The following is a 57,671-nucleotide window of genomic DNA, read 5'->3' on the forward strand; positions in this document are numbered from 1 at the left end:
ACATGCAAGGGTACGCCGTTATCGCGGGCGACAATCTCGAAACGCTGCATATCGACGCTTCGCTGGAACTTGAAGTTCCTGATGCGATGACCTTCAGCGGATACATTGATATCACTCGCTATGAAGTGGAGAACTCCGGCAAGACTTGTTTCGACAATCTCGACGCAGAAGCCGCGCTTGATATTAGAATCGGCGCCAATGATATTGATCTCTCATGGACGGGCGCCGATCTGAGCGCTGACATTGAATTCGCCATGATGCTCGCTGACGCCAAACTGGTGAACGTGGGCGGCAGCATCGTCACCGAAGGCACGATTGATTTTGAAACCGTCAGTTTCAGCGACCTGGGTTTCGGCTTGGCGGTTGGTCAAGTCGAAAACTATCTCTGGGCGAAAGGCTCAGGGCGGTTTAATACATACGAAATCGAAGGCGGAATTTTTCTGGGAACCTCTTGTTCGCTGGAACCGCTTGAAATCTTAGACCCCGAAGTCGCATCGCTACTCACCATCGACGAAATGCGCGGCGTGTTCGCCAAGTTCGGCGCGTCGTTCCCCATTTATAACTACGGCTGCGTGTTGCGCATCGCCGCCGAGGCGGAAATCGCGGCGTGGTACTTCGCCGAAGGCCCCACTTACGGCGGAAAACTGGTTGCGGGCGCCTACGGCGAAGGGCTGTGCGTGGTGTCGGTCAAAGGCGAAGTGACGCTGATCGGCGGGCGCGAAGGCTCAAACTACTACTTCAACGGTCATGCTTGGGTGGCGGGCGGAATCGGCGACTGCGAACCGGAAGACTGGGACACGCTCAACGACGCCTACAGCGACAAGTGGTGCTACGCCTGCGGCGCTAGCGTAGACCTGACCTACAAGCAAGAACAATGGGATGTTGAATATGACGCTGGCTGCAATTAAACGCACCCTACTCTTCGCGCTGGCGGCGCTGCTGATCGCGCCGCACTGTGCGTCCGCGCAATCTGCGGTTGACCGCGGCGGGCCCGTCTTTTTTGCGGGGCTGGTCGGTCAAGGCTCGTCTCCACGCGCGAAGGTGTTGCTGCGCTGGTATTCGGTGGATGACGTGATTCTGTTCCAGACCTTTTCGGTTTACCGGAAACCAGGCGGGACGGCGTCCACTAATCCGTTCGTCAAAATTACGGAGACGCAGAAGTTGCGCAACGTCTCGTTGATCCGCAGCATCTTCGAGCGCCCCGGCGAAGATGAAATCTATGCGGATATTCTCGACCAGCTGCAAGCGACCAGCGACGGCGTGGTGGATCCAAGCAACTATGTATACCGCTTGTTGGAAATTCTCGACGGAGGCGGTGACTGCGATTCGTGCGGGCCGCGCGCAAAATTGCTGACGCATTCCAACTACGGCGTCGCCATTGTTGAGGGGCTGGGCTATCTCGACCGGGTCGCGTCCGGGACGTATACCTACGAGTTGCGTACTGGCGCCGCGCCCGGCGCTGACGATATCATCATCGGGCGCATCACCATTGACGCCAGCGCTGCGACAAAACTTCCAGCGCCGTTGAAGCCCGAAGAGGTGGAAATCGGCGGTATTCGCGGCGACCGCAAAGTCTTCTTACAGTGGGACCGTTCTGCGGATTTGATGAAATCTGTCCCGCTGAACTTTGGCTTCAACGTCTATCGTCTTAATCGCCATCTCAATTCAGGCGATACGTTTGATCTGCTCTACAACGCAGGTTCGCTAGAAAAGATTAACCGATTACCGTTGGTCTTGAATAACGCGACCAGCGGCGACCGCAGCGCTGACGAACAATATGATTTTGTCGATGACAACCTCTCGTTCGACAAAGCCGGGCGGTTGGGAACGCCGTTCACCGTGGGCGATGAGTTGACCTATTGGGTCGCGGTGCGCGATTTGCTCGGTCAAAACGGCGACGCCAGCGATCCCATCGAAATCACCGTCGAAGACCGCAAGGCGCCGACGGTTCCAAAGGGGCTAACAACCATTGAAGACCGCGTCGATTCCAGCCGCCGCATCACTCTTGAATGGAACTCAAACCATGACGGCGACACGGTCGCGTATGAGATTTTCCGCTACAAATATTATCATCACGTCGGGCGCATTGGCGCACCGTTTGAAGATGACGCTGAACTCACATACACCGTGACTGAGGGGCTGGTGACTGCGGTTCCAGAAGCCGCCGCTTTTAAAACGAATTATCGCGACGGCGACATTGTTCTGCCTGACGACGAAGGCCGCGCCTATTGGTATTGCGTACGCGCACTCGACGCGGCGGGCAATGCCAGCGGGTTGTCGCAGCCCGCGCGCGGCGTGTTGTTTGACCGCGAAGCCCCCGCGCCGCCCACCAGCATTAAAATTTGCACGACCCGCTATGAATGCGACGTGCAGTTTCAAAAAATTGGCGAGACGCCTAACGCGAAACAGGGAACCATCGTTGGTTTTAATCTTGATTCCAAAAGCGACGCAATCACAGCGGTTCGCTTGGTTCGGGTTGAACGTGAGCGAAGAAAAATCCTTTACTCGGGTCGTGTGGTTGCCGGCGAAACGGTTTCAGTGTCGGACGTGTTCCGTGAACATAACGAAGGCGTCAGCGATGATATTACTTATGAAATCTGGGCGCGAACGAAGTTAGGCGACTGGTGCGGACCGCATGAACTGCCTGCGCCATTCATGACCCAACTCATACAAACGGGAGACGCGAATGTTGATTATCGCGTTGTGATTGACGCCGTTCCCGCATTGATCTGTGAAGATGGGTTGGAGCCCGGGCGCGTCCCGCATGACCCGCGCGCCAATGTGGGCGAGTCGAATGTCGAAGTGGTGGTCACACTGTCGGGCGATGACGTTGGCGCGGTGTTGTATCGCGCAGAAGACTGCACCGACTTCAGGCGCGTAACCGAAGCCCGCGACGAAAGCGGCGTTTCATCGGTGACCCTAGTGGACGATTTGCGTCCCGGCTCGACTTCAATTATTTGCTACGGCGTCCGCACCTATGATGAAAACCACAACCTCAGCGGCATGACCTATCTCGAATCGCACGTTGCGTTCGCCGGGACGGAAAGCGTCGAACCGATGATCGAGACCATTACCGCGTTGGGTTCTTTCACTGCGCCGGAGTTGCGCATCCGCTGGTTTGGCGCCTATGACGGCGCGGCGGGCTATCAGATCGAAGCGGTTACGGGTTTGATCGCGAAAGCGAACGCCTTCAGCGGTACCAGTTTCTCTGGGCTAACTGAGAATGATCCCGTTTCGACAGTATATCCGGTCGATGATCTTTCGTATGACGATTCAACCGGGTTATGGTCGTTGCGTATTACGTCGCTCGATCACAACGGCGCCGTTCCATTAAAAACGAATATCGCGTATCGCTTCCGCGTTGATGCCGTCGATGTATTAGGCAACGCGACGGAAGGCGGCAACACCAAGCGTTTCGTTTGGAGCGACCAACCCGATATCGCAGAAACGCTCGACTGGCCGCTGCGCGTGTTCCCTGATGAGGGCGCGGCGCTGCCTGCGTTCAATAATATTCCCGACTCAGATTTTGTGCAGCGCGGACTGGCGGTTCAGATCAGCGATCCTGATCATTCCGTCAATGATGAAGTAAACCCACTTGAAATATTGGTTGTCGATACGCCGTTCATCGTTTATCGGCGCCGCGTTGATTTGCCCAATCAACCCTATATTCAAATCGGGCCGTTGATTGAGAAGATCAATACGGATTCGTCGGGCGAGGCGCTCGATCCGTTCATTCGCGACTATAGCGTTAAAGCGTTTTATATGGACTATGTCGGCCTGGTGAAAAACGCTGCTTATCAATACGTCGTGGTAGAACTCGATGAAAGCGGCGAACTCGAAACCATTCATTCACCGACCAGCCCGGTGAAAGTGAATTTTGATTGATGCGGAGATGTAGGATGAACTGCGTGAATCGCATTGCATTGCTGTTGACATTGACCCTTGCGCCAATGGTGTGTGCATTTGCGCAAACGCAGGCCGACTACGCATCCGTCGTCGCCCGAGACGCATCAAATCCTGAACTCATTTACTGGACGGAATCGGTGCTCGACTGGACGCTGTCTGCGGCGCTGACCGGCAGCGACTTGTTCATTCAACGCGAAGCCGATGCCGGCGGCGGGCTTACGATGGCGGGCAACGTGACCATCCCTGCAGTGTTGAATCCGATTTGGCCTGCGGATATTGTGATCGAAGCCAACCAGACTGCCGTCGATCTATCGAAGTTCTTTTTATCGCAACCGCTTCCAACCACAATGCTGCGCACCGTTGCTAGCCCTTCATCGGGCGCGTATGAACGAACCGTGATTGTCGAACTGAGTTCGCGAAGCGGCGCGACGATTTTTTATCGCAAAAATGGCGGCGCATTGCAAAAGTACGATCCTGCGGCGGATACGATTTACTTTTTCCGCAGCGGGACGCTGGAAGCGTATTCCGAATACAGCGGCATTCCCGGTCCGACGATTTCGTGGACGTATTCGGTCAATCAACCGTATGACAGTGACACCGATTACGACGGCGTCCCTGATTTTGTCGAAGAGGCGGTCGGGCTTGATCCGCTCAATTTTGTTGCGGATTCTGATGATGACGGCTGGCTGGATATTCATGAACTCGTCCGCGAGACCGACCCGCTTGACGACAGTGAAAGGCCGGATGATTCCGATGCGCCTTCTGATGCTGAATTAGAGGTTGGAATCTTCGGCGACGGTTGGTCTGATTATGATGAACGACTTCGAGGAACTGACAGCACTGACGCGGACGATTTCCCAAGCGTAATCGGTGTGGATACGCCGGAAGCCGTCTTGCCGTTTTCTGTGAATGAACCGTTTTTAGAATCGGTGACGGGCGAGGCGAATTCAACCATTCGCATTGTGAATCTCGCTGGAACCGAAATCGCATCAACCACTTTGGGAACCGAGTCCGTTCGATTTTCCGTTGAACGTTCCGGCATACTCGGAATGGTCGATTCAAACCAGCCTGAAGTTGTGCTGTTCACTTATGTTTCTAAAAAAGAAATCAACGTGAACATTGACGGCGACGAAACTATGACTGCGTCGGAGTGGACCAGCGCCTATCGCGACAACTTGGCTGCGAATATTTTTGAAATGCGTGATGAAAGCGTGATCGATGCTGAATCGACCGCGAGCGTTCTTGCACTGTGTTATTTCATCGAAACGGAATTGTCGCTTGCGGCGCCGAATATTGTCTGGTCGGCGTCGGGTGCGCCGTCGCTGGCGGATTTAGATATTCTTGAACAAACAGTCGATCTCGATGCGGCTTATGAAACCATTTCAGCCGCAATAAACGATACCGGCTTGGTTGATCTCGTGCAATCTTATATTGATCTTGCGGAGTTGAATGATATTCGCGGCAACATGGTTGAGCAGATTGCCTGGATCCTTCATGGTTGGGTTCCGCCTGATGCTGGCAGCATTGTCGCGACGAGCTCATCGACGCGCTTGCAGTCTGAATCAGCGCAACAGGCAGGCCCGTTTGCTTCCGTCCGGCAAGCGATGACAGACCTGTTTGAAACCATTGAGCGCAAGCAGATCAAAGCAAACGGGACCATTACGTTGTATGATTCCCTCGGGCAGGCGCTGCCCAATGGCGAGTCAGACCAATTCGTCGCGGCGGTGGTTGCGTTCAGCCAGAATGGCGCATCAGTCGAGGCCGAACTCAATCTGCAAGGCGCGCCTGCGCCCGCATCCGGCGCCCAGGTGTATTTTGAAGGCGCCTATAGCGACGGGCCTGGCGCGGGCATTCGCCCATTGCGCATTGATGTTGAGTTGCTTAATGTCATTTCGTCATCGCGTTCGACCAACACGGTTGATTCAGACGGCAATCGACTGGTCGACCAATGGGAGCGCTTCTACTTTGGCGAAACGGGCGTTGATCCGTCGGGCGATGACGATAGCGACGGCTACACCAACGAACAAGAGATGAACGGATTTTCTGACCCCACCGATTCCGGTTCGGTTCCATCGGGCGATGTTAGCGTTTTTGACTGGGCGATGTATTAATCAGTCAACTTGCATATTTCTATTTAATCTAATTCGGGTTTAATTCTCCCGCCCCTTGGTGCAACAAAACAAAAGCATATCAGCTATGTAGGGGCGCAACGCGTTGCGCCCGAATCCCCCCTGGCGCTTTCAGCGCCGTCCCCCCTTAAAAAGGGGGGGCTAAAAGTCTTAAGTCAATGACATCGGCCCCTTGGGGCGCAAGACATACTTGAAGCCATCTCAAAATAATTTGTATTTTCGTTGCGAAAGGCATGGGTGCATCTCTGCTTGCTTCGGTGCGGGCTTGTAGGCCCTTATGCACAGGCGCGCCCAGAGTTGCGCCCATGCCAGAATTGATTTGTCGATTTTTGAACTGTCGGAATCCTTTGTATTGGATTCAATTGTTTTTGAGATGGCTTCAAGGCGGTTGGGTTATAGCCCCATCTCTTTAATGAACTTGTTGGCTTCGTCAATGGATTTTTCCATCTCTTTAATTAAGCGCTTTACGTCTTCTTCCACCTGGTTGGCTTCTTGTTGAATGCTGGCGATGGCGCGGGCGTTGAGATTGTGTTTGAGATAGAGAACCTGGTCTTTTAGCGCGGCCAACACCGGGTCCATAGAAAGCGTGGCTTTTTGCATAGAGGCCATCATTTTTGTATATTTTGCGCGTGTTTGCCTCAGCTGGCTTTCGCTCGCGTTTCGTAATTTTGCATTGGTATATTCTTCGAGTTCAGTTTCCCATTCAGCAAAGAGCGCATTGGCGACGGATTCCACATTGTCAATTCGCGAGCGCACTTCTTTGGCTTTCGACAAACTCAGGTTGTATTCATCGTCAAGCGTTTCATAGCGTTCTTGCAACGCGCCGCCCTGAAAATTCATGACTGACTGGAACTGTTCTAGCGCACTGTTGAATTGTTCTTTTGCTTCTTCTTGCGAATTTCTCGCTTCTTCAACCCGGTCGACGAGTATGTCCCGCTTGTGTACCCCGAATTGCTCCATCGTTTCATAATAGACCGTCTGGCAGGAACTAAAAAAGACAAATGCAACCGCCCACAACAGCGCCTGGCGTTTCAATGCAAATGTATTCACGATGAATTTCCTTTTGAAAGATAATTGATTTTATTTTGTCCCAATCGTTCAAATCATAACAACGTTTTAATCAATTGCTACGAACATTCAATATGTTCTCAAATTTAAAACGGCTGAAAGACGGCTGGAACCACATTGAACTTTTGCTCCATGCGCGGCGATGGTTCAATCAACGCAAAAATGCGTAGATGCTCTAGCCAAGGATCATAATTCAACGGGTCCTTCAAATCGCTTTCGGGAATGCTTGCGTATTGGTTCCACCAATCTAGCATCGCGCTTTGCGAGGTGCGGAAGAATTTGTGGTTGCCGATGCGATTGGTTTCTTTCATGGCCCGAACCCAGGGCGGATTGATTTTATGAACGCAATAGTGGGTCGCGCCGACGGTGGGGTCGTCCATCATTTCAGAATAGGCGTTCCAGGCGGCTTTGAAACATTGCTTCCAGATTCGTTTATTGGGTTGAAAGAGTTTTGTGAAATTCGGGTCCCAGGTATTAAAACAAGAAAACTGATAGGGCTTGAGCACAACGTCTTTAATCGACCTACCATACCAGCCGCCTTCCGCGACGCGATTCATAATGACTTTTGCAACTGCCAGTTTCCCCTCGAACGGTTCGCCGCGCGCTTCGCCATACACGCACATTGTCATTAAGGTGATTTCTTTTTGCTTTTTGAGCGACTCGCTTTGATTTGGCAGATACACCTCGCCGCCGGGAGTCGAATCTTGAATCAAGCGGCTGCTCAGCGATACGCCGGGGAAAGAAATATAGCGGCTAAGTTTTTGGGCTTCATCCTGGTTCATGGGTTCGGGCAGAAAATGTTCAGCGACCGTGTAGAGGTTTTTGATATTGCGGTCTGTTGTGACATACACATCATCGCCGGTTTTGATAAAATGGTCTCCAACGCCGATTCCAACGCCGCCGCCTGACGATTCGAGGCCAACGACGGGCAGGACGCTGGGTTCATACGAAAAGTTTCCGATTGGAGTAATCACAGTGGAGGTCGAGCAAGAGTGAAAAGCCAGTGCAACAAAAACGAGTCGGAAAAGCGTTCTCATAAAGGCCCTCGGTTCGGTGGTTCGATTTAAATTCATTATGAATTATTTGCGTTGTAATGGAAGCCGATTGCCGTAGGCCGCAGCCATCCGGCGCAAGGCCGTTTTTTGGCTAGAAGAGAAATTTATAACTCTTCCTCTCAATAGAAAAAGCGCCGAATATTTGATAGGTTAATTCAAATTCCAACAAAATATCCACATTGCGAATACAAGCAATCTTAGGAGTATGACATGAAACGGCGAGCCTTCATCAAACAAACCGGTCTGGCGGCGACAGCCCTCGCGATGCCTTCTCTGACTCAAGCCGCGCCCTCCAAACAGCCGAATATCATTTATATCATGGCGGACGACCTGGGGTATGGCGATTTAAGTTGTTTCGGGCAAAAACATTTCACGACGCCCAACTTGGACCGCATGGCAAAAGAAGGCATGAAATTCACCGCCCATTATGCGGGCAGTACGGTCTGTGCGCCGTCGCGCTGCAGCCTGATGACGGGGCTGCACACCGGGCACACATTCATTCGCGGCAATAAAGAAATCCAACCCGAAGGCCAATATCCAATTCCTCAAAATACATTCACGGTCGCCGAATTAATGAAGCAGGCTGGTTACACAACAGGCATCATCGGCAAATGGGGCTTGGGCGGCCCGGGTTCGTCCGGCGTTCCCACCAAGCAGGGGTTTGATTATTGGTTTGGGTATCTATGCCAACGCGAAGCGCATTCGTTTACGCCTTCACACCTTTGGCGCAATGAAGAAAAAGTTGAACTCGACAGCAAAACTTATTCGCATGATCTCTTTGCGGATGATTCGCTCCGGTTTATCCGCGAGAATAAAGACAATCCATTTTTCTTATACTTGCCTTTCACGATCCCCCATGCGGAAATGCACGCCCCTAAAGACGCGATGGAACCGTTCGCCGATCAATTTGATGAGACGCCCTTCAAAGGGCAAGGCAATTATCGGGCGCAGCAAAAACCCAAGGCCGCGTTTGCGGCAATGGTCAAACGGTTAGACAGCGACGTTGGACGCATTCTGGATTTGTTGAATGAACTCAAGATCGCCGATAATACATTGGTGGTCTTCACCAGCGATAACGGCCCGCACCAGGAAGGCGGGCACGATCCCGAATTTTTCGATAGCAACGGCCCTTTGCGCGGCATTAAACGAGATTTGTATGAAGGCGGCATTCGCGTACCCACCTTGGCGTATTGGCCGGGAACCATTCAGCCCGGTTCGGTGAGCGATCATCCCTCCGCCTTTTGGGATTTCTTGCCCACTTGCGCTGAACTGGCCGACGTAGAGGCGCCGGATGGGATCGACGGCGTTTCGTTTGCGCCCACGCTGTTGGGCGATCCAGCGCAACAAAAGACGCATGAATTTCTTTATTGGGAATTTCATGTCTCCGGCGGGAAAGGAATCAAGCAAGCCGCGCGTATGGGCAAATGGAAAGCCGTCCGCAATCGGCCCGATCAACCATTGGAACTGTACGACCTCGAAACGGATTTAGATGAAAGCGCAAATATCGCGCAGCAACATCCAGGCATTATTCAAAAGTTTGAAGCGTACCTAAAAACTGCGCGTACGGAATCGGATATTTTTCCCTTAAAAATATAAAGAGAATTATTCAGAGTCATTTTCCCAAATGGTTTTGATGGCGTCTTCCTGGTTGAACCCGCCCGGGACGGCGTCGCTGGGCCGGTTCGCCCAATACCAGTGCTTTCCATCTGCCGGGTCGGCCAGCGTCCGGCTGATGGGCATTTGCAGGTAGCCGTTTGGATCGGCGCGCCGCACCCAGTTCCAAGCGTAGTGGAGCCAAAGGTCGCGATAGTTTTCGCTCTGCTTGGCGAACCAGCATATTTCGTCGTATCCCCATATAAAATAATCGGCGCGGTCTTCGCCTGGATGGCTGCTGCGTCCAAAATTATCCAGCTCGACCAAGTAAGGCAGCGAGTCGCATTGCCATCCGCTCGGCGTGACGCCGCCCTTGCTGCGTTGGAAGAGGCTGTCAAGAAAGCCGACTTCGAGGACGCCTTGTTGCGGCTTGTTAGCAATGGCTTTGATGCGAAGAGGGAAGGTGTGGAAATCAAATAATAATTTACCATCGGGAAAGACAATGCCGCCGCTGGGGACGTGAGCGTCGCAAAGAATGAAGTGGCGCCGCGCGTGTTCTTTTGCGTATTGGCGTATTCGGGTCATCATGTCGAGCCAGTGTTGGCGATCTTCATCGCGGTCGTCCATGATCTCGACCTGTCCAAAGTGAATGGCCTCGACGCCGATGTCGATATAACGAACGGCCAGGTAATAAAACCACATGCGGGTTTCTAACTGGCTCATATCAGGGACGGAATTGCCTTCTCGCCATTGATTGACGCGATGGCCGTCAGGATACAGCATGGCGTCATAACTGAAATTGCGGGTTTCGGGTTTTGCCCCAAATGCTTCAAATACCCAAGCAGGCAGCGGAATGGTATTGACTTCGGTAGTGACAATTTCAAAGATCGCCGACTGTAAGATCAAATCGGGCGCCGCCTTATGGACTCTCGCTGCGGTTGATTTTCCGTCTGCGATGATTGATTCGAGGCGCGACTCGCCGCCCCACATATAGATTGCCCGGCCCGCAAGTTTGATCCCGACATGTTGAATCATGCGGAGATTGTCGTCTGTATTGCCGCCAAGCCGGGTGTTGACATTTTCAGAGTGGAGCAACTCAGAAAACGTCGTGGCGCGGGTTAGGTAGTTGCACAAAACTTCGCGGGACATTGATCCATCAAACTCATAGTTTTGCTCGATGGTTTCAGCCGCTTGAATTGAAATCGCAACGAAAAAACTGGTTAAGAAAACGGCAAGTCGCTTTTGCATGGTTGGTTCCTTGTTGATTGAATCAATGGCTCTTCATTCTTTAGCGAATGGAATAATAAGTATGGTACCAAAATAATGGATGACTTCGAGCCCCGTTTGATCTCAAATAATCTTGCATGAAGACGGCATAGACGCCAAGCGCTTTCTTCTTTATGATTTATCATTGATTGTAAATGTGATTGTGTTGTTGATCTCGTCCCGTTTGAGTGCGTTTCATCCCGGAAAATGCGCTATTCATCACATAGTTAATGATTAAATGAAACCAATTTTACTAATGTTCCGACAAAACAAAAAACAAGAAAGAATGGTTATGTACGGGGACTATCGATTTTACACATTCTTACTCGCAGCGCTGTTGACCCTAGGCTGTTCGACCGCAGGGAAATACCGCGAAAACGCAGACAAGACGGCTTTCAATATCATTGAGCAAAAGCAACATGAAGCGCTGGGACGTACGGAACCGTTTTCCGTTGAGCCTCCCGAAGTTACATTGCGCCGACAATTGTTGTTAGACCAGGATTTGCAATATTCAGGCCCTGCGTCGTTGAGCGCCAAAGACCTCGATGAAATCGAGCATTGGCCCAAAGATGACTATCTGAGTCCAGAAGATGAAAGCGGCGAGATCGAGATTGCTCCAATCAGCGGCCCGTTGAAAATGACCTTGATTGAAGCATTACAGATCGCAGCGAAAAGCAGCCGTCAATATCAAAATGCAAAAGAAACGGTCTTTCGTTCCGCCTTGCGTTTAGACCTGGCTCGCGATCGGTATCGCAACACATTCAGCGGGGCGATGGATAGTACGTTGAGCGCTGATTTGAGCGGAAGCGAAACCACCAGCGGCTCTGAGAACAGCGCAGTCGCCGGGCTGTCCCGCCAATTTATGAACGGCATCAGCCTGACAAGCCGCATCGGGCTAGACCTCGCCAAGTTGTTGAACCCATTTGATGAGTCATCGAGCAGTTTGTTTGCCGACGCTTCGATATCGATCCCGCTTCTGCGTGGTTCCGGCAAACATATCGTTGCGGAACCACTGACTCAGGCCGAACGGGAAGTGGTATACGCGATCTATGATTTCGAGCGCTTCAAGCGTGAGTTCGCCGTTAATGTCGCCGTCAACTACTTATCTGTTTTGCAAGCCGCCGACCAAATTACAAACACCGAAGAGAACTATCGCGGAGTGGTCATGTCGACCCGTCGTACGCGCCGCCTGGGCGACGCCGGACAGATTGACCCGGTTGATGTTGACTTGCAGATTCAAAATGAGTTCGTCGCCCGTGAACGCTGGATTCGCGCTGAAATTGCGTTTCAGCGAAGTTTGGATTCACTGAAAATTCTTCTCGGCCTGCCGACGGACGCCGTAATTGAGTTAGACCGGAACGAGTTGGATTCACTGGCCGCTTCTGTCGAGCAGCGCATCCCGCGCCCGGAACAACTAGAACTCGAAGAAGTCATTCCTCCTGCGGACGCGCCCGTGAATCTTATGCCGCCTTCAAAAGAATACGTTGGGCCGTATGAAATTGAAGAAAAACGCGCCATCGGATTGGCGCTGGAAAACCGGCTTGATTTGCGCATTCTTTTGGGCGAGGTCTATGATGCGCAGCGCTCTGTCGTCGTCGCCGCCGATAGGCTTAGAGCAGAATTTACGCTTTTGGGGAGCGCAAATATTGGCGAGGGAAGAAGCCTCGGCTCATCATCCCGCTCTGATAATTATGATCTGGATGTCGAAAAAGGCCGCTACAACGCTTTGTTGACGCTTGACCTTCCCATTGAACGTACGGCTGAGGTGGTATCCTACCGCGAGAGCATTCTTGGATTAGAGCAATCCGTGCGTAATTTACAAAACCTTGAAGACTCGATCAAACTGGATGTAAGAAACGCCTTGCGGAACCTCCAGCAAGTGCGCGAAAGTTTGCGCATTCAGGAGCAAGCTGAGGCGTTGTCCGCCCGCCGGGTCGCGATGACCGATTTGTTGTTAGAAGCGGGGCGCGTCGAAATTCGCGACTTGGTTTCAGCCAAAGAAGATTTGCTGAGTTCACAAAATTCGCTGACGGCCGCTCGCATTGATTACCGGATCACAGAATTAGAACTACAACGGGATTTGGGCCTCCTGCTCGTTGATGAAACTGGCTTATGGAGCGAAATCCCTCCAGAGGAGTTGAGTGATGTCTAAACACGGTCGCAATCAAGAAGGGTTCGTAAACCGTCCGTCCGTATGGTTGATGCTGATTGTATCCTGCGTATTGGCCGTTGGCGGGTATATGGTTTTTTCATCACAATTGGCTGACAGCGAATCATTAAATTACCCCATCTATGATGTACAGCAGGGGCCGCTTACGATCAGCGAATCCGTTGCGGGAACCATTCAAGCGCGAGACAAAGTCGTGATTGTGAATGATCTCGAAGGCCAAAGCACCATCCTGTATCTGATTCCTGAAGGGACCAAAGTCAAAGAGGGCGAACTGCTGGTTGAATTAGATTCGAGCTCGCTGCAAGACAGTTTGGTCGATCAGTCGATTTCCGTACAAAACGCCGAAGCCTCCTACATCAATGCGCGCGAGAGCCTCGCCATTATCGAGAGCCAGTCGCAGAGTGATATTGACCAAGCGAAACTCGTTTTTGATTTTGCGGTGTTGGATTTGCAGAAATACAAAGAGGGAGAGTATCCCAAACTGCTGGATGAGCGCGAGAGCGAAATTAAACTCAAAGAAGAAGAACTGTCACAAGCAAAAGAAACCCTGCGGTGGTCAGAAGTCTTATTTAATGAGAAATATCTTTCGCAGACAGTCTTTCAAAAAGATGAACTGGCCGCTAATCGCAGCAAAATTCAATTGGATATGGCGAAGGGCGATTTGAAACTGTTAGAAGACTATGAATACAAACGCCAATTTGAACAATTAAGCAGCGACGTCAAGCAAGCCGAAATGGCGCTTGAACGAACCAAACGCCAAGCCAACGCCAGCATCGTGCAAGCGTCGGCTGAATTGCAAGCGAAGTTGTCTGAGTTTGACCGGCAAAAAGGCAAGTTGGAAAAATTAGAAGACCAGATTGTGAAAGCGAAAATATATGCGCCTCAAGAAGGCTTGGTGGTTTATGCAACCAGCGTTCGCCAACGGCGCTTTGGAAATGATGAACCGCTGGAAGAAGGCCGCAATGTTCGGGAGCGTGAAGAACTTATTCATTTGCCGACAACCGCGTCTTATATATCCGAAGTTAAAATTCATGAATCTAGTTTGGAAAAAATAAATGTCGGTTTACCTGTCGTCATTACGATTGATGCGCTCCCGGGGAAAACCTACTACGGCCGAGTGAGCGTCATTGCGCCGCTGCCTGATTCACAAAGTTTCTTTAGCAACCCGGACTTGAAAGTGTATAACTCGCAAATTCTGATCGACGGCAACGGCGAAGATTTGCGCAGCGGGATGGGTTGTCAGGCGGAAATCATCATTGCTCAATTCGAGAATACGACTTACATCCCGGTGCAAGCGGTGTTGAAAGTCGGCGATCAGCCAACCGTGTTTGTTATGAACGGAAATGAAATGGAGCAACGCGCCGTTGAAATCGGCCCCGATAACAATCGGCTCATCCAAATTGCCAGTGGATTGAAAGAAGGCGAAAAAGTGGTGCTGACGCCTCCGCTCGCTGCCGGGGAAGTAAACAACAAAGAGCGAAACCAGAAATTAATTGATATTCCTGAAATGGCAGAAATCACGCCTGCGCCGAGTCGAAGTGCGGAACGTCGAGATCCACAAGCGGGGCAGCAGGGAGGTCGCGGCGACGGCGCTCCGGCAGGTGGGCCTCCAGGCCCCGGCGCGAATGTTGGCGGACCGGGCGGCGGACAGCGACCTAATTTAAACCCGGAACAAGTGGAAGAGATGCGCAAACGGATTGAAAATATGTCGCCGGAAGAACGCGCAGCTATGCAGAAGCGTATTCAACAAGGCCAGCAGGGCCAGCGCGGAGATGGTGAGCGAGGACAACGCGGCGGAGGCCAGGGCGGCGAAAGGCAGCGCGGCGCCGGCGGCGGACAAGAGCGTCAACCGCGTGAAGGCGAGAGCAATTGATGAATGCAACAGTGAGTAGCCAAGATGGGCTTGCGGCCCATTTAGAAGACGTGCACAAAATCTATATGATGGGTACGCAAGAAGTCCGCGCGTTGGATGGCGTAACCATCTCTTTTGAAAAAGGTGAGTTTTGGGCGATTCTCGGCGCTAGCGGTTCGGGAAAAAGCACCATGCTGAATCTGTTGGGCTGTCTCGACCGACCATCGCGCGGTAAGTATTTTCTTAGCGGGCATGACGTCAGTACATTGGATGATGATAGCCTGAGCGATATGCGCTTAACGCACCTTGGCTTCATTTTTCAGAGTTTTAACTTGATCCCTCAGTCTACCGTACAAGAAAATATAGAACTGCCTCTTTATTACAAAGGCTGGACGCCGGAAGCAAGCGCCGAACGGGCCCAATTCCTTGCTCAGAAAGTAGGATTGAGCGACCGCTTAGATCACCGCCCAATGGAACTCTCCGGCGGTCAACAACAACGCGTTGCAGTTGCGCGGGCGTTGTCGAACGATCCTGCGATCTTGCTTGCGGATGAACCGACCGGGAATTTGGATTCATCGACCAGCGTTGAAATTATGAAGATGTTGGCGGAACTGAACGAGCAAGGCAAAACAATCATTATGGTGACGCACGAACAAGATATCGCCGCCCATGCGCGTAAGCGTCTCTATATGAAAGACGGTAGAATTGAACGCATTGAAGGATAATGAACCATGTTGATTGACCGTTATATGCTCGAAATACAATTGGGCGTTAAAAATCTGTTGCTGCATAAACTGCGTTCATTTTTGACGATGCTTGGCGTGGTCTTCGGCGTGGGAAGCGTTATCGCAATGCTTGCCGTTGGAGAAGGCGCCAGCAAGGAAGCGCTTGATCGGATCCGAAAACTGGGTAGCCATAACATCATTATTTCATCAGAGAAATCCGTCGAAGAAGAATCGTCAACCAATTCGCGCGGCGGGTTTTTAAGCGCCTATGGTTTGCTCTACGAAGATGAACGGCGCCTTTCCGAAAGTTTTCCGAGCGTCAGTAAAACGGTCCCGGTCAAAGTTGTGCGCCGGGAAGGGCGGCTTGGAATGCGCGCGATGGAACTTCGTATTATTGGGACGACGCCGAATTGGTTCGAACTGGTGCAGCGCCCTGTTGTCGCTGGGCGCATCATTGTTGACCGCGATTTTGAAACCAAAGCGAACGTCGTTGTGTTGACGGAACACGGCGTACGGAAACTGCTTGCGACAAGGAACACCGTCGGGCAGGCGGTTCGGTTGGGCGGTGAATATTTTGAAGTCATCGGGATCACTCAAAACGCGGGAATGATCGGCGGCGATATCCAAACTCCTGATCAGGAAATTGATGCGTATGTTCCTCTCAATGTCGCGCGGGAGCGCTTTGGCGACATTTTCTCAAAACGGGTTGCGGGGTCGTCCACGCGCGAAAAGGTGGAACTTCATCAAATTATCGCCGAAGTTCGTTCCGTCGATGAAGTTGAACCTACTGCCGCTGGAATCGAAGCGATGTTGAAGCGGTTCCACAAAAAAGTTGATTATAAAATGAGCGTGCCATTGGCGTTGTTGCGCCAGGCGGAAGCGACAAAGCGCACGTTTAATATCGTTCTGGGTTCCATTGCAGGCATCAGTTTATTGGTCGGCGGAATCGGAATCATGAACATCATGCTGGCGTCGGTTACAGAACGTACGCGCGAAATCGGCGTACGCCGCGCCATCGGCGCGAAGAAGAAACAAATTATATTTCAATTTCTAATTGAGACGGTTGTGCTTTCAACCACAGGCGGTTTGATCGGTATGGGTATTGGCATTTTGATTCCCTGGTTGATTACGTATTTCGCCGACATGCCGACCGTTGTGACATTTTATAGCCTGTCTTTATCGCTGGGCATCAGTATGGGCGTCGGGATTTTATTTGGCATTTACCCCGCCATTCGCGCCGCCAATCTGGACCCCATCGTTGCGCTGCGGCACGAGTAAGCAATCATGCCGCGACCATCTATTCTGCCTCCCTATTTCATCTCAAAGAAAAAATCCCTCAGAGAAATATCTTTGAGGGATTTTATTTTCATACCAACAACAAAAACGGACCATTGGATATTTTTTACAAATTCAATTGAGATTTTGCTGCATGAGGCATGGGTACAACTCTGCTCGCTTCAGTGCGGGCTTTCATGCCCTCATACAGCAATGTCATTTATTTAAGGAGTGGCAAGGGCAAGGCTGAATAAAATGAAGCCAGCCCTTGAAATATTGTTTGAATGTATCGCTTTATTTGTGCTGTTTTGAAATCCCCCCTGGCGCTTTCAGCGCCGTCCTCCCTTAAAAAAGGGGGCTAAAAGTCTTAAGTCAATGTTATTGCCCTATTGCACAGGCGCTCCCCGAGTTACACCCATGCCTATACCGGATGAACCAAAAAGAATGAGTTTATTTGATGGGAAAATTATAAAAGAGGAGAGGATTTCTATTTCCGTTGCAACGAAAAAGGGCGTTTTCCCGTTAAAGAAAACGCCCTTTTTATTACAGATTTTCTAAAGCCGAATTAGATCGTCCAGCCGTTGTGATATTCAGGTTTAAGGAACGGTTCCGCTTTATCAGTATTGGTGGCTTTCATGTTTTTGCCGTCCCAATACAATTTCTCGCCAGAGCCAATGGCTGCGTTTCCTAACATCGCCATTTCTGTTAAGAAGCCGCCGTATTCAAAGCTTGCGCTGGCTGGTTCGCCGCCTTTGCAGGCGTCTACCCAATCGCGATGGTGACCCTTGGAGCGCACAATTGTTTTCGCTGGCCGCTTGTAATTTTCGTTGAGCGAATGAGGCAACAAGACCGGATCGCCGGCCCAACCGGGGCACATGATTTTGCCTTTGCTGCCGACGAACAATATGCCTTGGCCGCCGCCCACCAGTTCTTCACCTGGAGCGAGTTCTTCCGGCAGACTGGGCATCATTTCCGTATACCAGGTCAATTTCACTGGCGGCATGTTTCCGCGCGCCGGGAAATTGTAGTAAACCATCGAAGCCAGCGGGAAGGTGAAATCTGTGTTCCCATATTGCGTGGCTTCCACGGTGGTCGGGTGGCCTAGTTCAAGCGCGTAGAACGCTGGGTCCGCGTTGTGACAGAAGAAATCGCCCATGGAACCGGTGCCGAAGTCCCACCAGCCGCGCCAGGTGTATGGCGTGTAATCAATGTTATAGGGGCGCTTTTTGGCGGGCCCAAGCCACAGGTCCCAATCAAGACCTTCGGGGACAGGCTGCGCTTCCGGGAAGCCTTCGCGGCGTCCAACGCGCGCGCGGCTTTTTGTCCAGGCGTGTACTTCTCTCACTTCGCCAATGGCGCCGTCTTGAATCCATTCTTTTGTGCTGCGGAGGCCTTCGCCGCTGTGGCCCTGGTTGCCCAACTGGGTTGCGACTTTGTTTTTCTTGGCGCATTCAGCCATCATACGGCATTCATACACCGTACGCGCCAGCGGTTTCTCGCAATACACGTGCTTGCCAAGGTTCATCGAATCCATGGCTGTGATCGGGTGGGTGTGGTCAGGCGTCGCGACGATGCAGGCGTCGATTGATTTCTCGTTTTCAAGCATTTCGCGGTGATTGATATAGACTTTGCACTTGGGGTAGTCTTTGGTTGAATCATCCGACTCATAGCGAAGATCGACAATTTCTTTCGCCGGGCCGCGTCCCCAGGTTCCGCCATAATAAAACCGACTGTAGTCGTTAGACTCAGTCACATCACAAATGGCCATCACCCGGCAGTCTTTTTGGCGGATAATTTCTTTCATGTTTTGCGTTCCGCGACCGCCGGTTCCAATAACGGCTACGTTCAGTTTGTCGCTTGGCGCTACGTTGTCCGGGCCGCCCAACACATAGCGGGGGAGCACCATCACTGATGAGATGGCTGCGCTGCCGTGTATCATTGCCTTACGTCTTGAAATTTTTTGCTGAGATGTTTGTGTCCTTTTCGTCGATTTCATTCTTCCAGCCTCCCAGACTGTCATACTTTGGGATTTACGAATCACGGTACTATCATACCAAATCTGAGAGCCTTTTCTATCCAATTGAACCGTTTTTGCTTTGCGCGAAAATCTGTGAAAAATAGTAATCGCTATCAAAACTCTAGCAACCACTTATAGAAGCCATCTCATCAATGCTTGGTCTTTGGTTGCGTACGGCATGGGGACAGTTTTGCTCGCTTCCTTATGCGCAGGCGCTCTCAGAGTTGCACCCGTACATGACTTATTTTTCAATTTTTGATATATCGGAAACCATTTGCCTAATCAATAGTATGGTCATCCATCAATGTAAGTAATCACTTACAGGATGAACCAAAATATTCAAAAATTATCAATTTCATTAATAGAAATTGACGATACTATCAGTTCTGTACATTTATCACTCTATTGTTATTTTCACGCTTGCTAGTTCATGAAATATCCGTATAACAATTACATGACATTCTTAAGGATTGAATCGACTTAGTTTCTTAGTTTCTTGCATTGTTATTTCAAACCGGAATAACGCTTTCTCTTGGGGATATGAAATGAAAAATGGTTTTACATTAATTGAATTGCTCATCGTCGTCGCCATTATTGGAATTCTCGCAGCGATTGCTGTACCTAACTTTTTGAATGCGCAACTCAAAGCGCGCATCGCAGCCACCGAAGGCAACATGAAAGCCATCGGTACTGCGCTTGAGATGTACTCGATTGATTACGGTAAGTATCCCAACACCTATCTGCCCGACTCCGTAACATTTATTAATCCGCGCATCATCCGTTTTCGCCGATTGACTACGCCCGTCGCATATATGTCAGCGAGCGTACGCGACGTTTTCAATACAGTCGATTTTCAAGAAAACGCCGTCTACCCGTTCTGGGGACCCGACACGATGGACCATCGAAGGATGGGGACCTGGTTTGACGATCCATCAATGGCGACATATAAAAATCAAAAGGGCGGTTGGGCCATCATGAGTTTTGGTCCCGACCTCGATTTTGAATCAACGGAAAAGCAATACTTGTTATGGTTTAATTTAACGAATGGATTAAACAGCGACGGTGACATTTATCGCGTCGGCCCTTGATGTGAAGTTAAATCTAATTTGGTTGTTACTATCTCTTTGGAGGATGGACATGATGAAACCGTTTTATACTGCTTGTTCACTTTTACTGCTCACATGCTTCGCGACCGCCTCTTGGTCTCAACTCGACGAATCAAAGTTAACCTGGAAACCCGACCGGGGCGTCTCACTGAACGGTTATAGCAATTATTATGAAGTCGAACCGAGTTCAGACTTTGACGTATTTGCAATCACCGTCGAAGCCTGGGTGAAATTTCGCGACAACGGCGGTCAGCAACAAGTGGTCGGGCGCGGATCTGGCAGCCAGTTCTTCACCCATTACGCCAACAATGGAAACTACCGTTTTCTGGTTGAAAACGTCGGCGTCGATTACGGCCTCGCCGAAATTGAAGTCCCTCCGGTTGATACTTGGGTGCATATAACAGGAACCTATGATGAAAATATGGTTCGCCTGTATTACAACGGCGTATTGGTTGCAGAAACCGAACACCCCGGCGTAATGAACGGCGGCGACGTCCCTATTTTAATTGGAGCGCTTTCACCCGGTGAACGCCATCTCAATGGATTAATTGAAAACATTCGCATCTGGGACAAAAGCCTGTCGCAAGAAGAGATCGACCAACTACTCTCGACGGCGCCAACTGATGAAGATATTGATGCGATGAAGAGCAACGGCTTGGTTTCGTATTGGAGTTCCAGCGCCTCATCCAACGGTGAATTGACGGATATGGCGGGCAACCATAATGCTGTTCTTAAAGAATTCACTCTGGATGAAAGTCAACTTTCGTTTAAGCCGGAAGGCGGTATTTCATTTGATGGAAAAAGTACTTACATTCAAATTGATGACGTTGCAGACTTCAATGTATCCGCGTTTTCCGCTGAGGTTTGGGTTTACTTTGACGCATCATTTCAAAATCAGGTTTTCATGAACCGCGGTGGCGCTCCATCTGACTTTACGTTTTACCTTTATGATCGCGTTCGCTTTTTGACGCAAGATGCAAGCAGTTACAGCCACGCGAATGGCCTCGTTCCTCCAGCGAAGACTTGGGTTCATATTGTCGGGACATTATCGGAAGACGGAACCAAGCGGCTTTATTACAACGGCATCCTTCAACATGAAATCACCAGTTCTCCGAATCCAACGAACAATGACGATACGCTTTATCTTGGCGCACTAGAGCCGGGCAGCCGCCATCTCGACGGTCAAATGGAGAACATGCGCTTCTGGGGCAAAGCGTTGAGTGAAGAAGAAATTCTCGCTTTGCTGCAAACGCCTCCTGAAGAAGAAGACATCCCCGCGATGGTCAGCAATGGCTTGATCGCATATTGGGCGCTCCGGTCGGTAGACGGAACGACGATCGCAGACTTGAGCGGCAACGGTCACGACGGCGCGGTGAGCGCATTTGAAATTGATAAAAGCCATCTCACCTTTTCTCCAGGAGACGGCATTCATTTTGACGGCGCCAATACATACGCGCTCTATGAAGATCCGACGCCGTTTGACATTGACCTCATCACCGTCGAAGCCTGGGTCAAACTCGCGCCTATTTTTCAACTGGTAGATATCGGCAATCGCAGCATCGTCAGCCGCGCAGGCCTCGATGTTAGTTTTTCATTATATGGCAGTAATTCCTTCGGCAACCGGCTGCACTTCCAGATGGGCCCGTTTGGCGACGCCGCAGCGCCCATGCCGCCGTCGGATGATTGGATTCATGTTGCGGGAACCTACGACGAAACGACGCTCAACCTCTATTACAACGGCGTATTGGTTGATAGCGTCAATGCCCCCGGCATCATTGATTGGCCGGACGGCCCGGTTTTCTTCGGAGCGTTTTCGCCAACATCGAGTGTATTTGAAGGCTCAATGGACTACATTCGCATTTGGGACCGCGCATTGTCTGAAAGCGAAATTCAAGAATTACTTGCGACCTCGCCAGCAGATGAAAATATCTCGCAAATGGCGCAAAACGGGCTAATCGCTTACTATTCATCCAGCGCAGCGACCGATGACATGCTTGAAGATTTGAGCGGTAACAATATCAACGCTTCGTTGATCGGGTTCTCACCCGTCGCCAACTGGAGCCTGTATTAATCAATGAACCAGCGCTGCATAATGATAGATACAATCATGAGGAGGCGGCCATTCGCCTCCTCTTTTCATGCGCGTTTCGTCATCAACTGTAAGGAGAACTGATATGATTTCTTTTCGCAAATTCCATCGCCATTTGATTCTACTTTTCCTATTGCTTTTGTTCCCTGCGTATTTGTATGCTCAGGATGGTTGGACTCCAACCAATGGAATCGAATTCAACGGATCGAACCAATATATTCAAGTTGACGCGCTCAATGGCTTTCAAGGCAACGAGTTTACCTTAGAAGCCTGGATTCAACTCAACCACAACGACGGCAGCCAGATTTTTATGAACCGGGGCGCCGCCAGCGAAGAATTCACCTTCTATTTATATGATGGAAAAATACGGATGCTGACGCAAGATCAATCCGGCTATTCACACGCCAACGCCGATCCTCCTCCAGCGGGCGAATGGTTTCATTGCGTCGGCGTTTATAAAAATGACGGAACAAAACAACTGTTTTATAATGGTGAATTGAAGGCGACTACACGCGGCGCCCATCGCCTGTTGCAAAATGATTCGCCGCTCACCATCGGGGCCTTTTTGAACGGTTTCATAACGGAACGCTTTCTCGATGGGCGTATGGAAAACATTCGCATTTGGAACCGCGCTCTCCCGCAAGAAGAGATTAACGCGCTAGCGAAAGCAGACCCAAGCAATGACAATTTGACGGTGTTGCGCGAGAATGGAATGATTGCCTACTGGTCTTCGCGAACGCTTCACGGAGACACGATTCAGGACCTCAGTAGTTACAACAACCACGGCAAATGGATTGAGTCGAAACCCGCCGAATTAATCGTTAAAACCCTCCCGGCGCAAGGCTACCAAGGCATCTGGTATAGTAACCAGCCTTCCGATGACGAATACCGATATAAATACAGCGGCGGGCTGGGGACTTACTGCGCCAAACATCGCCACCACGCGCAGTATGCGCCCGAAGTGAATAAAACCTTTTTCGTCTATGGCGGAACCAAAGGCTATCGCGAAACAAATGCGTTGCTGATGATGGTTTCGTATTATGACCATGCGAGCAATCAACTCGCCCGCCCGGCTATCCTGCAAGAAAAAGGTACATCAGACGCGCACCACAATCCCGTACTTGAAATTGACCCGCAGGGCCACTTGTGGATTTTTGCCAGTGCGCACGGCGGTAAAGACGGGTTCATCTGGCGCAGCGTAAATCCCTATTCAATTGATGAATTTGAGTTGATTGAACAGAAAGAATTCACTTACCCGCAACCGCGCTTCGTCCCTGACTTTGGGTTCATGTTTTTATTTACGAAATACACGGGCGGTCGAGAGATGTACGTCAATACCAGCGCTGACGGTTTGCAATGGGGCGCTGATAAAAAAATCAGCGGCTTCGGCGGACACTATCAGGCCAGCGAACAACACGGCGCCGTGCGTGGAACGGCGTTTAACTATCACCCGCCCGTAGGCGGTCTCAATGCACGGACGAACATCTATTACATGCAGACGAAAGACTTTGGCGAAACCTGGACGAACATCCAGGGCGAGACGCTGCAAATTCCACTCGACAAGCCAGACAACCGCGCGTTGGCGCACGACTACCAGGCGGATAAAAAACTGGTCTATCTCAAAGACCTGATCTACGATCCGAGCGGTAATCCGGTCATCTTTTACACACTCAGCGACGGTTTTGAATCCGGCCCGGAGAACGGCGAACGCATGTTGACCATCGCCCATTGGGTGGGCGACGAATGGCGCTTCCATTCCGTCGCCGCCGTCGATCACAATTACGATATGGGGTCGCTTTGGATTGAGCCGGGCGGCGCATGGAAGATGATTGCGCCTACGGAACCCGGCCCGCAAGCCTATTGCACCGGCGGCGAAGTCGCCCTGTGGCAGAGCGACGATGAGGGAGAACACTGGCGCAAGGTCCGCCAACTTACCTCTGGCAGCCCGCGTAATCACACGTATGTTCGCCGCGTTTTAAATGCGCATCCCGATTTCTACGCCTTTTGGGCGGACGGCGACGCGCTTAAGCCTTCGATTTCGCGGCTGTATTTTTGCAACCAATCCGGCGACCGCGTTTGGATGATGCCGCCGGAAATGACCAGCGACTTACAAGCGCCCGAATTGTACCTCGCTTCCGAAGTGAAGATGCATTAATTCAAACCAAATGTCCCCCCCGCCTTAGAAATGGGGCGGGGGGGACATTTTTTATCGTAAATCCCTTTACCTAACTAATAAACCACGAACGGCTCAAACAAGCCATAGCCGATGGTGTCGTATTGTTCGCCTGCGGGCTGTCCGCCTTTGGGGTTTTGATGAAACGCGCTGGGCCATGCTCTGCCGCGCATCTGTCCTGCGTGATGCGGTCCCAACAGGTTTTTGAGGCTTCCCATTACAACAACCGAAACCGTATTCTCGCCGCGTTGTAGCGCATCGGTGATGTCGAGACGATAGGGTTGCCAAAGAATATTGCCGACTGCCTTGCCGTTTACTTCGACGCGTACCGCTGTACCGAGCCAATTGGGCAACTCGACATAATGTTGCGACTTATCGTTAGCGCCGAGCGTGTAGGTTTGTTCATAGGCAACCGCGTCTGAATAAAACGGAGCGCCCTGTTGGTTCCATGCGCCCGGTTGCAACGGCTGGGGCGGCGTGACGGCGTAGCCGTTTTCAACCGACTTCAAATTGAACTCGCCGAAGAGGTAAGCCGGTTCCGCTTCCATGTGGAGCGAGAATGGTTTCGCAGCCGTCGTGATAATATTCTCACCGTTCTTAAGCCATTCCGGTTTGATGGAATAGACAGTAAACGCGCGGTCAATGCGCCATTCGCCGGGATTGGGTTTCACAACATGGTTATTGATTGTCACTGTATAGAAGCCGCCGCGTTCGACGACAAACTCCAACGCGGGCATGTCGTTGAAGCCTTCAATGGTAAATGGGTATTGAAACTCGAAACCGGAATCCGCGGGGAAGTGGTCGCGCTTGAGGATTTCATCTTTGAATTGCACCGCGTTGTCCCACGGGTTTTTGTCGAAGCCGTGCGCTTTGTAGACGGCGGTTTGTGCGTCATAAAAATACGCGCCCTGTTGTTTGCTTCCGTTGACTTCATAGTTGACGTAATCGAGGGTGAGCACGTTGGCGTCTTGCCGCGCAATCCGCATTTCACCAGAGGGTGTAAGCGGCTTTGATTTTTCTTGCCAGGTTTGGGGCGCGACTGTTTGGTGATTGGGCTTGTTGTTATACACCGCAAACAAGGCGCTGCCTGCGGGCGGCAAATTAAAATCAAACGATACCGCGCCGCCGTCTTTTGTATAATCAGCCGTTTCAATTTTCCCGGTTACAGCGTTCCAGTGTTCAGCGTAGGCGCCGTTGATTGTTGCGCTGCCTTTTGATGAATCTTCGAGACTGGTGTTGATGAGAAATACCAATTTGCCGTCGTCCAGGTCGCGGGCGAAATGAAAGACGCGGCCTGCTTCTGGCGCGTCGGCGTCGATGACGACGCCAGCGTTGCCCCAGCGTTGCGCCAGTTGTTCGGCGGTGAGTTTTTCGTCGGTCCAATTATCGCCTGCGTGTTTTTTTATTTCTTGCGCGGCGTCGCTTTTGGTTCCGCCTTCATAGGTTGGGACGCCGACGTAGCTGACAATCGTCCCGCCGTTGGCGGCGAATGTTTTTAATAACTCAATGGTGCTTGTTTCTAATGCTTCTAGCCCTGGTGGAAGTACAACAACATCATACGCGCATTGCCCGACGATAAGTTGCTTGCCTTGCGCCTTGGCGATCTCCGCCATCACGGGTTCGCTGCCCAGGTCGAAGGCGATTTGCTTCGCGCCCAGTTCTGTGACATAAGATTGGAACTCTGCGCCCAGGTGATTGAGTTTTTCGCCCTGGCTGCCGCTCCAGTTATACATCCACATGGTGACGGTCGGCTCAATGACGAGAATCGGCGCGTCGGCTTTCCCGGCGGAAAGCGCCCACGACAAGCGGCCAAAGTAATCCATTGGAATATGAAACGCATCCCAGAAGGGCTGGTGATACGAGAACGATTGCGGATGGTCGCGCTTTCTGGCGCCCATGATGGTGTAATAACTCAGGTGCGGGTTCATCAGATTTACGCCGCCCGCAAACAGGTGGTCGCCGATTCGTTTGACGTCTTCCAGGCGCAAATCCCAGCCGCCGGCGCCGTAGGTTTCACACAAACGGCGGGTGCGGCCCAATTGGTTGGCAATACTGTCGAGTTCTTTATTGGCGCGGTAGTTGCCGAATTGCGCATTGGCGCTTTCGCTGTATTCGTTCATCAAGCAGTCGATGCCGGGCCATTGCTGCCAGCGATAAAAACTCATGATGTCCGGGTTGTGGTTCAAATGGGGCCAGCCGTGTTCCCAGACGTGGCCTGTTAAAGCAATGCCGCGTTCGGCGCATGCTTTGGAATACGGTTCCACAAAATTATCTATAAACAATTGAAGAATGGTTGCCGAATAATCGTGCCGCACCTTGCGCCAGTCGCCCACGTCGCTGTGGATGGACGGCAGGCAGTCGAGAATGTTGTAACCCCAACGCGCCTGAAACGCTGGCGGGACCATCGACGACCAAGCGCCTGCGACTTGCGGCTCGTCGGTGAAAGACGCCAGCACGGTTTTTCCATAGAGGTCAGACAAGACGGAATCGTACGCGTCGAAGGTGAGGTCAAGAAAGCGCTTCGATACGTCAGGGCGCATGACGTCAACATACGTCTTGCCGCCGTACCAGGGCGACGGGCCGGGGTATTGTTCTGTATAAAGGATGTAGTCGCCCTCGGCTAAATTTAGGTCCGCTGCGGAAAGCGTTTCGCCTTTTGGGATCGTAGGCAGTTCGACCCGTTGATATGCGCCGGTTTTTTTATCAGCAATTTTGTATAGTGCAATTGCAGTTGAATTGAGTTCGAGCGTTTTTATCTGTTCTGCGCTGATGTCTTGACGGCGCAACGAAACCTGCCCCGAGCCGGGAATCTCATCGGGGACATGACCGCCCGCGAAGCCGGACGGATAACTGTTTTCATCATAAATGTAAGTCACCATGCCGCGCTTGGCGGATTCATCCGCAGTGAAGCGCCACATCTCAAGCCAACGGTCAGACAGATAGGGCGTAATTAAACCGGGGCGGGGATGAACAAAGACGCCGCCGAAGCCGCCCGCTTTGAATTCGTCTAACTGGAGCGCAAGTTCTTTTTCTTCCATGTCGCCGTTCCATGTGTAGAGCGGGGCGGGGCGATACGCGGCTGGCGGGTCGGCGAAATGTTCAAGCGCCTGTTTCAGCGAAGTGATTTTCACATCGCCCGGATTGGCATGAGTGAATAACGCGCTGGCTGTAATCAGGATGCTAAAGAAGGTAGTAAAAAGAACTTTCATTGAAGCGTCTCCCTGTTAATCAAAGATGATGGCTTATGTAGTATGCGGCTGTGTACGGAATGACAGCGCAATTGTCTAGGATTATTTCATAGATTTACGATAAAGTGGATAGGGAGTATCTGTTTAGGGAAAAAATGAAGTTATTTCGAAAACTGAGTGTTTTTTTTACTTGGTTTTTGGCGTGGGTGCAACTCTGCTCGCTTCAGTGCGGGCTTTCAGGCCCTATGCACAGGCGCTCCCAGAGTCGTACCCATATAACTTACGATATGACCATAACGACGCGCTGCAAGACTAGGCGGGATGGATCGTGAGCATTCCCTCTTAAGCAAACCACCTATCATCCCGACCCGAATTTTGATTGAATAGAGACCGAGATGCGTAAGCCAAAGTTCTCTATCCAGCATTACTGGTTGTTGTCTTGGCGGAGGAGTTAGATCATGACAAAAAAGAGTCATCAAATTACGCGACGAAATGTATTGAAATACACAGCGGGGGCCGGTTTGTTCATCGTATCGTCTAGCGTCATTGGGCGCGGCGCTGAGCCTCCCAGCGATAGATTGGACATCGGGATTATCGGCGCAGGCGGACGCGGCGGACATAATGTAAAACAGTTCGGCAAGCAAAATATTATTGCATTGTGCGACGTGGACCAAAATCAGGCGGCTGACTCATTCAAACGATATGAGAAACAACCCAAATATACTGACTTCAGGCGGATGCTTGATAAACACCAGGAACTCGACGCTGTTGTTGTGAGCACGCCGGACCATACCCACGCGGTCGTCGCAATGAACGCAATCAAGCGCGGTTTGCATGTTTATGTCGAGAAGCCATTGGCCCATACGATTCATGAAGTGCGGGCGCTTCGCAAAGCGGCGCAAGAGAACAAGGTCATCACGCAACTGGGCAATCAAGGACATTCCTATGATGATATGCGCCAAATTCGCGAATGGATTGATGACGGCGCCATCGGCCAGGTAACCGAAGTGCAGGCATGGTATAGGCAACCGTACGGCAATGGACAACCATTACCCGATAGCAGACCGCCTGTTCCAGAAACGCTGGATTGGCAGCAGTGGCTGGGGCCGGTTGCTGAGCGTCCCTATCATTCTGAATACTTGCCGGGGAAATGGCGCAGTTGGTCGGCTTTTGGAACCGGCGTGTTGGGCGATTGGGTTTGTCATATTCTCGACCCGAGCGTGTGGGCGTTAGAGTTAGAGGCGCCGGTCAGCATCCAAGCGAAAAATGGCAATAACGATTATTCGCCTGAACGCTTTCCTGTTCAATCTGAAATCACTTATGAGTTTGCTGCGCGCGGCGACAAGCCGCCCGTAAAAGTGACTTGGACGTATGGTAAAGAACTCAATTTGCCTCAACTTAAAAATGTTGAATTAGATGATTGGAACCAAAAAGCGGGCGCTCTGATTATTGGAGACAAAGGGTGCATCTTACACGGTTCTCACGGTGGAGGCGGCGCGAAGTTGTTGCCGGAGTCATTACGAAAAGAATATAAGGACCCTCCACAAAAATATCCCCGCGTAGAAGGCGGTCACCATGAAGAATGGCTTCGCGCTTGTAAGAGCGGTGAACAAGCCGGTTCCAATTTTGAATATGGCGGGCCGCTTTCAGAACTTGCGCTGCTCGGCGTTATCGCGACCATCTATGACGAGGAGAAACTGAAATGGGATCGTGAAAAATGCGTGTTCACAAATCACAAAAAAGCCAATCAGCATCTCGAGATTGAGTATCGACCAGGATGGAAACTCTGAGTAAGTTATTTTATAGTGGTTGCCAGAACACTGTGCGGATTGAGTTTTCGTAACGGTATCTATCGCTGAGCCCCTGCCTGCGGCAGGCAGGCTACGGGCGCGCTTTACGCACATATTTTTGACAAACGCTCTAATTGTTTCAATTGGCGGTGAATGAATCACTGCCTTTTTATAAAAACGAATGAGAAGGTGATTTGGATGAAGATAGATGCCAAGAAAATACAAAGAGAAGATTCAAATCTGACATCGTTCAATATCAGCCGACGCCGTTTGCTTCAAACTGGTGCGGCGAGTTTGGCTATGTCGGCGTTGAATGCAGAGGTATTCGCAGCCGCAGCGAATACGCCAAAGCGGGTTGGGCTGATCGGGGCCGGGTGGTATGGACAAAGCGACCTGTGGCGCCTCATGCAAGTCACGCCTGCCGAAGTTATATCCATTTGCGATCCCGATACACGCATGTTAGCGGGAGCGCTCGAAATTCATGGGCAACGGCGGCCGGATGCAAAAACGCCGCGCACCTACAACGACTACCGCGAAATGCTGAAAGAAAACGAACTCGATATCGTTCTGATCGGTTCGCCAGACCATTGGCATGCGCTGCAGATGATTGATTCGGTCAAAGCCGGGGCGGACGTCTATGTGCAAAAACCCATCAGCGTTGATGTGAGTGAAGGCGAAGCAATGGTCGCCGCCGCCCGGAAATACAACCGGGTCGTACAAGTCGGTACGCAGCGAAAAAGCACGCCGCACCTTATTGATGTGAAAAAACAAGTGATTGATGCTGGCCTGCTTGGTACGATTGGGCATGTCGAGATGTGCTGTTATTACCACATGCGCGCGAATGACAACCCGCCGCTTGAGCCTGTGCCTGATTTTCTTGATTACGAGATGTGGACCGGCCCGGCGCCGTTGCGGCCCTATGACGGTTTGCCCCATCGCCGCTGGTGGCGCACGTTTTCGGAATACGGCAACGGCATTGTAGGCGACATGTGCGTACACATGCTTGACACGGCGCGTTGGATGCTTGACCTGGGCTGGCCGAACCGGATCACGTCAACAGGCGGAATTCTGGTGCAGAAAGACGGCAAGTCGAATATTTCGGATACGCAGACCGCTACGTTTGAATATGATAAATTCAACGCAGTCTGGCAACATCGCACCTGGGGCAGCTCGCCCGATCCTGATTATCCCTGGGCTGTTTTCATATACGGCGATAAAGGAACGCTGAAAGCCAGCACCATGCGCGCCGATTTCATCCCGAATGGAAGAAACGCCAAGCCCATTCATTTTGAATGTTTATATGAACGTGAAAAATATCCCGAAGATGTGAAAGAAAAAGATATCGAATTAAATGCGGCGCCGGCAACGAGGCTGCACATGCTCGATTTTCTCGCCGCGATTGAAAACCGCAGCCGACCTGTCGCCGACATCGAAGCGGGCCACATATCAACCGCGAGTTGCATCATGGCGAACCTCTCAATGGAATTAGGGGGAAGGCCGTTTGTCTATGACCCCAAAAAGAAGATCGTTGTCGGCGATGATGAAGCCACGCGGTTATTGAATCGACCATACCGTTCTCCCTGGCAGCACCCGGGCGTTGCCTAATTAACGGCTCTTGATTGCATGTCACCGCATCGTATCTGTTCAAGGTACGATGCGGTGTTGATTGTTAGAGACGATACTATTGGTAGACGGCGGCGTAATTTTTCTGTAAAATAGCTATTGGTCTATCTTTGAATTTCTTTGCTATCTCATACCACTCATACCTTGAAAAATACAACGAAGGAGCTATTCATGCGCCAATTTTCTGTTTTACTTTTCATTTTTCTACTGAATATTCCAACGTACGCAGGCCCGGTTTATGACCTGGTTGTTTATGGAGGTACTTCATCAGGCGTAATTGCAGCCGTGCAGGCAAAGCGCATGGGAGCAAGCGCGATCATCGTTTGCCCTGACATTCATCTGGGCGGCCTTACCAGCAGCGGCTTGGGCTGGACTGACAGCGGCGACAAATCCGCCATCGGCGGGCTGGGTCGCGATTTTTATCACCGCGTATGGCAATACTACCAGGAGCCGGATGCCTGGAAATGGCAATCCCGCGATGAATACGGCAACAAAGGCCAAGGTACGCCCGCCATCGACGGCGATGCGCGCACCATGTGGATTTTTGAACCGCACGTCGCCGAGCAAGTATATGAAGACTACGTCAAAGAGTATGAAATCCCCGTCATTCGCGACGAATGGTTGAACCGCGAACCGGGCATGGGCGTGAAGGCGGAAAACGGTCGCATCCAATCCATCACCATGCTTTCCGGCGCGGTTTATGAAGGGCGCATGTTTATTGACGCAACCTACGAAGGCGACTTAATGGCCGCCGCTGGCGTTGATTATCATGTGGGGCGTGAGTCGCGCCGCGTCTATGGCGAAACCTGGAACGGCGTCCAGGTCGGCATCCTTCATCACAGTCATTGGTTTAACAAAGACCTCGATCCTTATGTGACCCCCGGCGATCCGACCAGCGGATTGCTGCCGCGTATCAGCGCCGCTTCGCCCGGTAAACGGGGAGAAGGCGATAAGCGCATCCAAGCCTACTGCTACCGGATGTGCCTCACCGATGTTGATGAAAACCGTATCCCGTTTCCCAAGCCAGAAGGGTACGATCCATTTCAATACGAACTGCTTCTGCGTAATTTTCAAGCAGGGTGGAACAGCGTCTTCGGGAAATTTGACCCGATCCCCAATCATAAAACGGACACCAATAATCATGGCCCATTTAGTACAGACAACATTGGCTACAACTATGAGTATCCCGAAGGGTCGTATGAGGTGCGCCGCGAAATATTAAAAGAGCATCAAACTTATCAAAAAGGGCTCATGTACTTCATCGCCAATGACCCCCGCGTACCAGACGGCTTACGCCAGCGCATGGCGCAATGGGGATTGCCCAAAGATGAGTTTCTTGACAACGGCGGTTGGCCTCATCAAATCTATGTTCGCGAAGCCCGCCGCATGATCGGCGAGTATGTAATGACCGAGCAAGATTGTCTGGATGAACGAGTCACGCCTGGTTCCGTCGGCATGGGTTCCTACACCATGGATTCACACAACGTGCAACGCTATGTGAAGCCTGACGGCTTTGTGCAGAATGAAGGCGACATTGGCGTTCATCCGCCTCGCCCCTATGAAATTGCTTATGGCTCGCTGGTTCCCAAAAAAGAACAATGCGAGAACTTGTTGGTGCCAGTTTGCCTTTCATCCAGCCATATCGCATTCGGCTCAATTCGTATGGAGCCGGTATTCATGATACTCGGCCAGTCAGCGGCGACGGCTGCCATGATGTCGCTCGAAAGCGGTATCGCAGTGCAAGACTTGCCTTACGAACGTCTTCGCCAGCGCATGTTGAGCGATGGGCAGGTATTAGAATTACATGACCCATCCATGGTCCGCTCCAGTGAACTTCATGGCACGGTGGTTGACGATAAACAAGCCGACCGCAAAGGTAATTGGTCGATGAGTTCAAGCATCAAGCCGTATGTCGACGCGGGTTACTTGCATGACAGTAATGAAGACAAAGGGGAAAAGTCGGTTTCTTTTTCAACAAAATTAAATGACGGCGATTATGAAGTTCGCGTTTCCTATACACCGAATGCGAACCGCGCCAGCAATGTTCCGGTTGTGGTTACTCATGCCGAAGGTTCATCTCAGAAAGTCGTCAATCAAAAAAAGACGCCTGAGCATGATGATCTATTCACTTCGTTGGGCGTATTTCCATTTAATTCGCAAAAACCCGCAATCGTTGAAATCCAAACCAAGGGGACTAATGGACACGTCATTGCTGACGCTGTGCAGTGGCTCCCCCAAAATTGATAGAAAGGCTTTTGAGATGAAAAAGCATGTTGCAAACGGATTTACCTTGATTGAACTACTCATCGTCGTCGCCATCATTGGCATTTTAGCGGCGATTGCGGTTCCCAATTTTTTGAATGCGCAAATTCGGGCCAAGATTGCGGGCGTTCAAGCGGACATGAGAAATTTAGGCACGGCCATCGAAAGCTATCGGCTTGATTATAACAACGCGCCCCGCACTTGCGTTGAAGGGTTCAAAGACGGGCAATGCCAGGGCGGCCAGTTGACGCGCGCGCAACGGTTGGCCCAGTTGACCACGCCCATCTCATACATGTCGTCGGTTCCCGAAGATAAATTTAATACAGCAGTGCTTGAAGACGTCAGTACAGAATACATCAATACTTATCCCTATTGGGAACCTGGCTTCGCAGACACGTATCGCAATGAAAACGCCTTGGGGCGCCATTTTCCTGACCAACGGCATCCCAATAAACAGTGGGCGTTGATGAGTTACGGTCCCGACGGCGATTTTGAAGCCGCAGGCGGCGGCGACCTTGCGCCGTTTGAGGTGTCCAATGGCGTTTCATCCAATGGAGACATCATGCGGTTTGGCTTATAAATCAATAAATGATTCGTCACAGATACATTGACGAACGATTAAACCTAAAGGGAGGAATTGAAGATGGCAAGAAATTTATGGATGGTATTTTTCATTGGATTGGTTGCAACGGGGTTCGCGTACGCGCAAATGGAGCAGCCTTTCACGCCGGGCAATCTGGTTTTAGTCGATGCGGCGGATGATATGTTGATCGAGGTCGCTCTGCCTGGTTCGCCGGACGCAACCGAAGCGCAAGTTGTGCAAGTCATTCGTTGGGAACTGGGCGACACCAGCCGCCGTCGCCCCTTAGGCGTGACATTTGACCCAAATGGAACTTGCTATATTGGTCTGACCAGCGTTCCGACATCAGCGACCGAGGCGGTAGAGTTTCCTTCTGGCCGTGGTGAAATTCTGCGAATCTCATCAAACGGCGCCTTGGACTTTTTTATCTTAGACCCGGAAGTGACCAAAGGGACTTGGCTGAGTAGTTTCGCGCCGAATGAATTATTTTTGATGAGTAATGGTCCCAAACCTCCGTTTCCTTCGCACATGTTCCGTTATAGTTTTTCAGGGGGAGAAATCTCACAAATAACGCCATTCGACGTGACAGAAACGCCTCAAGGCAACGGCGACGGCGGCAGCGGAAAAGCGTTGATCTTGCCTGACGGCAGAATCTTGATTCCGAGTGAGACTGACTCGTGGATCAATATTTATAATGAATCAGGCGGCGCCGCAATTGATCAAATTCCGACGGAAAAAGCCTATCGCTCGCTGGCGTATCTCAAAGACTCTAATGAGATGTTGGCGATCCCGACCAGTAACAGTTCGGTTGACCGGATAGATATCGGCGGCAATATTCTTGGATCATTTGATTTTACCTTGGACGGTCTCGGCGGCGTTTGGAACTTCACCTTAATTGATGATGGGTCTGAACGGTTTATCGCAACCAACCACAATGGACCGGCTGGTTCAAATAGCCAGATATTTATTTATGATTCATCTGAACTAGAAGACCTTCCGTTCCCGCAGATTTTACAAATTGTGGGCTTGGAAAACTTTGGCGACGCTGATGGCTTTGCGAACCAATTGTTCGATCACGCCATTGTACCTGAACCATCAAATGTCAACATCTGGTCTTTGTATTAATCATTGATCGTTCTTCAAAATTAAGGCTGCTTGGATATTCCAGGCAGCCTTTTTTATTATCACAGTTGAATCAATCCGCATCACATTGGGCGGCGCGTTTAATAACCCGCCAAATGGTGATAGGGGTCGCGTTCGTCGCGGTCCAGCCAGTCGTTTGCTTCTGAATCATTGACGAATAACTCCCGCGCAGGGTCCCATTCTAATGTGCGCTTCAAGTGTCCGCTGATGTTGCATAAATGTGGAACGCTAATCGAGCGGTGTCCAATTTCCGCCGACGCGATAGGCGTTTCGCGGCTTTTAATGCAATCCAGCCAGTTTTGGAAATGGTCGTCGCTGACCTGGACGCGCTCGTCGCTGTCTTTTAGCGGTTCTTCAAGAATCGACCCCGGGGTTGAAATGACTTCGCCGCGCGAGACGAAAATTTCACCCTTTTCGCCATAAAAGGTCACGCCGTTTTTTCCTTTCCCGACCAACTGCGCCGAGATGCCGTTGGCGTATGTGTATGTAAAATCAAAATCGTACAACGTATTAAACGGTTGAGGATTGCGTTTGGCCTTGCCTTCAATTTTGACCGGGCCGGAACCGTCCATGCCAAGCCCCCATTGAATGATATCGCAATGATGAGCGCCCCAGTCCGTGACGTTGCCGCCTGAATAATCGAAGAACGAACGGAACTTCAAATGGCAGCGGCGTTCATTGTATGGAACTTTTGGCGCTGGCCCCAACCATGTTTGCCAATCGAGTTGGGGCGGGGCGGGGCTATTAGGCGGCATGTCGCTTGCTTTTCCGCCGCCAATCGCGGCTTGGGCTTTGAGGATTTTGCCCAAGCGCCCATTGCGTACATAATCGACTGCGGTGCGGAAAGTGCCTGCCGACCGTTGTTGGCTGCCGGTTTGAAAGACGCGCCCCGTCTCTTTGGTTTTGCGGGCGATATGGCGCCCCTGGTTGATGGTGAGGCTTAAAGGTTTTTCGCCATATACGTCTAATCCTGCATCCATCGCGTCGATATAGATTTTTGCGTGCCAGTGGTCAGGGACAGCGACCACAACCGCGTCGATATCGCCTCTGTCTAACACACGGCGGTAATCGTTATACGCTGCAACGGCGCCTTGGGGAGCCGGTTGTTGTTCAAGACGCCACCCATTGATAATTTGTGGCGCAGGCCGGTCAATGTCATACAAGTCATCAATGATCTGTTGCGCTCTCAACAAATGAACGCGGTCTACATCCGCTATGGCGGCGATGCGAATGCTGCCTTTCCGCAAATTTTCGCCAAGCAGCTGGTTGCCGCGTGAACCGATGCCGATCCAACCTAATACGATTTTATCGCTGGGAGCAGCGGCGAATATATGATTTGGAATCAACATTGGGGCTGCGCAAATTGCGCTCGTTTTAAGAAAGTTTCGGCGAGTTGATAATGATTTTGGCATGTTGTTTCCTCCGAATTAAATTACATCTGCCCTAAGCTTTAGCAGTCAAACTTTGATATTTCAGAGCATTAAAGATAGCAGAAATCAATTCAAACATAAATCGTTTCATTTGTTGAATCGTGGTATAATCCTATTATGTCGGAAAATGGAGGTCGCCGCCATGATGCTAGTCGGAAAAAAGCAGGCGATCGTCAATCAAGTCGCTCCTACCCCAATCCACGGACGCATGAACTACCGGGTGCATTACGTTTTAGACGATTTGCCCGGTGAGCCAATGGTCGCTCAGGTGGATAGCGAAGCGATTTATGCTGATGCGCAGGCAGGCGATCAGGTGCTCATTACGTTTGACAGCGGCGTAGCGATTCACATCATCAAGCAGATGTTCTAATTTGCGTCAGATTGCTGAATTTTGTTTTCCTGATTTTCAACACTCTCTTTCCGTATATTTTTTCTCAATTTTTGTCTTTAATATTCGTCTATCTCTGTTTTGGAGGACGGTATGTCTGGTTTTGTTCACATGGTGTTTTTCTGGTTAAAGCCGGAAGCGACGGAAGAAGATAAGAAGTCGATGATTAACGATTGTATGAAAGACCTGGCGGCGATTGAAAGCGTGAACCATCTTTGGGCGGGAAAGCCAGCCGGTACGCCGCGTGAAGTGGTTGATAATTCATACGACCTTGGATTGATCGTTGTTTATGATGACCAGGCGGGGCATGACGCCTACCAGGATGATCCGCGCCATGTTGCGTTCGTTCAAAAATACAAACCATTGTTTGAAAAAATCCAAGTTTTCGATACAGTGTAGATCGTCTCTCAATCGCCATTAATTGTAAAACGAATTTTCATGGGGAGGACAATGGCTGTGAATTTTAAAATTCAGAAGACCGATGAAGAATGGATGGCGCATTTGTCGCCGGAGCAGTTTCAAGTCGCGCGCAAGAAGGGGACTGAACCCGCGTTTACCGGCGAGTACCATGATTGCAAACAGGATGGCGTTTATCAGTGCGTCTGTTGCGGCAATCCATTATTTAATTCCACAACAAAATTTAATTCAGGCACGGGCTGGCCTAGTTTTTGGGCGCCAGCGACGAAAGAAAGCGTGAGCACCGAATCTGACCATAGTTTGGCCCGCGAACGCACCGAAGTGTTATGCAGCCAATGCGGCGCCCATTTGGGCCATGTATTTGACGACGGCCCTGCGCCGACCAACCAACGCTTCTGCATCAATTCTGCATCGTTGAAATTAGAGGAACCCGACGCCGAAAAATAATCAATTCATTTTTTCATCCGCCGTTTCATCGAAAGGCAGAGTCTCGACGTTCAGCGCATCTTTCAGTCGTTGAGCTTCTTGCTGTAGTTTTTCGGTGTTTCCCGTGCGCTTATAGAGAGAGAGCAGGTAGGCGGCGGCGGTCAGGTTTTCCGGGTGTTGTTTACAGACCTCTTCACAGGTTTGAATGGCTTCGTCGACTTGACCTTGCGTATATAAAATCCGGGCCAGCGCCAAAGTCCAGCGAGGGTGTTGCGGCTGGAGGCTGATCGCGGTTTGAATAGATTTGAGGGCTTGAGCGTAGTTTTTCTGGCTGAAATGATAATGCGCCCTTAGAAAATGATATTCGCCGATTTGAGCGCAATTGTTTTGGATTTGTTTGAGGTAGGTTTGAGGGGCTTTCTCTTGACCGGGCCGCACCAACCACCGCGCATACGCCATCTGCATCGGAACATATTCGGGGCCTGTTTGACTCGCGACTGAAGCCATCTGTTGGTTGAATGGTTCTGATGTCTCGATTTCCATGCGCATTAATTTGATCGCGTCGAGATTAAGGCGCACTTGGTCGGCGCCCAGGGTGAGAGCGCTTTCGATTTTGTCGTCTTGCGGCATTTTGACCGTGCCGGGATGAAGCGCAAGTGCGATTCCCGTTGATAGTTCGTTCTCCGTTAAGACATGCGGGTCGTCGCCGCGAATGCCTTCGGCGTATACCACCCGGCGAACAGGATCAAAGCCAACCAAGAGCAAGACCGACTCCAACTGTTGATTGCCAAACATCTCGCCAAGACAGTACATCACAGGTACGCGGCTGCTGAGGATTGATGCGATTGCGTCAAAGGTTGGCGCGACTGGATTGATCTCAAACTTTGCGCCGTTGAGTATCACCGGAATTAATTCGTGGAACTGGATGCCGCGTTGCGCTGAAACCCCGATGGCGGACGAGACCTTCGCAAAGGTTGTTGATTCATCCCAATAATTAATAATTTCAGATAGAGCGAACGCCGCGCCGTATTGTGGATAGCGGGTGAGTAAGGGCGACGTTTTTATGGGAATGATTGCGCTGGAATTTAATTGATTTTTTTTCAGCCAACCGGCGGCGGCAACCGCCTGATTGGACTTGGGGAACTTTTTGATCAGTTCTTGATAAGAACTTTTAGCGGTTTTGGCGTCGTTGGTGCGGATGGCGTAATCAGCCAAATGGGTCAATACATAGTAGGGTTGAAATTCTGGATACGCTTTTTGCAAGCGCGCCAAGGTCGCTTTTGCTTCGCTCAGTTTTTCCATGCGGCGTTGCACCGTTTGCAGGATGATATATTCGGTTGGCTCTGCTTGCTTGGATTGAATCCGTTCTTGCAGAGCGCTTTCGGCGGCGCTGGGGTTGTTTTCTAATAAATATAAATAGGCTTTTGAGACGGGCGTAATGCCTTCCATTTCTGCTGACGAAGGGCCGCTGCTTTGCCGGGCGGACGCCAGCGCTTGGCCCAATAAGCGCTCTTGTTCGCCGCGCGTCTCGACGGCGACGCGGGTTTCTTTTAATTGGTTGGCTTTGGCGAGATACGCGTCCGACTCACTGGCTTTTCCTTGCGCTTTTTTTACCAGAGCAAACGCCTCATAAAAATCGCGATTGGCTTCGATGTTTGCTTCGTGTGTTTCTAACATACGCGCCGCTGCGTCTGTTTCATTCAATCGCACTGCCAAGGTGGCCGCCTGGGCGAGTAAGTAGGGATCGGCTTGTAACTTAGGGATCAACTGCGTCAAGCGGCGTCCTGCCTGGTCTTTTTGCCCGCGGGCAAAATCAAGCAGGAGATAGAGATAGAGAACATGCGGATCATTGGGCGACTCTTTGATGAGCGATTTCAAGAGGCGTTCCGCTTCGTCAAACTCGTTCAGCACGGTGGCGAGTTTAGCGCGGTCCATTGCGACCCATTGGTTGAGGCGGTCCGGGGCTAGTTTACCTTCCGCCTGTTGCATTAATTGCGATGCTTCGGTGACGCGCTTTTCGCGCGCGGCCAGAATGCTTAAAAAATAATCAGCGTAGGCGCTGCGTACGCCGCTAGATAGTTCACCGTATAACAAATGATAGGCGGTGAGCATGTCGTCTGATTTCAAAGCGAGAACCATTGCCGCCGGGTTGGCGGGAACCGAGGCGTTTTTTTTGAGTTCGGCTTGCAGCGTTTTCACCGCTGTTAAATATTTTCCCGTATGGATGGTTTCGGCGATTTTCGCCCATTCGCTGGAACTCGCTGCCGGAGCCGTATTGGATTGAAACTGAGCATTGGCTGATGAAATGAACTCAAGCGTAAGCCGCCGCGCGGTTTCAGGGCGACCAATTTGCTCAAACAAAATCGAGAGCCGTTTTGCGAGGTCTACCCGCGCTTTGAAATCAACTTGGTTGGATAAAATTAACCGCCGCGCTTCTTCAACGTCTTCAAGCGACAGCGATGCTGCGTCTTCTTGTGCAATGCTGGCAAGCACGCTAATTGTTAAAAAAAAGCATATAACTATGAGGCGTTGCAAAACGCCTGGAAATGTCATCATGAGTTCTTTCGTTACTCTTATTTCAATCAAGCCGCGAGAAGTCCGTATTGTTGTAGAACGGTTTTTAAACGCTCCATGTTATTTGGCTCTAATGGAACCAGCGGCAGACGGAAGTCTCCACAATGAGGCAAACCGCTGTCCGACTGGCTGCTCATGAGATTCACGGCGGTTTTCACCGGGATGGGGTTGGTCTCAACAAACATGGTTGAATTCAACACCGCAAAATGCTGATGGATTCGCAAGGCTTCGGCATGGTCGCCTTTCAGAAAAGCCTGTACCAGGGCGCGTACGTCTTTTGGGACAATATTCGCCGAAACGGAGATGACGCCATTGCCGCCAAGTGACAGAATGGGGAGCGTTAGTCCATCATCGCCCGACCAGACAAAAAAGTTATCAGGGGTCCGGCGAATGACTTCGGACACCTGGCCCAGATTGCCGCTGGCTTCTTTAACGCCAATAATATTCTTCTCATCCGAGAGGGCGACCATGGTGTCTGTCTCAATATTGATCGCGGTACGGCCTTGGATATTGTAAAGAACCTGAGGAATATCGACTTCACGCGCAATGACGCGGAAATGTTCGAGCAAACCCTTCTGCGTTGGTTTGTTGTAGTAGGGAGAAATCAGCAATGCGCAATCGGCGTTCGCATCTTTGGCGCCTTGGGTCAGTTCGAGCGCTTCTTTGGTGCTGTTGCTGCCTGTACCCGCCATGAGGATCGGATATGAGTTTGTTCCACGAATTGAACGGATGTACGCCGCGCTATGTTTTATCAGTTCTTTATGTTCATTATGCGTTAAGGTCGCAGACTCGCCCGTGGTTCCACATACGAGGATGCACTCTGTCCCTGCATTGGCGTGAAAATCAATGAGTTTTTCCAGAGCGGTATAGTCTATCGAATCTCCAGAAAATGGAGTTACCAATGCAACTGCTGAACCTTCAAACATGACGAAAAATCCTTTCCTCGGTGGATCACTGCATCTTGGATGCGGTTATGTGCACAATTAATTCAACTTATCATTTTTTTACCTCAATGCGTAAAAACGTATTGTACACCTGGGATACTAAAAAAGCCCATGTTATCTGTCAACCAACGCTATTTTTTCAATATTCTCTCTTTGTTTTATAGACAAAAGGGTAGAATGAAACTAGCGATATATATGTTCTATTTGATTAGGAACCAATGAGCGAACACCTTACACAATTTTTGCATGATGAACATGAGGGGGCTGCTTCGTCCTATCTCTATGATATTGAGGGGCTTTTTCGGGGGGCCAAAATAGCCGTTGCGGATGATGAGGAACCCATCATTCACATTATGAAAGAATTTATGACAGACCTCGGCGCTGATTGCCGGGTCACAGTTGACCCAAGAGATATTATAGACTGGCTGCAGGAAGGCGATTTTGATTTAGTCTTATCTGACATTAACATGCCCCATTTGAGCGGAACGCAATTGGTTAGCGTCATCTCAAGTTTGCGGCCTTATACGCCTGTCGTGTTGATGACTGGCAAGCCCTCACTCGACAACACCATCAACGCCGTCAAGGTGGGCGCGTTTGATTTTTTGCTGAAACCATTTCATTTTGAAGAAGCCAAACTCTCTCTCGCCAAAGCGCTGCATTACCGCCGCTTGCGTTTAGACAACCTCCGCTATCAAACCGGTTTAGAAGATTTGGTTGAACAACGCACCAAAGAACTAAGCGAATTTCTTTTTCACTCAGTACAGTCATTGAGCAAAGCGTTGGAAGCGCGCGATCCATACACGCAGGGCCACGCGCAGCATGTATCAAATCTCGTGATTCGAATTGCGGATGAATTGGGCGTTCCTGAGGTCGAACACCAGTCGTTGCGATTGGCCGCTCAGTTGCATGATATTGGAAAGATCGGCGTTCCTGATTCGATTTTGTTGAAATCGGGCAGTTTAACCCCGCAAGAATACGCCATGATGAAAGAACACGTGAACATCGGCTATCAAATTCTTTCGCCGATTCCGATGTTGAAAGAAGTGGGAGAGTATGTGTATGAGCACCATGAGCGCTTTGACGGCAGCGGCTATCCCCGTGGACTCAAGGGGAGCGAGACCCATTTCAACAGCCGGATACTTATGGCGGCGGAAGTGTTAGATGCGTTGGCGACTGTGCGCTGTTATAAACCCGCCTGGAGCCAGAAGCAAATTGTTGAATTTTATCAAAAAGAAAAAGGGAAAACATTCGACCCGATTGTAACCGACGCTGTTCTCGATCTGGTTGATCGTGAAGGGGAAGAGTTTTACCGGAACCCCAACCAAGTCGTACAGCAGGCGCAAGCCACTTCGGCTTAATCCTTTAAGAACGCTTCTATTCGCTGCACTGCCGTCCGAAGATTTTTTAGCGACGACGCATACGAACAACGAATATATCCCTCGCCGCATTCTCCAAAGGCCGTCCCAGGAACGACCGCGATATTTTGTTCTTCTAGCAAGCGATGCGCAAATTCGTCAGAAGTCAGCCCCGTTTTTTGAATTGACGGGAACGCATAGAACGCCCCTTTTGGAGTAATGCAGTCGAGTCCGAGGCGGTTGAAGTGGTGGACGATAAAGCGCCGCCTCGCGTCGTATTCTTTTCTCATTTCTTCGACTTGTTCTGCGCCGTGTTTTAGCGCTTCGATTGCGGCAAACTGTGCGTTGGTTGACGCGCACATGATGGAGTATTGGTGGATTTTGTTCATTCCGTCGATGAGGTCGTCCGGCCCGGCGGCGAACCCCAAACGCCAGCCCGTCATCGCCCACGCTTTTGAAAAACCATGAATCAAGATGAGATTGTTTTTGAGTTCTGGAATTGACGCAAACGTGGGCGCTTCGCCTTCATAACTGAGCGGGTGATAAATTTCATCGCTGAGGAGAATGAGGTTCTTATCCAGCACGAATTGGGCGATCTCACGCATCTGCTCTTCGGATAAACCCGCCCCGGTCGGATTATTGGGGTAGTTGACGATGATGGCCTTGGTGCGTTCGGTGCAGGCGTCATTGAGTTGTTTCAAGTTCGGAACGAAACCGGTTTCCGCCGTGGTGGGGATGCGCACTGTTTTCCCGCCAGCGAACACTGCGAGCGGCGCATACGCGACGAAGGAGGGGTCGATGACGATGGCTTCGTCGCCAGGTTCTAAAATCGCCCGGAACGCAACGTCGATGGCTTCGCTTCCACCGGCGGTAATCACGATTTGGCTTTTAGGTGAATAGTCGGCGTGGTGTTTTTCTTTTAGATACAGCGCAATTTGGTCGCGCAATGCGGGAAGGCCGTTATTGGGCGAATAGGTGGTGCGTCCGGTTTCGATGGAGTTGATGCCTGCTTCGCAAATATGCCAGGGTGTGACGAAATCCGGCTCGCCCACGCCGAGCGAAATGACGCCGCTGCGCGCCATGACCAAGTCGAAAAATTTTCGGATTCCAGACGGCGGCATGGCCTGGACAACAGCATTCACGCGCTGTTGCGTCGTTGTGCAAGGTTGTTTCACGGTTTGTAGCGGGGTCGCGCTCATTTTATTCTTCATTTCTGCGTCGAGGCAGCGTATTGAACTATGGTGATACCGGGATTCGTTCTTGTTCGTTGTTTTCGACCAAAACGACGCCCAGTTCTTTATATTTCTTTAGCAAGAAGTGTGAAGAGGTTGAGCGAACATTGGGCAGCGTGGATAACTTGTTTGAGATAAAGTCCGCGATGTGCCTCATGCCGTCCGCTTCGATCAATACTAACAAGTCATAGCGGCCCGAAACCAGAAAGACGGTAGAGACTTCTGGAAACTTATAAATGCGTTCGGCGATTTTATCAAAGCCAAAGCTGCGCTCGGGTTGAACGGAAACTTCGATCAGGCAGGTGACTTTGTCCGCCGTCCGTTCTGGATTGACGATGGTTTTATAGGCGAGGATGACGCCTTCTTCTTCCATCGCTTCGACTTCTTTGGCGACGGTTAGTTCTTCTTCGTCAATCATTACGGCGATGTCGCTATGTGAAATGCGGGCATCGCGTTCGAGAGCGTCTAATATTTTTGTGCGTAATGGCATCAGCGTCCTCCCGGAAATTTATCTTACTATTCTATCGGCAATTGGGTCAGCCTTCAAAGTGGATCAGATTACGTTTTCCATTTTTCCACCCAAAACTATAAATTGTCCCCTCGTGGTTGTCGGCTTTGACAACCCGTTGATAGGTGTCGTGAATGTGGCCGTGGATGATGACGTCGATCCCCGTTGAAACGACCTGTTCATAAGCGCGTTGGGGGACTGCAAGGGTTGATTGCGTCTTGGACGCAACGATTTTTTCGCTGGCGTCCGCCATTCGCCGCACGGCTTTTTGTTTCCACGCCGAGGGCGCCCGGTCTGCGATGGCGCGTAAGGGCTTGCTGCGAATCACGCCTTTGAACAGCTGGTAGGCCCAATCGTTCCAACAGAGTTCATCCCCGTGGCCGATATAGACGGCGCGTCCCGCGAGGTCGATGACAGTCGGGTTGACCAAGACGTCCACCCAGGGTTGGCGGTCAAGGTAGTGAGACGCCAAAAAATCGCGGTTGCCTTCCAAAAAGAAAATCTGCATCCCATCCCGGGCCATGCCTTCTAGCCGTTTAAGAAAATGGGCGTAGCGGTCTTCGATAAAGGATGGGTCATTAATCCAATAGTGAAAAATGTCGCCGAGAAAAAATAGACGGTTGGCGCCTGCGGGCATTTCCTGGAAAAGCTGTTCGATTTCTTCATCGACGCCGCCGGGGTGATGTAGGTCTGCAAAAAAAACATTAATGTTTAAATCAGTCATTGGTCCGTTTTTGGGTAATGAAAAGAGCGGCCAACGGGCCGCTCTTTTTGAATACAATCATTTGGTTGTAAGGCAAGGGATGGCTTAGAAACCGCCGCCGAATCCACCACCACCGCCGCCGCCAAAGCCGCCGCCGCCGCCGCCAAAGCCACCACCACCGCCGCCGAATCCTCCGCCGCCAAAGCTCATACCGCCGCCGCCTTGCAGGCCGCCGACGCCGCCGCTGGAACTGCGCTCGAGTTTACGGCGCCGAAATTCTTCCAGGCGTTGGATGCGTTCTTGACGTTGTTGTTGATAGACTTCGTATTTTGCAAATACGCGCTGACGGTCGAGTGCACGTAAGCGGGCGCGTTGCCAGATGCGTTCATTGGCGCCGCGTTGCGGCATCCAACCCAGATATTCGCCTAAGGAAACTTGATCGGCGCCTTCAAAGTCGAGACCCAACTCGACGACAGGAATCATGACCAGCGCTCCCATGTCGGCAAAGCCTTGGCCTGCTTGCTGCTGTTTGAACTGGTAGTCGAGCATCTTGTCGACTTCTTCCTTGCTCAATGATTCGAGGCGGAAGTCTTGCGCCGTTGTTTTTGCGAATAGTTCGATTTGCTGGTCGGTCATTTCTTGAACACGTTTGATGATTGCGTCGCAGAAATCGACCATTTTTTGGTATTCAGGGTTTGAACCCGCCGCAGTTTCGTATTGTTGGCGGGCCAATTGAAACTGGCGGTTCATCAATGCCTGGAACCCCTGATTGGCGGATGCCTGCACCGAGTCGAAACTTCCAGACGCTTCGGTTGCCGTATCGACTGCTTGTGGGTCAGTTAAGCCATTATCTTGGGCCATAATGGGCGCAACTGCCAAGAGTGTAATCATAAATAAAGATGTAATCGTTAGTAAACGCATAGTGTTCCTCTTAATAGAAATGACTGGATAGCAAAATTCTCCCTCAAAGTAAGATTATAGTCAAAGGGCTTCATCACCGTCAAGTAACTAGTGTAACTTTAAAATTCTAAGCCGGTTATTAAATACACAGCAGCGTCTTTCTGACGAAGTCGTAAATTGCCAGGTCTTTATCCGGCCTGGGGAACTGCCTGAGCATCTCTAAATCCAGTATCAATGTTTCGGAGTCTTGGGGTTTTTGTTCAACCATCCCTGTCTCATCCAAGGTCTGTACCATCATCTCAGCGCGCTGCTGTTGCATCGATGGATGCAACTTCATCCATAAATTTGAATGCATCAGCAAAGCGACCAGGTTCTGTCGGGGAATATCCATCCGAGGCGCTGACGGTGGATTTGGGATGCAGTTGTTTAAAATGACTTGGATCGCCTGGAACTCTTTTGCCAGGGTTGGTTCGCCAAATGGCTCATTGAGGAACTCTTCGCGTAATTGATTGAGAATCGGTTCGATGTGTTCTTCGTTGATGGATTGGATTTCGCCGCTTGCCAATTTGATTAGGTGGACTTTGGCGAGCCGTTGTAGGATTTCAACGGTGATGTTGTCGGGTGTTTCTAATACCGATTTGAGTTGCTCGGTCATAATATTAAAGCGTTCCGATGGGTCGGACGACGCCTTGGCGCAGAGCGAAAGCAGCGGGCCGACTTTCATCCAGATGTGGGCGTTGTTCAGGTCGATTTGATGGGTGATTAATTTGTGGGTGTTGCGGAGCTTGTGGCAGAGCAACTTGAGGATCAGTTCGGCGATGTTGGGCGAGCGGCGGATGATGGTGCGCAAGCGGTGTTTGTTTAACGGAATCAATAACGAGTCTTCGGCGACGATGACGGTTGCTGAACGGGGGGCGTCATCTAAAATGGCCAGTTCGCCGACCAGGTCGCGCGCGCCAATTTCCGCAATGACCGTTGATTGTCCCGAAATTTCCGTCTCAACCATTAAGCGCCCTTCGACGACGAAATAGGCGCATTTGCCCAATTCGCCTTGGCGCATCAACACTGTGCCTTTACCTGCGCGAACCACATCGCGAGATAAATCGCCGAAACCCATATCTGGCATTGAATTGTCCTTGACGATCGGCCCGCCTGCGTTTGACAAGCGCTTCGAAGGTTTACTTTATTTTTTTTCAACTACCGCCGCGCAAATTAAAATATGAAATCTGCGCCTTCTATTATGATACCCAACCCTCAAGGGCAATTCAAAGGCAAGTTTACCGATTCGCCTATTTCATCGCAGAATAAATTTTTCTGGAAAAATCCCTTGCATCCTGGCATGGCAAGAGATAGTATATATGTGAATACGATGCTTTTCTGAATTCTTATCTCACCCCACGTCTGGTATAGAGTCTTCCACACGAATCTTATAAGTATGGTTCTGTTCCTGGCGAATGCGTTTTCCTGTCGAGATGAGTTATTAATAAACGAGAATAGGTAAATCCAACAAAAATCATTTCAATGCCCATTCGCCAACAGTCTATTTCGGCGCTAATTTTGGCAAATCCATAGGTAAGACGATCCTAAAACTTGAAAATATGAGCAAGGTATTTCTTGTAGACGGCAGCTCGGTATTTTTCCGCTCATTTCACGCCATCCGCGACCTTCGACGTTCTGATGGTGCGCCGACCAATGCGGTTTATGGCTATGTGATGACGTTGCGGAACCTATTGAGCGAACATAATCCCGACAGCGTGGTGGTCGCATTTGACCTCCCCGGGCCGACCTATCGCGTTGAGATGTACCCGGACTACAAAGCGAACCGCGAAGCGCCGCCCGAAGATCTCGTCGCGCAAATTCCCCTCATAAAAGACGTGACAAAATTGATGGGGCTGAACCAAGTCGAAGCGGAAGGTTTTGAAGCCGATGATCTGTTGGGCGCGATGGCGGTTTGGCTCAAAGAACACGGGCGCGAATCGGTCATTGTGTCGGGCGACAAGGATTTGATGCAGTTGGTTAACGATAACGTTTCAATGTTGCGGCTGACTCCAATGAAAAATCAACCCAACAAAATTTATAACCCCGCCGACGTGAAAGAACGCTACGGCGTTGAACCGGAGCAGTTGGTGCAGGTGTTTGCATTGATGGGAGACTCCATCGACAATATACCCGGCGTGGCGGGCATCGGTGAAAAAACCGCCGTGAGTTTGATTCAAGAATTCGGCGACCTTGAAACGCTGTACGATAATCTAGATAAGGTCAAAGGCAAAAAACGGGTCGAGAACCTAATCAACGATAAAGAGAAAGCCTTTCTCTCCCGCGACCTCTTCCGAATCGACCAAACTCCTCCCACAAAATTCGACGATGAATTATTTAACTTTCAAACCATTGATCGTGACGCGCTGCACCAGTTTTTTACGGAGATGGAATTCCGTACGTTTGCGAAAGAGTATGCGCCGGAACTCGCGAAGGAATCGCCCGCTGATCTTGATTATCAAACGGTCGATACCCTGGACGGGCTGAAAGCCGTTGTGGAAGCCGTGAAAAAGAACGGCGCCTGCGCGGTCGATACAGAGACCACTTCGCTGGAAGTATTGGATGCGAAGATCGTCGGATTGGCTTTTTCCATCGGGCCGCAACAAGGGTGGTATATTCCGCTTCGGCATGACCAGGGAACCAACCTCGACCTTGAAAGTGCGCGCCCGCTATTGAAGGAAATTCTTGAGAACCCGTCGGTCCGCTTGTTTGCTCACCATTTTAAATACGACTATCACATTCTCAGAAATGAAGGATTCAATATCGCCAATCTTGCGGGCGATACGTTGGTTGCGTCTTACCTGGCGCAAACAGATCGACAGTCGCATAAACTCGACGCGCTGGCCGAAACCCTGGCGGGCATGCGCATGACGCCTATCACTGCATTGATCGGCGAAGGCAAAGAGCAAAAGTCGATGACGGAAGTCGAAATCGAAATCGCTTCGCCGTATGCGTGTGAAGACGTTGATGCGTGTTGGCGGCTCAACCAATGGTTTGAGCCTCAACTGGAAAAAGAGGGAATGACGCGCCTCTACGGCGAGATCGAAGTTCCGCTCATTCGCGCATTGGCTGAGATGGAGCGGCGCGGCGTATGCGTTGATCCCCATGTGTTGGAAGGACAGTCCAACGAACTCGCTGGTGAGATGCACGTGTTGGAAGAACGGATATTTGAATCCGTCGGGAAGCGATTCAATCTTAACTCCCCTTCGCAATTAGCGGAAATCCTCTATGATGATTTACGACTTTTGAAAGGACGCAAGCGCACGACGCGCGCAGACGTGCTTGAAAAGTTGGCCGCCGAGGGCGTCGAAGTCGCGCAGGATATTCTCGACTATCGTCATCGCCAGAAGATTAAATCCACTTATCTCGATTCATTGGCAAAATTAATTCGCCCGGATACGGGCCGCGTTCACACAACATTCAATCAAGCGGTGGTAAATACTGGTCGAATTTCAAGCAGCGATCCTAATTTGCAAAATATTCCCATTCGGACAGATTTAGGCCGCCGCGTACGCCGGGCCTTTGTGGCAAAAGCGGGCTGGCAATTGGCGTCGCTGGATTATTCTCAAATTGAATTGCGCATCTTGGCGCACCGCTCAAAAGACCCCGGCTTGTTAAGCGCCTTTGCCGCCGGAGAAGATATTCACCGCCGGACGGCCGCAGACGTGTTTTCCGTCGGACTCGATGATGTGACTTCCGACATGCGCCGCAAAGCGAAGGAAATTAATTTCGGCTTGAATTATGGGATGTCGTCGTATGGATTGGCGCGCCGATTGAAAATCTCAGATGAAGAAGCGGCGACGTATATTGAAACCTATTTTTCGCGGTATCCATTAGTCCAGCGTTATATGGACGAAACCGTAGAATTTGCGCAACAACATTTATATGTCGAAACCATTTTTGGACGGCGGGTCCCTACATCGGGCGTCCGCGACGCTAACCGGATGCGGCGCGACAATGCGCGACGGGCGGCGATCAACGGCCCCATCCAAGGCTCAGCGGCGGATTTATTGAAATTGGCGATGGTGCATGTGTATCAAGAATTTAAAGACCGCGCGGATGAAGTTGCATTGCTGATGACCGTTCATGATGAATTGGTCTTGGAAGCGCGGGAAGACATTGTTGACGAAGTGACCCAGCGGTGTCGGGAGTTGATGGAGTCGGCCATGTCGTTTGACGTTCCGATTCCTGTTGAGTGTTCAATCGGGCCGGATTGGGCGGCGTTGAAATGAACCAAACCAGCGCTCCAAACAAATCGTTGAGCCAATTGGCGCGCACAAGCCAAGCGCCGCGCCGATGCGTATTGGGTTTGACTGGAAACCCCGGCGCAGGCAAGAGTGTTGCGGCGAAATGCTTCGAGAAGTACGGCGCCAAAGTTCTCAACGCCGATCAGGCGGGACACAAACTGCTACATGCAACTTCACCCGTTTTCGAGCAATTGCTTTCTGTTTTTGGACGCGACATTCTTGATGAATCCGGCGGGATTGTCCGCCAAAAACTTGGAGAGATTGTCTTTGCGTCGCCGGAAAAATTAGAACAACTGAACGAAATTGTGCATCCACACATTCAGGCGGAATTATACGGCCAGGTGGAATTGTTTCGCAGCAGTGATGAAGACGGGCCGTTAGTGATCGACGCCGCCTTGATATTTGAATGGGGCAATGAACCACGCTTTGACGGCGTGATTGTAATTGCCGCTTCGACTGACAGAAGAAGAAAGCGTTTCATTGAAGCGCGGGGCGATGCGGGCCAAAACTTTGATCAGCGTGAAGCCGCCCAATTGCCGCAAGAAGAAAAAATCAAACGGGCCGACGTGGTGTTTTGGAACGAAGGCTCGGTCAACAATCTAGACCAACAAATACGAATGTTTATACAAACGTAAGGAAATTAAAGAGAGAGCAAAACGATGGAAACAAAGACCCCAGGCCGACGGCCCAGAACCTCCAACCGTACCAACCAGGACAACAAAGGCAACTCAGGAAACTCCACTGGATGGCGCGGCGAGCGCAAAGAGCGGTTTGACCGCCCCAATAATCAGCGCTCAGACCGATACGTAACCCCAACGCCCAGCCACGCCGAAAACAATGAAGCCACGCCGGGAAAACACGCCCATTTGGAAATGGAGAAGTTGAAGAAACTCACCATTTCCGACCTCACAAAAATGGCGAACGAGATGTCGATCGAGGGCGTCAGCGGCCTGCGCAAACAAGAACTCATCTACAAAATTCTTGAACACGCGGCGCAAGACGAAAAAGACAACGGCGAAATGGAAGGCTCCGGCGTATTGGAAGCCTTGCCCGAAGGCTTCGGCTTTTTGCGCAGCGCGGACTATTGCTATCTGCCCGGGCCTGACGACATTTATGTGTCGCCGTCGCAAATCCGCCGCTTTGGCTTACGCAAAGGCGATACCGTCACGGGCGTGATTCGTCCGCCCAAAGATGGAGAGCGCTACTTCGCTTTATTAAAAGTGAAAACCATCAACTACGAGCCGCCCGAAGCAGCGAAAAATAAAATTCTCTATGATAACTTGACGCCGCTGTTCCCGACCGAGCGGTTGAAAATGGAATATCATAAAGACCGGATGTCGTCGCGCATCATCGAACTGGTGACGCCGATGGGCAAAGGCCAACGCGCGTTGATCGTGGCGCCGCCCAACTCCGGTAAGACGATGTTGCTTCAGGAAATTGCCAACAGTCTGACCAAAAACAATCCTGAAATTACCATGATTGTTTTGCTCATCGACGAACGCCCTGAAGAAGTGACCGAAATGAAGCGCACCGTCGAAGGCGAAGTGATTTCGTCGACGTTCGATGAGCCGCCCGAACGCCACATTCAAGTTGCGGAAATGGTCATCGAAAAAGCCAAGCGTTTGGTTGAATACCGCCACGACGTGGTTATCCTTCTCGACTCGATTACCCGTCTGGCGCGCGCTTATAACCAAACCGCGCCGCACAGCGGAAAGATTCTTTCTGGTGGTATTGATTCGAGCGCGTTGATTCCGCCCAAGCGCTTTTTCGGCGCGGCGCGAAACATTGAAGAAGGCGGCAGCCTCTCAATTCTCGCAACGGCGTTGATCGACACCGGCAGCCGGATGGACGACGTTATCTACGAAGAATTTAAAGGCACTGGCAACCTCGAACTTCACTTAGATCGTAAACTGGCCGAACGCCGTATCTACCCGGCCATTGATATCAACCGTTCCAAAACGCGTAAGGAAGAATTGCTTTTGGACCCCGCCGATCTGGAACGCGTCTGGCTGTTGCGTAAGGTGCTCAATGAAATGAACGCCAGCGAAGCGGTCGAGTTGTTATTGCAGCGGATGAAGAAAACCAAGAACAACCAGGAATTTCTCGAAACGCTTCATCAGACCAAGTTGTAAAGCGGACAGGCTGCCTGCCGGATGAACGGAACGCCAGATAACCCACGCAGCGCATTACGCCAATTGATTGCGTATGTGCTGCGGTATCGCTTGCCTTTCGCGTTTGCTGTGGCCGCCAGCGCCTTGGTGTCAATCACCAGCGCGGCGTCATTGGCGATGTTAAAGCCGATGACGGAAGCGGTGTTCGGCATCGAACACAACGTGGACAACTGGCTGGGGCAAGCGCTGGCGCCGATCTATAACTTGATCGCGCATTTCGCCGAAGGCAATCCGCTGGGCGCTTTAATTATTATATGTCTGGTGTTTTTCGGCATCACCGTGGTGCGCAGCGTGCTGCGTTTTTCGCAAGTGTATACCACCCATTGGATCGGCAACCGGGTCATCCTCGATCTGCAACACGAACTCTACGACAAGATGACGGGGTATCATTCCGCTTACTTCGCCCGTCACCCGATTGGCGGGCTGTTGTCGTATTACACCGCAGACATCCGTCTGATCGGCATTAATATTTTCAACGCTTTTAGCCAACTGTTGTTAGACCCGCTGACGGTGATTGTGTTGTTGGCGTTTTTGTTGATGCTGCAATGGCAATTGACCTTGGCCTATGCGCTGATGGCGCCCGCTCTGGTTTTGACCGTCCGTTTTTTTGCCCGCAAAAATCGCCGCGCCAGCCGTGACGCCCAAGACGCGTTGGAAAGCATCGGGGCGTTTCTGCAAGACCACTTTAGACTGATTCGCGTTGTACAAGCCTATGGAATGCAAGGCGCGCAACGTCGTCGTTTAGAGGTGGGAACCCACGCAAATTTCAGCGCCATGATGCGCAAGGTGAAAGCATTCGGCCTTTCTTCGCCATTGAATGAACTGATCGGCGTCGCAGCGGTCTGCGTGATTCTTATGTTGGGCGGCTATGTGATTTTTGTTCAACAAAGCATGGACAGAACGAGTTTTATTGTTTTTCTCGGCGTATTAATTTCGCTTTATCAGCCGATTCGCCGCATAGAGCGTTCCATTCAGGAAATGCAGCACGGCCTCGCCGCCGCCGAGCGGGTGTTTGAGGCGCTGCATGAAAATGCAACCTTGCCGGAAGACAACGCGGCTTCAAGGGTAGAGCGGTTTGAGAAATCTATCACATTTGAAAACGTCGGCTTTGCCTATGACGGCGAACGAAAGGTCTTAGACGCCGTTTCGTTCGCTGCGAAACGTGGAGAGACAACAGCGTTTGTCGGGCCGAGCGGCGCAGGCAAGACCACGTTGGTGAATCTCGTTCCACGATTTTATGACCCGACGGAAGGGCGCATTCTATTTGACGGCGCCGACCTGCGTTCGTTCGATTTACTATCGCTGCGTTCGATGATCGCGTACGTTCCGCAAGAGCAAGCGGTGTTTTCATCGACCGTGTGGGACAACATCACCTGCGGTGTTGAAGGCGCGACCCCGGAGGCGGTTGAGTCTGCGGCGAAGGCCGCGTTTGCGCATGAATTTATTAATGAATTGCCCAACGGCTATCAAACCGTGATCGGCGGCGAAGACGGCGCCGCGTTTTCAGGCGGGCAGTGCCAGCGCATCGCAATTGCGCGGGCGTTTTTTCGTGACGCCCCAATTTTGATTTTGGATGAAGCGACCTCTGCGCTGGATAGCGAATCGGAACAGCGGGTGAAACGCTCGCTTGACCAATTGATGCAGGGGCGTACGGTGTTTGTGATTGCGCACCGCCTTTCGACCATTTTGCAAGCGGACCGCATCGTGGTGATGGACGCGGGGCGCATCGTTGATTCAGGGACGCACGGCGAATTATTAAAATCCTGTGCGCTCTATCAGCGCTTGTATGAATTGCAATTTCAAAATAGTGAAGTAAAAACTACGTCTGAACTCAATCCTGCAGAATGAAACAATGGCTGATTGTCGTCTTGTTGCTCGCCGTGCACGTCGCGTTGTTGTGGCACAGCGCAAGCCGCAAGTCTGCCACCGTTGACGAACTCAGCCACCTCGCTGGCGGCTTATACGCCGTATCGACGGGCGACTTTCGCATTACCCGCGTAGACCCGCCTTTTCAAAACGTCTTCTGTGCAATCTTCGCCGCTTCGTTGTGTGAATACAAACTTGACTTCGAGAATGAAAGTTGGAACAAGGGCATCTGGAACGGTTCCGGCGACCGTTTGCTTGAGGCCAATCCCGATCATATTCATGAATTGCTGATGGCGGGGCGGCTTGGCAGTATGGTTCTTTCTTGCGCTCTGTGCTTACTAATATTTCTTTGGGCAAAAGACCTCTGGGGATGTCGCCCGGCGCTATGCGTGTTAGCGCTGACGGTGATTGAGCCAAACCTGTTGGCGCATGGAAAACTCATCACCACCGATGCGGGGACGATATTCTTCTACACGCTGACGGGGTATCTGTGTTGGCGCTTTTATCAAAAGCCAAATTGGATATTGCTGATTGGCATCGGCGCGGCGGCTGCTGGAGCGTGGCTCAGTAAACATTCCGGCTTGTTGTTATTTCCCGCGCTGTTTGTTGTCTTTCTCACGCTGCCGATCCCTTCGATTATTAGAATGCCTGATTATTGCAAGCAATTTTCACGCGTGATGCAAAAGACGCTGACGTCGATTGGAATGCTGATCGTGATTAGCATCGCGGGATTTTTCACGATATGGGCGGGGTACGGTTTTGAAGTCGGCGATTCGATTCCAGATCGTTTACCCAAAGACAGCGAACTGTGGAGCGAAGCCAGTACGCCGTTATTGTACGGGTCGTATATTTTGGGATTGGAAAATCGCATTCAGTTTGATCCCGAAAATCCGAATGACCCATTTTGGATATTCTTGTCGAATTACACGCCTGCATTCAGCCATTGGGAAGGCTTCTTCGCCACGCGGCTGATCTTGCGGCAAGGGCACCTGGGCTACCTATTGGGGCGGTTTTCATACACGGGCTTTGTCTATTACTATCCGGTATTGTTCTTGATAAAAACGCCTTTACCGCTGTTGTTCATTATTGCATTCGGCGCGTTTTTGTTGGTGCGAAAAAAAATCCAGATTGACCGCAATGCATTAACAATCATGCTGGTTATTCCCAGCGTGTATTTGTTGATTCTAATGTTTTTCAACACGGCGGCGATTGGTTATCGTCATGCGCTACCGTTGTTGCCATACTTGCTGATCTTGTGCGGCGGCGCGGCGGCGTCATATATATTCAAGATTAAAAAAATCCAATGGAGCGCAGCGTTTTTTGTTCTGCTTGCGTGGTGTGTAATCGAAACACTGACGACGCATCCGCATTACATTTCGTATTTCAATACGTTAACGGGCGGTTCAGAACAAGGGCGGCATTACGCGGTTGATTCAAATTTAGACTGGGGGCAGGATTTGATCTTGCTCAAAGAATATATCGACGAACATGACTTAGGCGAACCGTATTTATTTTATTTTGGCCCCAAGTCATTGCCTGAGGCGTACGGCGTTCCACACAGAATATTAAAAGACGCAGGAACCTTGCCGCCGGGAACCTACATCATCAGCGCGACGTTTTTGCAGGGCGTGGGCGCAGGCGCCTGGATGCAGCCGCTCGAAATCTTCCGCCGCCGCAAACCAGACGCCTACATCACGCCTGCGTTATTGCTTTATCAAAAGAAATACTAATTCAGGCTTCGAGTGTGTCTCTCTTTGTTTTGGTACGGGCTTACCGCATAGGCGCTCAGTGAGACGCCCCGAAGCCTGATACTATTGATACGATGGGTTGTATTTTCCTCGTTCCGCGAAGCCGCCTAGTTGAGGGCGCATTCCCCCAAAACGCGGATAACTCTCATACGCGTCGCCTTTGCCTTTGACGCGGGGATCGTTGCCTTTCTCTAATTGTTGCAGCAATTCCGACCAGAGTTGATTTTTGGTCGCGGCGAGTTGCGGCTGATCGGCGAGGTTGTTTAAACAGCCTGGGTCGCGTCGAATATCAAACAATTGCTCCGGCGGGTTCTTGCCATACGAATGCTCAAACAGTGGTTGGATGTGTTCTTCTTCGCGGTGTTCGATCAGATAGGATTTGCTAGGGCTGTCGTCAATGTCATGGTAACCCGGCGGGTCGCCCGCCAACACGCGATCCGATTTGAAATTTCGAATATAAAGCCATTTGTCGGTGCGAATACAGCGGGCGGGGTAGGCCCAGTTGTCGAAGCGCGAGTGCGAATGGCGTTCGCGTCCGGCAACAATGCGGGTGCGGTCAGGATCGACTTGACCGGAGCGGTTTGAAGTTAACACGTCAAGAAAACTGCGCCCCATCACGCCGTTGGGAATCTTAACGCCCGCCGCTTCGAGTATGGTGGGCGCATAGTCAATGAACGGAACAAAATCATCAATGGTTCTTCCGCCTTTCATGCCGTCGGGCCAGCGGATCGCCAGCGGCATGTGGATGCCGTATTCATACAGAGTTGCTTTGGCGCCAGGGAAGGGCATTCCATTGTCGCTGGTGACGATGACGATGGTGTTGTCGAGTTCTCCGCGCTCTTTGAGTAGATTAAGCATTCGCATTAAATGCGCGTCAAACCATTCGATCTCATGGGCGTAATCTAACAGGTCGCCGCGAATGACGCCGTTGTCAGGCAAGAACGGCGGGACGCTGGCGTCTGATAATTGCTTGCCTGATTCTTGCCCGACGCCCTGTTGATAAACGCGATGCGGTTCGTAACATCCATACCAGAAATAGAAAGGCGCGTTGTCGGGTTTTTCTTTTAGGAACGCTTCGAAATTGGCGGCGTAATCGAGTTTGTTGATTCCCTGAGGCGCATCGTTGATGCGCAGTTGTGAGAATTGCTCGCCGCCGGGGTTGCGCGGACGCCCGGCGTCTTGCCAATTGCCCGGCCCCCAGGCTTTGCCTGTATAGCCGATGCAGTAGCCCGCCTGTTCGAGCAGGTCTGGATACACCGTCCATTTTTTTGGAAAGTAACTGCTATGCGTTCCCGCTTCGTCCAGGCTCCAGATGGGACGCCCGGTAAGGATTGATGCGCGGTTGGGTGAGCATTGCGGCGCCGAGGCGAAGGCGTTGCTGAACAAGCAGCCCTCGCGCGCGACCCAGTCAAACGCAGGCGTGTTGACCATACGCGATCCATAGGCGCCTGCATGAGGCCACGACTGATCGTCAGACATCGCAAATAAAATATTGGGGCGCTGTTTTGAATGGCTGGTTTGAATGATCGGCCCGCACAGAGCGGCTGCGCTTGTTTTTAAAAATGTCCGGCGTTTCATCGCGTCTCTCCGATAGTTTCAATAGTCAATTGATTCAATAAGGGTATTGATAGCATATTTGTTTATGTTTTTCGAGCGCTTGTTTGGCTTGACCGTTTTGTGAATGTGCAATTTAGTAAAACGCATATCAAATCATGA

39 protein-coding genes (1 of these 39 only partly in view) are annotated in these 57,671 nt (G+C 51.0%); 25 read left to right on the forward strand and 14 right to left on the reverse strand.

Annotated features, from left to right (window positions below; all coding sequences use genetic code 11):
- The 3 genes in view from P9L94_15375 to P9L94_15385 are tightly spaced (at most 14 nt apart) and all read left to right on the forward strand, a layout consistent with a single transcriptional unit that may run on beyond the window.
- On the forward strand, nt 1–908 hold the end of the coding sequence (locus P9L94_15375) for a hypothetical protein (GenBank protein MDP8245464.1). 3,658 nt of this gene lie to the left of the window's left edge; 908 of the gene's 4,566 nt are visible here — the last part of the coding sequence; the start codon falls outside the window, past its left edge; its stop codon occupies nt 906–908.
- Nucleotides 889–3,885, forward strand: coding sequence for a hypothetical protein (locus P9L94_15380; GenBank protein MDP8245465.1), 2,997 nt, complete (start codon nt 889–891; stop codon nt 3,883–3,885). The genes P9L94_15375 and P9L94_15380 overlap by 20 nt, the downstream gene beginning before the upstream one ends.
- A 14-nt stretch (nt 3,886–3,899) precedes the next feature.
- Nucleotides 3,900–6,017: a hypothetical protein gene (locus P9L94_15385; GenBank protein ID MDP8245466.1), complete on the forward strand. Its 2,118-nt coding sequence runs from the start codon at nt 3,900–3,902 to the stop codon at nt 6,015–6,017.
- Between the two features lie 411 nt (nt 6,018–6,428).
- Here the strand turns inward: P9L94_15385 and P9L94_15390 are convergent, their stop codons facing one another.
- Nucleotides 6,429–7,085 (reverse strand): DUF2959 domain-containing protein, encoded by a 657-nt coding sequence (locus P9L94_15390; protein ID MDP8245467.1) that lies wholly within the window; start codon nt 7,083–7,085, stop codon nt 6,429–6,431.
- A gap of 104 nt (nt 7,086–7,189) precedes the next feature.
- Entirely contained in the window at nt 7,190–8,140 is a 951-nt protein-coding gene (locus P9L94_15395; protein MDP8245468.1) for a cell wall hydrolase, read from the reverse strand.
- A 228-nt stretch (nt 8,141–8,368) separates the two neighbouring features.
- Between P9L94_15395 and P9L94_15400 the strand changes: the two genes are divergently transcribed.
- Nucleotides 8,369–9,754, forward strand: a complete 1,386-nt coding sequence (locus P9L94_15400; protein MDP8245469.1) for an arylsulfatase — start codon at nt 8,369–8,371, stop codon at nt 9,752–9,754.
- Between the two features lie 6 nt (nt 9,755–9,760).
- On the opposite strand, the gene P9L94_15405 is transcribed toward P9L94_15400, so the two are convergent.
- Nucleotides 9,761–10,999 carry a hypothetical protein gene (locus P9L94_15405; protein MDP8245470.1) on the reverse strand — a complete coding sequence of 413 codons (1,239 nt, stop codon included), beginning with the start codon at nt 10,997–10,999 and terminating at the stop codon, nt 9,761–9,763.
- A 310-nt stretch (nt 11,000–11,309) separates the two neighbouring features.
- On the opposite strand from P9L94_15405, the gene P9L94_15410 reads away from it, so the two are divergent.
- From P9L94_15410 to P9L94_15425, 4 genes are read left to right on the forward strand one after another with little or no spacing between them, the layout of a single operon-like run.
- Complete coding sequence (locus P9L94_15410) at nt 11,310–13,169, forward strand: TolC family protein (GenBank protein ID MDP8245471.1); 1,860 nt, start codon at nt 11,310–11,312, stop codon at nt 13,167–13,169.
- Nucleotides 13,162–15,060: an HlyD family efflux transporter periplasmic adaptor subunit gene (locus P9L94_15415; protein ID MDP8245472.1), complete on the forward strand. Its 1,899-nt coding sequence runs from the start codon at nt 13,162–13,164 to the stop codon at nt 15,058–15,060. Before P9L94_15410 ends, P9L94_15415 begins: the two co-directional genes overlap by 8 nt.
- Nucleotides 15,060–15,764, forward strand: coding sequence for an ABC transporter ATP-binding protein (locus tag P9L94_15420; protein ID MDP8245473.1), 705 nt, complete (start codon nt 15,060–15,062; stop codon nt 15,762–15,764). The genes P9L94_15415 and P9L94_15420 overlap by 1 nt, the downstream gene beginning before the upstream one ends.
- A gap of 6 nt (nt 15,765–15,770) precedes the next feature.
- The gene (locus tag P9L94_15425) at nt 15,771–17,042 is read left to right on the forward strand and encodes an ABC transporter permease (GenBank protein MDP8245474.1); all 1,272 of its coding nucleotides are present in this window, start codon (nt 15,771–15,773) and stop codon (nt 17,040–17,042) included.
- A gap of 562 nt (nt 17,043–17,604) precedes the next feature.
- On the opposite strand, the gene P9L94_15430 is transcribed toward P9L94_15425, so the two are convergent.
- On the reverse strand, nt 17,605–19,035 hold the full coding sequence (locus P9L94_15430) for a Gfo/Idh/MocA family oxidoreductase (protein MDP8245475.1): 1,431 nt from the start codon (nt 19,033–19,035) through the stop codon (nt 17,605–17,607).
- Nucleotides 19,036–19,601: 566 nt separating this feature from the next.
- Here P9L94_15430 and P9L94_15435 point away from each other — a divergent pair.
- The 3 genes from P9L94_15435 to P9L94_15445 all read left to right on the forward strand — a co-directional run bounded on the left by P9L94_15435 (nt 19,602) and on the right by P9L94_15445 (nt 24,406).
- Entirely contained in the window at nt 19,602–20,144 is a 543-nt protein-coding gene (locus P9L94_15435; GenBank protein MDP8245476.1) for a prepilin-type N-terminal cleavage/methylation domain-containing protein, read from the forward strand.
- A gap of 49 nt (nt 20,145–20,193) precedes the next feature.
- The gene (locus P9L94_15440) at nt 20,194–22,233 is read left to right on the forward strand and encodes a LamG domain-containing protein (GenBank protein MDP8245477.1); all 2,040 of its coding nucleotides are present in this window, start codon (nt 20,194–20,196) and stop codon (nt 22,231–22,233) included.
- A gap of 103 nt (nt 22,234–22,336) precedes the next feature.
- Nucleotides 22,337–24,406, forward strand: a complete 2,070-nt coding sequence (locus P9L94_15445; protein MDP8245478.1) for a LamG-like jellyroll fold domain-containing protein — start codon at nt 22,337–22,339, stop codon at nt 24,404–24,406.
- Nucleotides 24,407–24,480: 74 nt separating this feature from the next.
- Here the strand turns inward: P9L94_15445 and P9L94_15450 are convergent, their stop codons facing one another.
- Nucleotides 24,481–27,633, reverse strand: a complete 3,153-nt coding sequence (locus P9L94_15450; GenBank protein MDP8245479.1) for a glycosyl hydrolase — start codon at nt 27,631–27,633, stop codon at nt 24,481–24,483.
- A gap of 437 nt (nt 27,634–28,070) precedes the next feature.
- On the opposite strand from P9L94_15450, the gene P9L94_15455 reads away from it, so the two are divergent.
- The 5 genes from P9L94_15455 (at nt 28,071) to P9L94_15475 (ending at nt 34,992) form a co-directional block, all read left to right on the forward strand.
- On the forward strand, nt 28,071–29,402 hold the full coding sequence (locus tag P9L94_15455) for a Gfo/Idh/MocA family oxidoreductase (protein ID MDP8245480.1): 1,332 nt from the start codon (nt 28,071–28,073) through the stop codon (nt 29,400–29,402).
- Nucleotides 29,403–29,600: 198 nt separating this feature from the next.
- The gene (locus tag P9L94_15460) at nt 29,601–31,007 is read left to right on the forward strand and encodes a Gfo/Idh/MocA family oxidoreductase (protein MDP8245481.1); all 1,407 of its coding nucleotides are present in this window, start codon (nt 29,601–29,603) and stop codon (nt 31,005–31,007) included.
- 189 nt (nt 31,008–31,196) lie between these two features.
- Nucleotides 31,197–33,269: an FAD-dependent oxidoreductase gene (locus P9L94_15465; protein ID MDP8245482.1), complete on the forward strand. Its 2,073-nt coding sequence runs from the start codon at nt 31,197–31,199 to the stop codon at nt 33,267–33,269.
- Between the two features lie 16 nt (nt 33,270–33,285).
- Complete coding sequence (locus P9L94_15470) at nt 33,286–33,867, forward strand: prepilin-type N-terminal cleavage/methylation domain-containing protein (protein ID MDP8245483.1); 582 nt, start codon at nt 33,286–33,288, stop codon at nt 33,865–33,867.
- 63 nt (nt 33,868–33,930) lie between these two features.
- Nucleotides 33,931–34,992, forward strand: coding sequence for a hypothetical protein (locus P9L94_15475; GenBank protein MDP8245484.1), 1,062 nt, complete (start codon nt 33,931–33,933; stop codon nt 34,990–34,992).
- Nucleotides 34,993–35,090: 98 nt separating this feature from the next.
- Here P9L94_15475 and P9L94_15480 read toward each other — a convergent pair whose 3' ends face one another.
- The gene (locus P9L94_15480; protein MDP8245485.1) at nt 35,091–36,359 is read right to left on the reverse strand and encodes a Gfo/Idh/MocA family oxidoreductase; all 1,269 of its coding nucleotides are present in this window, start codon (nt 36,357–36,359) and stop codon (nt 35,091–35,093) included.
- 223 nt (nt 36,360–36,582) lie between these two features.
- Between P9L94_15480 and P9L94_15485 the strand changes: the two genes are divergently transcribed.
- The 3 genes from P9L94_15485 to msrB all read left to right on the forward strand — a co-directional run bounded on the left by P9L94_15485 (nt 36,583) and on the right by msrB (nt 37,692).
- Nucleotides 36,583–36,810: a hypothetical protein gene (locus P9L94_15485; protein MDP8245486.1), complete on the forward strand. Its 228-nt coding sequence runs from the start codon at nt 36,583–36,585 to the stop codon at nt 36,808–36,810.
- Between the two features lie 111 nt (nt 36,811–36,921).
- On the forward strand, nt 36,922–37,227 hold the full coding sequence (locus P9L94_15490) for a Dabb family protein (protein ID MDP8245487.1): 306 nt from the start codon (nt 36,922–36,924) through the stop codon (nt 37,225–37,227).
- A 57-nt stretch (nt 37,228–37,284) separates the two neighbouring features.
- A complete protein-coding gene (gene msrB / locus P9L94_15495; protein MDP8245488.1) occupies nt 37,285–37,692 on the forward strand; it encodes a peptide-methionine (R)-S-oxide reductase MsrB in 408 nt (135 codons plus the stop codon).
- Here msrB and P9L94_15500 read toward each other — a convergent pair whose 3' ends face one another.
- Together P9L94_15500 and dapA are read right to left on the reverse strand one after the other, a co-directional pair.
- Nucleotides 37,693–40,227 (reverse strand): tetratricopeptide repeat protein, encoded by a 2,535-nt coding sequence (locus tag P9L94_15500; GenBank protein MDP8245489.1) that lies wholly within the window; start codon nt 40,225–40,227, stop codon nt 37,693–37,695.
- 26 nt (nt 40,228–40,253) lie between these two features.
- On the reverse strand, nt 40,254–41,171 hold the full coding sequence (dapA, locus tag P9L94_15505) for a 4-hydroxy-tetrahydrodipicolinate synthase (protein MDP8245490.1): 918 nt from the start codon (nt 41,169–41,171) through the stop codon (nt 40,254–40,256).
- 236 nt (nt 41,172–41,407) lie between these two features.
- Between dapA and P9L94_15510 the strand changes: the two genes are divergently transcribed.
- Nucleotides 41,408–42,547: a response regulator gene (locus P9L94_15510; protein ID MDP8245491.1), complete on the forward strand. Its 1,140-nt coding sequence runs from the start codon at nt 41,408–41,410 to the stop codon at nt 42,545–42,547.
- Here P9L94_15510 and P9L94_15515 read toward each other — a convergent pair.
- From P9L94_15515 to P9L94_15535, 5 genes are all read right to left on the reverse strand, one after another.
- Entirely contained in the window at nt 42,544–43,743 is a 1,200-nt protein-coding gene (locus P9L94_15515; protein ID MDP8245492.1) for an aminotransferase class I/II-fold pyridoxal phosphate-dependent enzyme, read from the reverse strand. The two genes, P9L94_15510 and P9L94_15515, sit on opposite strands and share 4 nt — an antisense overlap.
- Before the next feature lie 37 nt (nt 43,744–43,780).
- Nucleotides 43,781–44,266 (reverse strand): Lrp/AsnC family transcriptional regulator, encoded by a 486-nt coding sequence (locus tag P9L94_15520; GenBank protein MDP8245493.1) that lies wholly within the window; start codon nt 44,264–44,266, stop codon nt 43,781–43,783.
- A 46-nt stretch (nt 44,267–44,312) separates the two neighbouring features.
- Entirely contained in the window at nt 44,313–45,008 is a 696-nt protein-coding gene (locus tag P9L94_15525) for a metallophosphoesterase (GenBank protein ID MDP8245494.1), read from the reverse strand.
- An 84-nt stretch (nt 45,009–45,092) separates the two neighbouring features.
- Nucleotides 45,093–45,908 (reverse strand): hypothetical protein, encoded by an 816-nt coding sequence (locus tag P9L94_15530; GenBank protein ID MDP8245495.1) that lies wholly within the window; start codon nt 45,906–45,908, stop codon nt 45,093–45,095.
- A 118-nt stretch (nt 45,909–46,026) separates the two neighbouring features.
- Nucleotides 46,027–47,013, reverse strand: a complete 987-nt coding sequence (locus P9L94_15535) for a cyclic nucleotide-binding domain-containing protein (protein ID MDP8245496.1) — start codon at nt 47,011–47,013, stop codon at nt 46,027–46,029.
- Between the two features lie 472 nt (nt 47,014–47,485).
- On the opposite strand from P9L94_15535, the gene polA reads away from it, so the two are divergent.
- The 5 genes from polA (at nt 47,486) to P9L94_15560 (ending at nt 55,937) form a co-directional block, all read left to right on the forward strand.
- Nucleotides 47,486–50,155: a DNA polymerase I gene (gene polA / locus P9L94_15540; GenBank protein MDP8245497.1), complete on the forward strand. Its 2,670-nt coding sequence runs from the start codon at nt 47,486–47,488 to the stop codon at nt 50,153–50,155.
- Nucleotides 50,152–50,805: a dephospho-CoA kinase gene (gene coaE / locus P9L94_15545; GenBank protein ID MDP8245498.1), complete on the forward strand. Its 654-nt coding sequence runs from the start codon at nt 50,152–50,154 to the stop codon at nt 50,803–50,805. Before polA ends, coaE begins: the two co-directional genes overlap by 4 nt.
- A 231-nt stretch (nt 50,806–51,036) precedes the next feature.
- Nucleotides 51,037–52,302, forward strand: a complete 1,266-nt coding sequence (gene rho / locus P9L94_15550) for a transcription termination factor Rho (protein MDP8245499.1) — start codon at nt 51,037–51,039, stop codon at nt 52,300–52,302.
- A gap of 21 nt (nt 52,303–52,323) precedes the next feature.
- Nucleotides 52,324–54,189, forward strand: coding sequence for an ABC transporter ATP-binding protein (locus tag P9L94_15555; protein ID MDP8245500.1), 1,866 nt, complete (start codon nt 52,324–52,326; stop codon nt 54,187–54,189).
- Nucleotides 54,186–55,937: a glycosyltransferase family 39 protein gene (locus tag P9L94_15560; protein MDP8245501.1), complete on the forward strand. Its 1,752-nt coding sequence runs from the start codon at nt 54,186–54,188 to the stop codon at nt 55,935–55,937. The genes P9L94_15555 and P9L94_15560 overlap by 4 nt, the downstream gene beginning before the upstream one ends.
- Before the next feature lie 81 nt (nt 55,938–56,018).
- On the opposite strand, the gene P9L94_15565 is transcribed toward P9L94_15560, so the two are convergent.
- Nucleotides 56,019–57,533, reverse strand: a complete 1,515-nt coding sequence (locus P9L94_15565; GenBank protein MDP8245502.1) for a sulfatase — start codon at nt 57,531–57,533, stop codon at nt 56,019–56,021.
- Nucleotides 57,534–57,671 lie beyond the last annotated feature (138 nt).

The organism is Candidatus Hinthialibacter antarcticus (genome assembly GCA_030765645.1).
GTDB classification, from domain to species: Bacteria; Hinthialibacterota; Hinthialibacteria; order Hinthialibacterales; family Hinthialibacteraceae; genus Hinthialibacter; species Hinthialibacter antarcticus.

What these genes read in the sequence shown, in the direction of transcription:
- P9L94_15555 (MDP8245500.1), top strand. Translation starts at nt 52,324, where the DNA reads ATGAACGGAACGCCAGATAACCCACGCAGCGCATTACGCCAATTGATT.
- P9L94_15530 (MDP8245495.1), bottom strand. Translation starts at nt 45,908, where the DNA reads ATGCGTTTACTAACGATTACATCTTTATTTATGATTACACTCTTGGCA.
- P9L94_15380 (MDP8245465.1), top strand. Translation starts at nt 889, where the DNA reads ATGACGCTGGCTGCAATTAAACGCACCCTACTCTTCGCGCTGGCGGCG.
- P9L94_15455 (MDP8245480.1), top strand. Translation starts at nt 28,071, where the DNA reads ATGACAAAAAAGAGTCATCAAATTACGCGACGAAATGTATTGAAATAC.
- P9L94_15425 (MDP8245474.1), top strand. Translation starts at nt 15,771, where the DNA reads ATGTTGATTGACCGTTATATGCTCGAAATACAATTGGGCGTTAAAAAT.
- P9L94_15475 (MDP8245484.1), top strand. Translation starts at nt 33,931, where the DNA reads ATGGCAAGAAATTTATGGATGGTATTTTTCATTGGATTGGTTGCAACG.
- P9L94_15525 (MDP8245494.1), bottom strand. Translation starts at nt 45,008, where the DNA reads ATGACTGATTTAAACATTAATGTTTTTTTTGCAGACCTACATCACCCC.
- P9L94_15385 (MDP8245466.1), top strand. Translation starts at nt 3,900, where the DNA reads ATGAACTGCGTGAATCGCATTGCATTGCTGTTGACATTGACCCTTGCG.
- P9L94_15445 (MDP8245478.1), top strand. Translation starts at nt 22,337, where the DNA reads ATGATTTCTTTTCGCAAATTCCATCGCCATTTGATTCTACTTTTCCTA.
- P9L94_15490 (MDP8245487.1), top strand. Translation starts at nt 36,922, where the DNA reads ATGTCTGGTTTTGTTCACATGGTGTTTTTCTGGTTAAAGCCGGAAGCG.
- P9L94_15440 (MDP8245477.1), top strand. Translation starts at nt 20,194, where the DNA reads ATGATGAAACCGTTTTATACTGCTTGTTCACTTTTACTGCTCACATGC.
- P9L94_15415 (MDP8245472.1), top strand. Translation starts at nt 13,162, where the DNA reads ATGTCTAAACACGGTCGCAATCAAGAAGGGTTCGTAAACCGTCCGTCC.
- dapA (MDP8245490.1), bottom strand. Translation starts at nt 41,171, where the DNA reads ATGTTTGAAGGTTCAGCAGTTGCATTGGTAACTCCATTTTCTGGAGAT.
- P9L94_15405 (MDP8245470.1), bottom strand. Translation starts at nt 10,999, where the DNA reads ATGCAAAAGCGACTTGCCGTTTTCTTAACCAGTTTTTTCGTTGCGATT.
- P9L94_15435 (MDP8245476.1), top strand. Translation starts at nt 19,602, where the DNA reads ATGAAAAATGGTTTTACATTAATTGAATTGCTCATCGTCGTCGCCATT.
- P9L94_15430 (MDP8245475.1), bottom strand. Translation starts at nt 19,035, where the DNA reads ATGAAATCGACGAAAAGGACACAAACATCTCAGCAAAAAATTTCAAGA.
- P9L94_15470 (MDP8245483.1), top strand. Translation starts at nt 33,286, where the DNA reads ATGAAAAAGCATGTTGCAAACGGATTTACCTTGATTGAACTACTCATC.
- P9L94_15485 (MDP8245486.1), top strand. Translation starts at nt 36,583, where the DNA reads ATGATGCTAGTCGGAAAAAAGCAGGCGATCGTCAATCAAGTCGCTCCT.
- P9L94_15515 (MDP8245492.1), bottom strand. Translation starts at nt 43,743, where the DNA reads ATGAGCGCGACCCCGCTACAAACCGTGAAACAACCTTGCACAACGACG.
- P9L94_15410 (MDP8245471.1), top strand. Translation starts at nt 11,310, where the DNA reads ATGTACGGGGACTATCGATTTTACACATTCTTACTCGCAGCGCTGTTG.
- P9L94_15480 (MDP8245485.1), bottom strand. Translation starts at nt 36,359, where the DNA reads ATGTTGATTCCAAATCATATATTCGCCGCTGCTCCCAGCGATAAAATC.
- P9L94_15465 (MDP8245482.1), top strand. Translation starts at nt 31,197, where the DNA reads ATGCGCCAATTTTCTGTTTTACTTTTCATTTTTCTACTGAATATTCCA.
- P9L94_15500 (MDP8245489.1), bottom strand. Translation starts at nt 40,227, where the DNA reads ATGATGACATTTCCAGGCGTTTTGCAACGCCTCATAGTTATATGCTTT.
- P9L94_15420 (MDP8245473.1), top strand. Translation starts at nt 15,060, where the DNA reads ATGAATGCAACAGTGAGTAGCCAAGATGGGCTTGCGGCCCATTTAGAA.
- P9L94_15460 (MDP8245481.1), top strand. Translation starts at nt 29,601, where the DNA reads ATGAAGATAGATGCCAAGAAAATACAAAGAGAAGATTCAAATCTGACA.
- P9L94_15395 (MDP8245468.1), bottom strand. Translation starts at nt 8,140, where the DNA reads ATGAGAACGCTTTTCCGACTCGTTTTTGTTGCACTGGCTTTTCACTCT.
- P9L94_15535 (MDP8245496.1), bottom strand. Translation starts at nt 47,013, where the DNA reads ATGCCAGATATGGGTTTCGGCGATTTATCTCGCGATGTGGTTCGCGCA.
- P9L94_15565 (MDP8245502.1), bottom strand. Translation starts at nt 57,533, where the DNA reads ATGAAACGCCGGACATTTTTAAAAACAAGCGCAGCCGCTCTGTGCGGG.
- P9L94_15450 (MDP8245479.1), bottom strand. Translation starts at nt 27,633, where the DNA reads ATGAAAGTTCTTTTTACTACCTTCTTTAGCATCCTGATTACAGCCAGC.
- P9L94_15510 (MDP8245491.1), top strand. Translation starts at nt 41,408, where the DNA reads ATGAGCGAACACCTTACACAATTTTTGCATGATGAACATGAGGGGGCT.
- P9L94_15560 (MDP8245501.1), top strand. Translation starts at nt 54,186, where the DNA reads ATGAAACAATGGCTGATTGTCGTCTTGTTGCTCGCCGTGCACGTCGCG.
- P9L94_15520 (MDP8245493.1), bottom strand. Translation starts at nt 44,266, where the DNA reads ATGCCATTACGCACAAAAATATTAGACGCTCTCGAACGCGATGCCCGC.
- P9L94_15400 (MDP8245469.1), top strand. Translation starts at nt 8,369, where the DNA reads ATGAAACGGCGAGCCTTCATCAAACAAACCGGTCTGGCGGCGACAGCC.
- polA (MDP8245497.1), top strand. Translation starts at nt 47,486, where the DNA reads ATGAGCAAGGTATTTCTTGTAGACGGCAGCTCGGTATTTTTCCGCTCA.
- coaE (MDP8245498.1), top strand. Translation starts at nt 50,152, where the DNA reads ATGAACCAAACCAGCGCTCCAAACAAATCGTTGAGCCAATTGGCGCGC.